Origin of the sequence: Pseudomonas lundensis (assembly GCF_015377145.2) — a bacterium.
Lineage (GTDB): Bacteria > Pseudomonadota > Gammaproteobacteria > Pseudomonadales > Pseudomonadaceae > Aquipseudomonas > Aquipseudomonas lundensis.
This window is the reverse complement of the sequence record NZ_CP062158.2, coordinates 969,090-1,026,760: the sequence shown is the minus strand read 5'-3', so window position 1 is coordinate 1,026,760 and position 57,671 is coordinate 969,090. Positions and strand designations below refer to the sequence as shown.

Annotated in this window: 45 protein-coding genes and 2 pseudogenes (2 of these 47 cut by a window edge); 17 read left to right on the top strand and 30 right to left on the bottom strand. The window is 53.8% G+C overall.

Annotated elements, in window-relative coordinates:
* From IF654_RS05135 to dsr1, 3 genes are all read right to left on the bottom strand, one after another.
* Positions 1–1,133, bottom strand: partial view of an ATP-binding protein gene (locus IF654_RS05135; protein ID WP_194862705.1) — the 5' portion only. The gene continues 631 nt to the left of window position 1, outside the view; only the first 1,133 of its 1,764 coding nucleotides appear in the window; the start codon lies at positions 1,131–1,133; its stop codon lies off the left edge, out of view.
* Entirely contained in the window at positions 1,130–2,269 is a 1,140-nt protein-coding gene (locus tag IF654_RS05130) for an SIR2 family protein (RefSeq protein WP_194862706.1), read from the bottom strand. The genes IF654_RS05135 and IF654_RS05130 overlap by 4 nt, the downstream gene beginning before the upstream one ends.
* 104 nt (positions 2,270–2,373) lie before the next feature.
* The gene (gene dsr1 / locus IF654_RS05125; RefSeq protein WP_194862707.1) at positions 2,374–6,195 is read right to left on the bottom strand and encodes an anti-phage defense-associated sirtuin Dsr1; all 3,822 of its coding nucleotides are present in this window, start codon (positions 6,193–6,195) and stop codon (positions 2,374–2,376) included.
* Positions 6,196–7,050: 855 nt separating this feature from the next.
* Between dsr1 and IF654_RS05120 the strand changes: the two genes are divergently transcribed.
* Together IF654_RS05120 and IF654_RS05115 are read left to right on the top strand one after the other, a co-directional pair.
* The gene (locus IF654_RS05120) at positions 7,051–7,755 is read left to right on the top strand and encodes a hypothetical protein (protein WP_194862708.1); all 705 of its coding nucleotides are present in this window, start codon (positions 7,051–7,053) and stop codon (positions 7,753–7,755) included.
* A gap of 305 nt (positions 7,756–8,060) precedes the next feature.
* Positions 8,061–8,390 carry a hypothetical protein gene (locus IF654_RS05115; protein ID WP_047281227.1) on the top strand — a complete coding sequence of 110 codons (330 nt, stop codon included), beginning with the start codon at positions 8,061–8,063 and terminating at the stop codon, positions 8,388–8,390.
* Here IF654_RS05115 and IF654_RS05110 read toward each other — a convergent pair.
* Positions 8,384–8,779 (bottom strand): c-type cytochrome, encoded by a 396-nt coding sequence (locus IF654_RS05110; protein WP_047281228.1) that lies wholly within the window; start codon positions 8,777–8,779, stop codon positions 8,384–8,386. The genes IF654_RS05115 and IF654_RS05110 overlap by 7 nt on opposite strands.
* 180 nt (positions 8,780–8,959) lie before the next feature.
* On the opposite strand from IF654_RS05110, the gene IF654_RS05105 reads away from it, so the two are divergent.
* The 3 genes from IF654_RS05105 to IF654_RS05095 all read left to right on the top strand — a co-directional run bounded on the left by IF654_RS05105 (position 8,960) and on the right by IF654_RS05095 (position 12,963).
* Positions 8,960–9,466 carry a sigma-70 family RNA polymerase sigma factor gene (locus IF654_RS05105; RefSeq protein ID WP_047273825.1) on the top strand — a complete coding sequence of 169 codons (507 nt, stop codon included), beginning with the start codon at positions 8,960–8,962 and terminating at the stop codon, positions 9,464–9,466.
* A complete protein-coding gene (locus IF654_RS05100) occupies positions 9,463–10,431 on the top strand; it encodes a FecR domain-containing protein (protein ID WP_194862709.1) in 969 nt (322 codons plus the stop codon). The genes IF654_RS05105 and IF654_RS05100 overlap by 4 nt, the downstream gene beginning before the upstream one ends.
* Positions 10,432–10,530: 99 nt before the next feature.
* Complete coding sequence (locus IF654_RS05095) at positions 10,531–12,963, top strand: TonB-dependent siderophore receptor (RefSeq protein WP_194862710.1); 2,433 nt, start codon at positions 10,531–10,533, stop codon at positions 12,961–12,963.
* Between the two features lie 41 nt (positions 12,964–13,004).
* On the opposite strand, the gene IF654_RS05090 is transcribed toward IF654_RS05095, so the two are convergent.
* Positions 13,005–13,619 (bottom strand): LysE family translocator, encoded by a 615-nt coding sequence (locus IF654_RS05090; RefSeq protein WP_169879360.1) that lies wholly within the window; start codon positions 13,617–13,619, stop codon positions 13,005–13,007.
* A gap of 159 nt (positions 13,620–13,778) precedes the next feature.
* Between IF654_RS05090 and IF654_RS05085 the strand changes: the two genes are divergently transcribed.
* Positions 13,779–14,231 carry an Lrp/AsnC family transcriptional regulator gene (locus IF654_RS05085; RefSeq protein WP_047273821.1) on the top strand — a complete coding sequence of 151 codons (453 nt, stop codon included), beginning with the start codon at positions 13,779–13,781 and terminating at the stop codon, positions 14,229–14,231.
* Positions 14,232–14,245: 14 nt separating this feature from the next.
* On the opposite strand, the gene IF654_RS05080 is transcribed toward IF654_RS05085, so the two are convergent.
* From IF654_RS05080 to IF654_RS05035, 10 genes are all read right to left on the bottom strand, one after another.
* The gene (locus tag IF654_RS05080) at positions 14,246–14,800 is read right to left on the bottom strand and encodes a DUF924 family protein (RefSeq protein WP_194862711.1); all 555 of its coding nucleotides are present in this window, start codon (positions 14,798–14,800) and stop codon (positions 14,246–14,248) included.
* Positions 14,801–15,066: 266 nt separating this feature from the next.
* Entirely contained in the window at positions 15,067–16,425 is a 1,359-nt protein-coding gene (locus tag IF654_RS05075; protein ID WP_094987402.1) for a formyltransferase family protein, read from the bottom strand.
* Between the two features lie 3 nt (positions 16,426–16,428).
* Positions 16,429–18,015, bottom strand: coding sequence for a membrane protein insertase YidC (yidC, locus tag IF654_RS05070; protein WP_094987403.1), 1,587 nt, complete (start codon positions 18,013–18,015; stop codon positions 16,429–16,431).
* An 84-nt stretch (positions 18,016–18,099) separates the two neighbouring features.
* The gene (locus IF654_RS05065; RefSeq protein ID WP_047273817.1) at positions 18,100–18,327 is read right to left on the bottom strand and encodes a hypothetical protein; all 228 of its coding nucleotides are present in this window, start codon (positions 18,325–18,327) and stop codon (positions 18,100–18,102) included.
* A complete protein-coding gene (locus IF654_RS05060) occupies positions 18,324–19,490 on the bottom strand; it encodes a CDP-glycerol glycerophosphotransferase family protein (protein ID WP_094987404.1) in 1,167 nt (388 codons plus the stop codon). Before IF654_RS05060 ends, IF654_RS05065 begins: the two co-directional genes overlap by 4 nt.
* 1 nt (position 19,491) lies before the next feature.
* On the bottom strand, positions 19,492–20,271 hold the full coding sequence (locus IF654_RS05055) for a phosphocholine cytidylyltransferase family protein (protein ID WP_094987405.1): 780 nt from the start codon (positions 20,269–20,271) through the stop codon (positions 19,492–19,494).
* Entirely contained in the window at positions 20,271–20,921 is a 651-nt protein-coding gene (locus IF654_RS05050; protein ID WP_094987406.1) for a gamma-glutamyl-gamma-aminobutyrate hydrolase family protein, read from the bottom strand. The genes IF654_RS05055 and IF654_RS05050 overlap by 1 nt, the downstream gene beginning before the upstream one ends.
* A complete protein-coding gene (locus IF654_RS05045) occupies positions 20,918–23,971 on the bottom strand; it encodes a PEP/pyruvate-binding domain-containing protein (RefSeq protein WP_047273815.1) in 3,054 nt (1,017 codons plus the stop codon). The genes IF654_RS05050 and IF654_RS05045 overlap by 4 nt, the downstream gene beginning before the upstream one ends.
* A gap of 63 nt (positions 23,972–24,034) precedes the next feature.
* On the bottom strand, positions 24,035–26,164 hold the full coding sequence (locus tag IF654_RS05040; protein WP_080960305.1) for a sulfatase-like hydrolase/transferase: 2,130 nt from the start codon (positions 26,162–26,164) through the stop codon (positions 24,035–24,037).
* Between the two features lie 519 nt (positions 26,165–26,683).
* Positions 26,684–27,784 (bottom strand): polyamine ABC transporter substrate-binding protein, encoded by a 1,101-nt coding sequence (locus IF654_RS05035; protein ID WP_094987407.1) that lies wholly within the window; start codon positions 27,782–27,784, stop codon positions 26,684–26,686.
* A gap of 589 nt (positions 27,785–28,373) precedes the next feature.
* Here IF654_RS05035 and IF654_RS23230 point away from each other — a divergent pair.
* Together IF654_RS23230 and IF654_RS05030 are read left to right on the top strand one after the other, a co-directional pair.
* Positions 28,374–28,796, top strand: a pseudogene (locus tag IF654_RS23230) (MCP four helix bundle domain-containing protein); the annotation flags it as partial.
* A gap of 6 nt (positions 28,797–28,802) precedes the next feature.
* Entirely contained in the window at positions 28,803–29,933 is a 1,131-nt protein-coding gene (locus IF654_RS05030) for a methyl-accepting chemotaxis protein (RefSeq protein WP_418889556.1), read from the top strand.
* Between the two features lie 91 nt (positions 29,934–30,024).
* On the opposite strand, the gene cyoE is transcribed toward IF654_RS05030, so the two are convergent.
* The 7 genes from cyoE to hmpA all read right to left on the bottom strand — a co-directional run bounded on the left by cyoE (position 30,025) and on the right by hmpA (position 37,579).
* Complete coding sequence (gene cyoE, locus IF654_RS05025; protein ID WP_047273811.1) at positions 30,025–30,912, bottom strand: heme o synthase; 888 nt, start codon at positions 30,910–30,912, stop codon at positions 30,025–30,027.
* A gap of 10 nt (positions 30,913–30,922) precedes the next feature.
* Positions 30,923–31,249 (bottom strand): cytochrome o ubiquinol oxidase subunit IV, encoded by a 327-nt coding sequence (gene cyoD / locus IF654_RS05020; RefSeq protein ID WP_047273810.1) that lies wholly within the window; start codon positions 31,247–31,249, stop codon positions 30,923–30,925.
* Positions 31,250–31,876 carry a cytochrome o ubiquinol oxidase subunit III gene (locus tag IF654_RS05015; RefSeq protein WP_047273809.1) on the bottom strand — a complete coding sequence of 209 codons (627 nt, stop codon included), beginning with the start codon at positions 31,874–31,876 and terminating at the stop codon, positions 31,250–31,252.
* Between the two features lie 3 nt (positions 31,877–31,879).
* The gene (cyoB, locus tag IF654_RS05010) at positions 31,880–33,904 is read right to left on the bottom strand and encodes a cytochrome o ubiquinol oxidase subunit I (RefSeq protein WP_047278870.1); all 2,025 of its coding nucleotides are present in this window, start codon (positions 33,902–33,904) and stop codon (positions 31,880–31,882) included.
* Positions 33,905–33,907: 3 nt separating this feature from the next.
* Positions 33,908–34,846: a ubiquinol oxidase subunit II gene (cyoA, locus tag IF654_RS05005; protein WP_047273807.1), complete on the bottom strand. Its 939-nt coding sequence runs from the start codon at positions 34,844–34,846 to the stop codon at positions 33,908–33,910.
* A gap of 799 nt (positions 34,847–35,645) precedes the next feature.
* Positions 35,646–36,155 carry a disulfide bond formation protein B gene (locus tag IF654_RS05000; protein ID WP_047273805.1) on the bottom strand — a complete coding sequence of 170 codons (510 nt, stop codon included), beginning with the start codon at positions 36,153–36,155 and terminating at the stop codon, positions 35,646–35,648.
* Positions 36,156–36,397: 242 nt separating this feature from the next.
* Positions 36,398–37,579, bottom strand: a complete 1,182-nt coding sequence (gene hmpA, locus IF654_RS04995; RefSeq protein ID WP_047273803.1) for an NO-inducible flavohemoprotein — start codon at positions 37,577–37,579, stop codon at positions 36,398–36,400.
* A gap of 162 nt (positions 37,580–37,741) precedes the next feature.
* Here hmpA and norR point away from each other — a divergent pair, with 162 nt between their 5' ends.
* The 3 genes from norR (at position 37,742) to IF654_RS04980 (ending at position 40,995) form a co-directional block, all read left to right on the top strand.
* Positions 37,742–39,295 carry a nitric oxide reductase transcriptional regulator NorR gene (gene norR, locus IF654_RS04990; RefSeq protein WP_094987409.1) on the top strand — a complete coding sequence of 518 codons (1,554 nt, stop codon included), beginning with the start codon at positions 37,742–37,744 and terminating at the stop codon, positions 39,293–39,295.
* Between the two features lie 316 nt (positions 39,296–39,611).
* Positions 39,612–40,514: a chemotaxis protein CheV gene (locus IF654_RS04985; RefSeq protein WP_047273801.1), complete on the top strand. Its 903-nt coding sequence runs from the start codon at positions 39,612–39,614 to the stop codon at positions 40,512–40,514.
* A 4-nt stretch (positions 40,515–40,518) separates the two neighbouring features.
* Positions 40,519–40,995, top strand: a complete 477-nt coding sequence (locus tag IF654_RS04980; RefSeq protein WP_070413771.1) for a GNAT family N-acetyltransferase — start codon at positions 40,519–40,521, stop codon at positions 40,993–40,995.
* Positions 40,996–40,999: 4 nt separating this feature from the next.
* Here IF654_RS04980 and IF654_RS04975 read toward each other — a convergent pair whose 3' ends face one another.
* The 3 genes from IF654_RS04975 to IF654_RS04965 form a co-directional block, all read right to left on the bottom strand.
* Entirely contained in the window at positions 41,000–42,580 is a 1,581-nt protein-coding gene (locus tag IF654_RS04975) for a methyl-accepting chemotaxis protein (RefSeq protein ID WP_472853219.1), read from the bottom strand.
* Positions 42,581–42,738: 158 nt separating this feature from the next.
* On the bottom strand, positions 42,739–42,984 hold the full coding sequence (locus tag IF654_RS04970; RefSeq protein ID WP_194862712.1) for a hypothetical protein: 246 nt from the start codon (positions 42,982–42,984) through the stop codon (positions 42,739–42,741).
* A gap of 71 nt (positions 42,985–43,055) precedes the next feature.
* Entirely contained in the window at positions 43,056–43,391 is a 336-nt protein-coding gene (locus tag IF654_RS04965; protein WP_194862713.1) for a hypothetical protein, read from the bottom strand.
* A gap of 145 nt (positions 43,392–43,536) precedes the next feature.
* Here IF654_RS04965 and IF654_RS04960 point away from each other — a divergent pair.
* The 6 genes and pseudogenes from IF654_RS04960 to IF654_RS04935 form a co-directional block, all read left to right on the top strand.
* A pseudogene (locus IF654_RS04960) lies at positions 43,537–44,039 on the top strand (transposase); the annotation flags it as partial.
* A gap of 329 nt (positions 44,040–44,368) precedes the next feature.
* Entirely contained in the window at positions 44,369–47,035 is a 2,667-nt protein-coding gene (locus tag IF654_RS04955) for a PI-PLC domain-containing protein (protein WP_194862714.1), read from the top strand.
* Positions 47,036–47,435: 400 nt separating this feature from the next.
* On the top strand, positions 47,436–47,660 hold the full coding sequence (locus IF654_RS04950; protein WP_047281288.1) for a hypothetical protein: 225 nt from the start codon (positions 47,436–47,438) through the stop codon (positions 47,658–47,660).
* A 190-nt stretch (positions 47,661–47,850) separates the two neighbouring features.
* Positions 47,851–49,170, top strand: a complete 1,320-nt coding sequence (locus IF654_RS04945; RefSeq protein ID WP_047273794.1) for an OprD family porin — start codon at positions 47,851–47,853, stop codon at positions 49,168–49,170.
* Between the two features lie 82 nt (positions 49,171–49,252).
* Positions 49,253–50,746: a sensor domain-containing diguanylate cyclase gene (locus tag IF654_RS04940; protein WP_194862715.1), complete on the top strand. Its 1,494-nt coding sequence runs from the start codon at positions 49,253–49,255 to the stop codon at positions 50,744–50,746.
* A gap of 119 nt (positions 50,747–50,865) precedes the next feature.
* Positions 50,866–52,344, top strand: coding sequence for a sensor domain-containing diguanylate cyclase (locus IF654_RS04935; protein WP_230683758.1), 1,479 nt, complete (start codon positions 50,866–50,868; stop codon positions 52,342–52,344).
* Positions 52,345–52,419: 75 nt separating this feature from the next.
* On the opposite strand, the gene lpxC is transcribed toward IF654_RS04935, so the two are convergent.
* The 5 genes from lpxC to IF654_RS04910 form a co-directional block, all read right to left on the bottom strand.
* Positions 52,420–53,331 carry a UDP-3-O-acyl-N-acetylglucosamine deacetylase gene (lpxC, locus tag IF654_RS04930; protein WP_047282234.1) on the bottom strand — a complete coding sequence of 304 codons (912 nt, stop codon included), beginning with the start codon at positions 53,329–53,331 and terminating at the stop codon, positions 52,420–52,422.
* A gap of 112 nt (positions 53,332–53,443) precedes the next feature.
* The gene (gene ftsZ / locus IF654_RS04925) at positions 53,444–54,661 is read right to left on the bottom strand and encodes a cell division protein FtsZ (RefSeq protein ID WP_047273791.1); all 1,218 of its coding nucleotides are present in this window, start codon (positions 54,659–54,661) and stop codon (positions 53,444–53,446) included.
* A gap of 65 nt (positions 54,662–54,726) precedes the next feature.
* The gene (ftsA, locus tag IF654_RS04920) at positions 54,727–55,986 is read right to left on the bottom strand and encodes a cell division protein FtsA (RefSeq protein WP_047273790.1); all 1,260 of its coding nucleotides are present in this window, start codon (positions 55,984–55,986) and stop codon (positions 54,727–54,729) included.
* Between the two features lie 15 nt (positions 55,987–56,001).
* Positions 56,002–56,868, bottom strand: coding sequence for a cell division protein FtsQ/DivIB (locus IF654_RS04915; RefSeq protein WP_047278891.1), 867 nt, complete (start codon positions 56,866–56,868; stop codon positions 56,002–56,004).
* 4 nt (positions 56,869–56,872) lie between these two features.
* Positions 56,873–57,671: the 3' portion of a D-alanine--D-alanine ligase gene (locus IF654_RS04910; protein ID WP_047273788.1), read on the bottom strand. It continues 158 nt past the right edge of the window; 799 of the gene's 957 nt are visible here — the last part of the coding sequence; the start codon falls outside the window, past its right edge; the stop codon is at positions 56,873–56,875.

Sequence of the window (57,671 nt, the reverse complement as noted above, 5' to 3'; positions counted from 1 at the left end):
TGATCAAACTGCGCAGATCCTTTCACGATATCTGCACACAACTGTATATTAGATCTTAATACCAGTTCCTCAAACGGATCAACTTCACTTAGGTCGATTTTACTCAGAAGCGGCTTGATATATTTAGTGAACCCTAATCCGTCAGAATTATAATAATCACCACAAACACCCCTAAAATATTTATCTTTAACATTATATACAATGGTTCGCAGGTGTTTCTGAAGCAGGGTCAATCCTATAATCCTTGCAATTTCCCTGCATAGCTCCAGAGCATCTGGCTTAGCCTCAGCCGAACTGAATACTTTTTGAAACGCGGATTTGGTGTAAGACTCAAGAGAGTTTGGTAAATCTTTGAATCTCTCTCGGCCATTAAGGACGCGCCTGAGAAATGGTTGCTGCGTATTAGTTGTCGCTTGAAATAGCAAACTCAGTGTCTCGGAATCCCAGAAATGCGAAGATTCAACTTTTAACCTATCACCCTTTTGCTTTTGATCCAGAATAGTAATTTTCTTTTCAAGCGCTGGAAGAATTTGATCTCCAGTATACTCCCCATTGAAATCTATGATAATGAATTGACTTTTTGCTTTTTTTAATGCGCTAGATTTATTTTCAAAAAGTGTAGTATATAACTTTGCCAGGGTGTTTGATTTGCCGCTACCAGTATTTCCAAAAATCCCCAAATGGCTATTAAATAGTCGAGTCCAAGGCAGGCTGATGGCTACATCTTCTTTGAGCATTGAACCAATTGAGAATTCAAACCCTTCGGTAGACCCATATATCTGAGCTACTGTTGGCTCGCTTAAAAGTGAGGCCTTGTCTCTTATCATAGGCATGTATTTTACGCCCTCACAAAATCTCTCATCAACAATATAGCCAATTGGTTTTACGTCAACCTTCCTGATATAACTAGTTTTGTCACTATCAACATCCAGCTTTCGCTCATCAAGATACTCGCCCTCTACAAGGCATACAATATCAATGAAGCCTCTTTGTATACTGATGTGTTCTCGCAATGATACTCCGCGATATTTCACCCCATTGTGATAAATTGACTCATGATTGGAATCCTCAAAAATTCTTAATGTAATCTTTATTCCAGATACTGAAATCACCTCACCAATAACTAAACTCACACCAAATCCTCCACTTCTGGCGGCACGTACTTTTGAGGCTTCAGCGAAAAAATATACTTATTAAAAGCTTCAAAATTCAGCTTCTCCCCTACTGGCGGCCCGATAATAGTAACGTTCCTCCAGAGGCGAAAGTCCTTCGCAAGGCTTTTGGCACTTTTATCGCTATAGCAACATATAAATGTCTGCAGCTGTGGATTTGAAAGAGATCGTTGAATTAGCTTGAGGATATGCTCGTCAGCGAAGGAGAACCCGAAAGTTATTAGTATAGAGTTCGGTTTTTCCAATTCATAACTCAGCAGTCTTAGCATTTGATAGTAATGCTCTTCAAATACAGTTTCGTGGAATTTCCACTTCGTGGGATTTACAATTGGAAGTTTTTTGTATTTCACCCAAAACCGGTCAATCTGTGTACTTGTATAGTCGACGTTTGGAATGCCGGCTGTCGTACCGCCTTTGGTCGTAAGATAATTTGAAAAACCCTCTATCTTTTTTATCATAGAGGGCATAAGAATGCTGTCGCGTTCAGCTTGATAGTCAACCTTGATTTTTTCATCATCTTTATACCAATACACTGAACCGTGTAGGTTTATGATGTTTATTTGTGGAATACTATAAATCGTACGTTCAAAAACTCCGGTCTGACACTGGTATGTATTAAAGTTTTTTGCATGCAAAAACCTGCTAAAAAAACCAGCTGCTCCATCATTCACTACAAAGTCGTAAGAACCCTCCCCCAGGATTTTATTTGCCGCATGAGCTAGACACCCATCGTAGTTCGTGGTGAAGATATTAACTTTCCTATTGGCATCCTGTCTTCTATCTAGCAGCCCTAATACCGTCTTCAAAAAGGCTTCATAACTTTCCAGGTTGACCAAACCATCTTCATCATCAATAAGATCCGGATCAAATCTCTGGGCTGGACATATGCATGTATTGTAATAATGCATAAATAGCGCTGTCTTTTTTTCTGGATCATTTTCAAAATGCGTTGCTAGGGTCTCAATAGACTCCAATTCATTTTTTGAATTTTTTATCTGAAGTCCAAGCGTGGGAAACAGATCAGCCGAAGCCCCGGACCCTATGAGGATATTTATGTTTTTATTGTAAATATCTAGCGGCTGAATTGAATTAAACATTTGCGCCCCACCAAGTCTTAAATTATTAAATTTCTTAATTGGGTATGAACACCAGAGTGTCAAAAACCCCACAGAATCGATTAGACCGTTTCCTCATAGCGGAATCAGCCTCCGCGACGGCGCAAGCCCTCCATGAGTTTTTGGTACCTGGCATCGTCGCTGAGTTTAGGTTCCGCTTGGACAATTTTGCTAAGGCAGGATTTTAAGTCCGATGGAATCCATGATTGATCCTCTATTGTGAGGCTAAGTAGTAGTAATGCGTCAGACGGATAATCGCTGCAAACGGAGCTTTCATTCATGTCGTGAAGCACAGAATGTGGATGCCGTATGGGCAACAACCAATCCTGGACTAAAACCAAAGCTGCTGGAAACTCTTTGCCAGATGCAATGGCTAAGCTTGCTAGTGAGTCAGCTATCGCTGGGGTTACGAGTTGTTTTGATTTCGGCCAGACATCTCGCCAAAACGGAAGAACACGATTTTCCCAATAGACTTCCTTTTGCTCGGCGGCACCTTCCAACGCTTGTGTTAGAGCCTGCGCAGAGTCCTCGAGACCTCGGATAGGTAACTCTTTAAAAGCAGACCTGAACTCTTTAGCGGTGTAGCCCTCAAGCGGGCCTAGCGCTGCATAGGTGAGAAAAGCTGCATATTGCTGGGCGTGCTCACCCAGATCGTCATAGTGCTTGGCTGTATCCAAGAATTGATTTTTGAATGCCAGCAATAGGGGGCGATATAAGCGCGGAGACCACAGGAAGCCCTCCCATACGCCCTTTGCTTCAAATGGGTAATTAGTCCAGTCAAACAAAGGAAGTAAAAATGATTCTGTCCAAGCACGATCAACACGAAATAGGAGGATTAACCTCGAACCAAGGAGCACTCTGCCATGTCGATATTTTTCTATCGTGGTATCACACAGATTGGTGAAAAAATCTTTGATCTGAGTAGGCAGACCATCGTTATCGTTGGGTTGTTTGCCAAGCCAGAGATTCAACAATGCCTGAGTAATGTGCCCAATCGGATGGTTTATGGCATCGGTCACTGGATCGTTCAATGGAGCGCCGTTGCTTGTTATTCCTGACTTTGGATCGAGCTCCAGAGCCATAATGCGCCCGCATAATTTCAGCAGGATCGATTCGTCATGACTGATGACCTTGGACACAGCATCGATCCAATACGTTACGCTGTGGACTATCTCTGCAAGAAGGTCGTCCGGCATGGTCAATATCCAAGGAACGGCATACTGCCACGACCTTCTTGTGCGACCTTTTTCGGCCCAAGTCTGAATGGCTTGCCGCCACCTGTAGGATGGCCATATTCCCTCTTCAGCCAGATCCAGTAATGCGTACATAGCGTTCAGTGGATGTCTTCGACAAGTGTCACGCCACGTGTCTTCGTAATCCCATGACTCTGAGGGTGGGGATTTAAGCCATTGAAACAACTTCTCTCTTTTACTTGGAGCGACATCAACGTTTGGGGTTTCGTCATCATCGGGCTCACCACTGATGCTCATCCATTGGACAAACTCATCTTTCTGATTGGAAGGAAGGCGCCATTTGGGGTGGGCACGTGACAAAGCTTTCAGGCGTGCAGTCGCTGCGTCGCCTAGCGAGACTCCTGAGTTTTGCAGCTTAGCGAGCCTGCGCCATACGTTACTGTCAACAAGTTCTTTCCATGCTTGGGGCTCCAGATTTTCTTTATACATTTGTCGTGGTGGACCGATTAAGATCGCCGCCTCAAGCCTAGTCTTATCAGTAGGAGCCATGAAGCGTCCTTGCAACACGATCAGTCGGAACATTTCACGCTTTGTGCTGACCGACCAAAGCCACCATGCATCATCTGTCAAAAGCCAGTCGATCCATTGATCAGGCGCGACGCAGCCCTCGTGGCTGGCAGCAAACAGCGCCAGACGCTTATAGGTCGCGAACCGAAGCGTGTACCACTCCTGCGCTATCTGGCGGGCACGAGCGATATCTGTTCCATAAACCGACGACCATGAATCCCGCAAGAGTTCGACCAGCGCTACCCAATCACGATTTTTGCGATTTTGGGCGTGGGGCGCTATCGATGGCAGATCCCAATGAGATCGGTCAACCTTCTCATCGGCTTCGCCCAATTCCTGAAGCAACTCCAGCGCATCTGTTAACAGTTGTTGGAGGTCTGTTAGCAGCAGTGGCAACGCCGTAATCCATCGATTGCTTTCGAAGGTACGAAATACCGAATAAATATCATCAGCTGCCAGGGTTAATTTCCAATCCACAAGATCACGAATCCTCCTTGGTACGGACGTCTGATCGGACTCTCCATCCCAACGAACGGGTTCCGATAGAGCAATCATCGGTGCCAGTAGTTCACGCAACTGAAAACGTGCAGTCAAAGTCAGCCCATCCCGCTTGAAACGCTCCTTCCACTCATAGAGGGCCGAGCCAGACCATGGCTGTTTGATCCTGCCTGTTAGCAAAAGCCGCCATAAGATTTGCATCAACCGACCGGGTTTTGCTCTCGGAGCATTTCGTAGAATTTCGCCCAACTCAGAATCCTGCTCACCGCTCTTCAGTCGAGAAAAAAAGCTCAAACGCTCTTCAATCCACCACCGGAATTGATGATGAATTCGACCGCCGCACTGCACTATCCATAAAAGCAGTTCAGGGTCATCCAAATGCCTGACCAGCCAACGGGCGACATGACCCATAACATCGTCCCATTGAGAACCTGAGTCACTGGCAGATACCAGCGACATGGGAGACGCAAGCGGGTACGGCGTCGGCCTTTGGACGAGGCTGAATTCAAGTTTTGCATCGGGCTCATTTCGTGGCGCCACGCCGAACCGGTTCAAGTCCGTATGGCGATACCGGGAATCGGCAAAAGCGTCTAGCCAATCCAACGAAGGCGCGGGGTTAAAGTCGGCAAAAAGACGAGCTGGTAATCCAGATTTATCAGAAAGAGCCCAAAGCACTCGACCTACATAGTCATCTTGTCTAGTGCTGGCCGATGGGCGACTTTGAGCATGGGTAACGATGAAGCGTTCCTTACCCATTACTCCGTCTCTATACACTTCTCCCCAAGCCTGGAGCGTCAAGTGCAGCGCCGAATGGTCGTAGGTGCCAGCCGGTACGTTGTAGAGTATTGGAGTTACACCTTTCGCTTCCCACTCATCTTTTCTTGCTTTCTCTTCCCCTGTAGAGGTCGAGCCGAAGGCCCATGCGTTTGGTGTGATCTCACCTTGCATTCTATCGGCAGCTATCGCATCCCTCATGTACCTGAGAACGGGATCATTGATGCTATATCCGACGAAGCAAACGACATAATTGCGAAAGAGTTCACTGACGAATCTTGCCGCCCAACGCTCAACAAGATAGGCCAAACCAAAATCGCCACTTGTGACTACTAGACGGTTCAAGCTCGCCTCGTCAGGAACTTTGGGCAATACACCATGCAAGTAGACCAATCCGTCCCAGCGACTATTTTTAGGAATAGGCAGCATCGGAGCCGAGTAGGACTGAAATTTCTGGCTGTTTTTTCTTGCAGCGCTATCGAAAATGCGATCGAAGTTTGTCGTCACTAGACGAAGTGTGCCACTCCGGCTACGGGCGAGTCTCAGCAATGCAGCATGTGTATCGACGGCACCTTTCTTACGCAAGTTAGGTTTTAGTGCTCTACAAAGAGCTTGTCGGACGGCGAACCGACCTCCGTTTATTCGACGCTCGAGCAGGTCAAGAGTGGCGTCGAATTGGTAATTATTGAAGGCTTTTTCTTCTGCACCGCCAAGCTCATCGTGAGCTTCTTTGTAGATCAACTCTACCAAACCTTTGAAGTCGGTTAAGCCTGCGGGATAGGAAATACCGGCTCCACAAAAGAACACTACGCGACCTTCCTCATGAGCCTGAAGCAGCTCATCTGGGATGTCTGGTCCGTCAGTAACAAATTGCATTCCCTTCCCCATCAAACGTGCCAAGTGTGCGCTGCCGCCTATTTAGCATGCACTGATGCCGTTTAGCCATCCTGCTTTAGCCGTTGCGCAATTTATGACAGAGCATACGCATGGTCGATAGCAACCAATCCAAGAGTTAATTACATGTAACACCAACTGCCTTTGTAACATGCATCTATGAGTACAACCCTGAACGGTGTAACTCACATTAAGTCCTTAAAAAACAATGAGTTATTAGATAATGAAACACCTGTAACACTCGTAACGTAGTTTTTGAGAGTACCCCCGCTGCCCCCAAAATAATGATTCCTCCAGCGATAAAGCGAGGTAGTTCTAGATGCCAAATAGAGGGGGCCCCTGAGGACCTCAAGCAGTTACGGGGCAGGAAACCCGCGCGATTGTGTTAGAGGAAAAGTGCACAGCTTAGTGAACAGGTGAACCGGGTGAACTGCTGGTTCACCAGTGCATTTGCACTATGGCTCAGAAGCAGCTGGGGCCCCTGGGCATTTCGAGGAGACACGGGGCAGGAAACCCGCGCGAAATCGTTAGTGGCTGGGTTTCAAAGTTTGTTGACCACACTTGACCGGTTGACCCAGTTGACTCACCTAGGTGTTCACTATCAGCAACACATCCGGGACCGTGCGGTGTGCCAAATCCCCCCCTCCTCTTTTCCTCAATACCTTTCAATTTCAACGATTGAAATTTCAATAAGCTGGGTGCCTTGCTGCTAAAAAAATCCCGCGGGTTTCCTGCCCCGTGTGCGACGCTTTCCTCCAGGGGCCCCGGCAGATATTTGGGATCTGCCATCGTCAACGGGCAATATGGATCACACATCACACTGCAAGGATTTGCCACATGCCTCAATGGGATCTGAATCAGCTGAGGGCAGCAGTTGAAAGCCGTCATGGACGAAGCCAACGCAAAGCGATATCGCCGTCAGTTGACTCAATTGAGCAGCGAAGAAACTTTGCCAGTTATCACTATCACGAATCCCTCCGCGTAATGAAGGAAGCAACAAGCGCACATGATGGTGACCTAGCAATCATGCTCCTTATTATGGGGGCCGATGAAGATGCAAGCAGCGAGTTCAGGTGGGCGAGTTTTCAAGCTGCCGCTCACGTCACCGCCTGCGTTCAGAGCATGCACAGCGTTGCCGATATCCTTGCCCACACCCTGTATTACGCATACGGCATGAATCTAGATCAGGGAAAGACTCTGGACGCACATCGTATTGGGATCCGTACCGTCTCCCAACGGCTGCCAGAAGGAACGGTCAAGGAGCAACTAAAAAAGCTTGTTGAACACGAGTCTTTCGTCTACCTCTCGGCACTAACAAATCACTCGAAGCATCGCAGCATCGTCACTACCCCCTACTCACTGGATCTCACGGGCGAAGCCGCGTCATCACATGGTTTGAAGTTTTCTGCTTTTGAGTATGACGGTGAAAATTTTACCGAGCGGTGGGTTCGGCCTACGTTAGAGGCCGAATACACCCGACAAGCGCGTTTGATAATAAGTCTTGGACAGGCACTGAATGCAGCCTTGATTGCGGATACTTAACACGCGTCGTCGCCCGCATATCCCCTGCCCTGGCATAGCAATCCAGTCAGACGATGCAGGGTAGAGTTTGAAGACAGGTTTGAATGGTGCTGTCGAGACGACTCATACTAGGGCAGCAAACGTGATCATGTATCCCTGCGTGTATCCCGGAACAGCAAACCTCTCTGGAGGCCTTGAGTTTACTGGAATACTACAGTCTCCCTCGGGCACCATCTTAAAAAAAGACCTTGAAATTCAAGGTCTTTTTTTTCGCCTGCAGAAAAGTGAACGCTGCCATACGGCACCTTCTAACAGGAAATCCCAACATGGAATCGTCGCTGGAGACTGTCGCCCTTTTCTCTCTGAAATTGGTCTATGAGACCGACGGTCATAGCCCGATTCTGCGTGACGACCCGGTGATGGATGACTATCAGCGCGAAGTGTTTGCATTGCTGGTGCGTAAAGACGACGCCCCTGCCATTCAGGCAAAAGTGGCGGATTGTCTGAGCCAGGCGCTGAACGCGTTAGGCGGCACACAAAAGCCCTTGGGACGCGAACTGCACAAGCTCGCCACCGCCTTCGCACAGGCTCAAACCCTGGGGCAAATGGGCGCGCCGCTGACTCACCTCACGAGTTACTTGAAAGACATTCAGTGATCGGCGTCCTGAAAGGTCTCCAGATAGGCCAGCAGGTTGTCGATTTTTTCCTGATCGCTGATCCCCCAGAAAATCATGCGCGTACCACTGACGACCTTCTTCGGCGCTTCGATGTAGGCCGCCAGCTTGTCCTTGGTCCACACCACGCCTGAATGCTTCATGGCGTCGGAGTATTGATAGTCGGGGGTTGCCCCGGCAGGCCGTCCGATCACGCCATTGAGTTGCGGGCCAAAACCGCCCCGGGCGCCTTTGCCGATGCTGTGGCAACCCGCGCACATTTTCGTGAATAACCTGCCGCCCGCTTCAGCATCCCCCGCTGCGACGGCCGCTGAGCTCATCATTCCGGCAGCGATAATCAGGGCCAGGCCTGGCAAGACGGGGGATTTCATGGGCGACTCCAGTCAGATGTTGCAAACAATGTCAGTGACCAATTATGCCCGCACCCGCGGCGTCTCTCCAATCACGACCCGACACCGTTGTGTATGCATCCGCGCACGCAGTGATTGCAGTGGCCATCATCTCGCCGCTACTATTGAGAACTATTCGCACTCACATCTGGACGCCAACCGGTGCATTCTCCTTCGACCAGCAAGCTGGGTTTCTTTTTCAGCGATCATCATCGCTGGTTGCTGCAACACATTCAGCGCCGCTTACGTAATCACGCCGACGCACAGGACACGGCGGCGGACACGTTTTGCCAGTTGCTGGCGGCCCAAGTGGACCCGGACAGCATTGAGCAACCCCGTGCTTACCTGTCGACCATTGCCCGGCGGCTGATCTTCGATCGACACCGGCGACGCCAGCTGGAACTGGCCTATCTGGAGCGATTGGCGCTGTTGCCGGAAGCCGTCGCCCCCTCGCCAGAAGAACAACTGCAACTGACCGAAGCACTGATTGCCATTGACCGCGCGCTCGACGGCTTGCCGATGGCGGTCAAAGCCACATTCCTTTACAGCCAGCTCGACGGTTTGAGCTACGTGGCCATCGCTCAAAAGCTGGGGCTTTCAGAACGCACCGTCAGCCGCTACATGAAGCAAGCCTTGCGCATGTGCTACCTGTGCGAGGCCAGCCAATGAGCAAGCCGCAACTGGACCCGATCAGCGAACAGGCGATTGACTGGATGGTCAAACTGCGCGCCGAGACGCCCACGCCGGATCTGCTCAAACGCTTCACGTGTTGGCTCAATCACGACCCGGCTCACCAGCAGGCGTGGACCACGCTGCAAAACCGCATCGGCGCCTCGTTCAACCCATTGCGCGCACTGGATAACCGCGTACCCGGCCAGGCCAGCGAAGCCCGCAAGGTCCTGCTTCACCCCCACACCACGCGGCGTGACGCCTTGCGCATGATCGCAGGGCTGGGAGTACTGGGCGGCGGTTTATGGCTCGGCGCAAAAAGCCCGTCTGGTGTTTCCTTGCTGGCCGACCTGTCAACGGGCCGCGCTCAACGTCAAGACTTCAATCTGGCAGATGGCAGCCACCTGAGCCTCAATGCCAACAGCGCCGTGGACCTGCACTTCGATGCCGCTCAACGCCTGCTCATCTTGCGCCGCGGCGAACTGGTGATTCAGGTAGCGCCCGATCCACAACGGCCCTTGCGGGTGCGTACGGCGCAGGGTGAAGTCCGCGCCTTGGGCACGCGCTTTCTGGTGTCTCAAGAGCACGGAGTCAGCCGTGTGGTGGTGCTGCAGCATGCCGTTGAAACCCGCCTGCCCAACGGCGCAACGCTTAACCTGCAAGAAGGCCAGTCAGCGCTGCTGCATGCCGACCGCATCACCCCGGTGCCTGGTGAACAACGCCAGCGCGCCGACTGGCAAAGCGGCAGGCTGAACGTGCTGGATGATCCGCTGGAGCAGGTCGTGGATGCGTTGAGGCCTTATACCCGTGGCTTCGTACGCGTGGCGCACGAGGTACGGCAATTACGCGTACAAGGCGTGTATCCGCTCAACGATCCCCAGCGGGCATTCGCCGCACTGGCAGAAACCCATGCCATTCGCGTGGATCACTACAGCCCATGGCTGACCGTGATCAGCGCCCGATGAGAGTGATGTTTTCTTTTTGAACATTCATCGTATTTGTGTCCGGTTTTCATTTCTCATCCCACCTATCTCCTGACACCTTCACACGATCAGGAGAATGCTGTGATCAACCCGTGGCCCAACGCCCTCTGCGTTGCCGTTGCTCTGGCAACGGTGGCGAGCCCTGCACTGGTTCAGGCGCAAGACGTGAATTTCAACCTTCCGGCTGGCCCCTTGGCCACTACCCTCAATGCGATTGCTAGCCAGAGCGGGAACATCATCTCCCTTGAACCCGCCCTCGTGCAGGGCAAACAGGCACCGGCTGTGGTAGGGCGCATGTCGCCCGAGCAGGCGATGGACGCGGCACTGGCAGGCAGCCGTCTGCAATTGCGCATCACGGGCCAGGGCAACTTCAGCGTCGAACCGGCTCCGCAAAACGGCGATGCCCTACAATTGGGGGTCACCCGCGTCGTCGAGCAAAGCCGCGACGCCACCACTGAAGGTTCCGGGTCTTACACGGCCCAGGCGGTCACCATCGGCAAGGGTTCACACAGCCTCAAAGAAACACCACAGTCCGTCACCGTGATCACCCGCAAAATGCTCGATGACCAAAACCTCAACACCATCGATCAAGTCATGGAGAAAGTCCCCGGGATCACCGTGTACGACTCTCCCATGGGCGGTAAGTACTTTTACTCGCGCGGATTTCGCATGAGCGGCCAGTATCAGTACGACGGCGTGCCGCTGGACATCGGCAGCAGCTACGTACAGGCCGACAGCTTCAACAGCGACATGGCAATTTATGACCGGGTTGAGGTGTTGCGCGGTGCCGCTGGCATGATGAAGGGTGCGGGCGGCACGGCGGGCGGGGTCAATTTTGTGCGCAAACGCGGCGGCTACACGCCGCACACGCAACTCTCGCTCTCGGCGGGCAATTGGGACAACTATCGCGGCCTGGTGGACACCGGCGGGCCCTTGAATGAGTCCGGCACGTTGCGAGGCCGCGCCGTAATGGCCCAACAAACCCGCCAGTATTTTTATGACGTCGCTGAACGCCGCGACCAGATTTACTACGGCGCCCTTGATCTGGACCTCACCCCGGACACCACGCTCGGCCTGGGCCTGGCGTATGAAGACGTAGATGCCACCCCGTGCTGGGGTGGGTTGCCGCGCTATGCCGACGGCAGCGACTTGAAGCTCAAACGCTCCACCTGCCTGAATACCGCGTGGAATAACCAGCGCAGCAAACGCACGACCGTCTTCGGTGACCTGACCCACACCCTCAGTGACGACTGGGCACTCAAGGTGGCCGGGGTGTATTCCAAAAATACCCAGGACATGGAATACGCCTTCCCCAGCGGGCCTGTTCCCGTAGGTGCTACTCACACCAACACGCTCATGCTGGGGAGCATTTACGACTACGATCAGGTCGACTACGGCTTCGATGCCTATGTCGATGGCACGTTTGATGCCTTCGGCCAAGCGCACGAACTGATCGTGGGCGCCAACGCCAGTCGCTCGCATAAAGATGACTTCTACGCCGTGGCGGCCCTGCCCCAGCGCCAGGATATCTTCAATCCGGATCACCATCTGCCACGGCCGGACGAGGGCTACTACCTTGCCAATGCCTCGCGGGGCGGCCCGGTGGACATGCGCATCCAGCAATATGGCGCCTACAGCCTCGCCCGACTGAAACTGGCCGATCCTCTGACCGTTGTGGTTGGCAGCCGGGTCAGTTGGTACTCATCAGACAGCGACTCCACCACCTACTGGCGCGGTGAAGGCACCCCGGTCAGCTCCAAAGCCAGGGAAAGCGGGCAAGTCACCCCCTTTGCCGCCGTGTTGTTCGACATCAACGATAACCTCACCACTTACGCCAGCTATACCGACATTTTCACCCCACAAGGCGGCTACAAAACCATCGACGGCAGCAGCCTCAAACCGTTAATCGGCAAAAGTTACGAGCTGGGGATCAAGGGCGAATGGTTCGAAGGACGCCTCAACAGCGCTTTTAACCTGTTCCGCACCGTGCAAAACGATGCCGCGCAAGATGATCCGTTGTGCCCGGACAGCAGTTGCTCACTGAACTCCGGTAAAGTCCGCGCCCAGGGCTTCGAGGCAGAAATCAGCGGCGAAGTTATCGAGCGCCTGCAACTGCTGGCGGGCTACACCTACACCCAGAGCAAAGTACTGGAAGACGCCCAGCCCGATCAGAAAGGCCTGGCCTACACCTCTTACGTGCCGCGCCACCTGTTGCGGGTGTGGGCCGATTACGCACTGACAGGCGCCCTGGAGCGCGTCACGTTAGGGGCGGGCGTCAACGCGCAGAGCAGCAATTACCGCGTGTCGCCCATCAGCGGCAACGACGTCAGCCAAGCGGGTTACGCGGTATGGAACGGGCGCATTGGCTATCGCATTGATGACACCTGGTCGGTGGCGCTCAATGGCAACAACCTGTTCGACAAACGCTACTACGCCAGTATCGGCACTGAAGGGTTCGGCAACTTCTATGGCGAACCGCGTAACGTCGTTATGTCGCTCAAGGCAGACTTCTAAGCCCTGCACCCTCGCTGCCCTGACACACGGGCAGCGATGGATTACAGCATCTGCTCGGTCAGTAATATCAGGGCAATCAGGATCATGATGGCGCCCGAGGTCTGACTGACCCGTTGCGCTGCGCCGGGCCGAGTTTGCAGCACCGCTCGGGCGCCGAATCCAACCAATAAATACACAACGCCGCAACTGACCGCATGCAGCCCGCCCAAGGCCACGATCTGCGCAGGCACTGGCCATGTCGACAGGGGGTCGGTGAACTGCGGCAACAGCGCCAGAAACAACAAAAACACCTTCGGATTCAAGCCGCTGACGCACAACCCCTTCCACGCCCAACGTGACCAGGAGTCCGCCACCTGAACGCTTCCGGACACCGGGGTTGCGGGGTTTCTGAGCATCCCCACGCCAAGCCAGAACAAATACAGCGACCCAGCCACGGTCAGCACCTTGAGAATCATCGGATTGCTGGCCATCAACCCGCCGACGCCCGCCGCGACAATGATCGTCGCCAGTAAATGCCCCGACAACAAACCTGCCACCGCAGGCGTTACCCAACGGCCGCGCATGCCCGCCGAGATGGCATACGCCCAATCGGCGCCAGGGGTGATGATGAACAGGAACGACACCGCCCAGAACGCGGCCAGAACACTGAGAGTCACGAGATAAGCACCTTCTAGGGGCCAAACAGGGTTAAAGGGCAAGCCAGACGACTGAGGCCGCTCGTGGCAAAACCGACCGATAGAAGATTAAGTAAATGCTGCTAGGATTACTTTGCGTTTATCCCCGACCAGCGCCACACAATTAGAAGGTTCTTCTCAGTGGATCGAATTGACCGAAAGATTCTTGCTGAACTGCACACCGATGGCCGGCTTTCTCTCACTGAATTGGCTGATCGCGTGGGCCTCAGCCTGTCGCCGTGCCATCGTCGGGTGCGGGCACTGGAAGAAGCCGGGGTGATATTGGGGTATCGGGCTGTGCTGGCGCCCAGCGAGCTGGGGCTGAACTTTTCGGCCATGGTGTTCGTGACCTTGCGCGAAGTCACGCGTCAAGCCGTAGCCGATTTCGAGGCTGCACTGCCAGACATCCCGCAAATCGTCGAAGCCCAACGGCTGTTCGGCGACCCGGACTACCTGCTGCACGTCATCGCCAAAGACTTGCCGGCCTACCAGCAGCTCTACGACGAACACCTCAGCGCATTGCCCAACGTACAGCGCCTGGTGTCGACACTGGTGATGAAACGGGTCATCCATGACCGTGTGTTGCCGCTGTAACACAACAGGACGACCTACCCCGCAAAGCCTCCACTCTCCAGATAAGCGCGCTCAGCCTGCGTCGTCACCCGCCCCAACACCTCATTGCGATGAGGAAAACGGCCGAATGTTTCGATGATGTCTGCGTGCTCTTTGGCCCATTTGAAATCCTTGGGCTCCAGGCCTTGATGCAGTTGCAACGACAGCTGCTGATCGACAGGGTCTTCAGAGTGATCGAACGGCAAGTAACAGAAAATACGCAGATCAGCGGCCACCTGCCTGTCCATCCCGCCATCGATCATCTGCCGCGCGTAAAACCGCGCCAAGGGGTCAGTGGCAAACATATGCGCCGTCCCTCTGAACGCGTTGCGCGGGTATTGATCGAGCAAAATCAACAACGCCAGCGCGCTGTCAGGCGCCGCAGACCAATGCTCCAACTCCCGCCGCGCGGCGTAAAAGTGCGCAGTGTAAAACGCATCACGAAACCGCTTATCAAACCCTGCATCCTTGGCAAACCACTGTTTTGGGCCTGCGTTTTTCCAAAACTCAAGAACTGTGCCTGCAGAAGGCTGAGCATCACGCTTCACCATGTTCATCACTTTCCCCGCCGGTCATTAAATAAACAGGTTTTACTTTGCCGCTACAGCATAGAACCAGAACCTCGAACAAGGTGCATGATCCGGCTGTCGCAAAAGAAAAAGCGCGATAACAATTCAGCTTTATGAATTGCGGAATGGATCGCACAGGCGCGGAGTCGTACAACCCGCTGGATTAAACAGACACTCTTTTGAAAGACCGCCTTGCCGGACGGTGGCAAAGCGGCGAAACAGCACAATACGACTACAGCATGACAACGTTAAGCTTTGAACATTCGATCAAATACTGCGTCCTGTATCCGCTCATGCATAAAATGATAGGTCATGCTTGAACTTTCGTTTTGCGAAACAGCCTTCACATCCGTAAAACCCAATGTTTTGATGATGGCTTCGCGCAATACACGAGCACGCAACCACGGATCTACAAACGCATACGTTGCTCGATACAACGTCTTCAAATCTTTACCAGAACGACTGACATCGATATTAATCACGGGTAAGTATGAAGCCTGAATAATATCGCCATCATCTATACCGGGCGCCATATAAAAACACGTCGCGGAGGTTCGTCCCTTAACCAATTCTGACCACAATGCACAATCGGCTCCCCGCACATCAGGCAAATAGCCGGGATGAACATGCACAAACTTCAGATGTGGCATGTCCAACAGTGCTTTGGGCACAATGCCGCCCCCCGTAAACAACAAGGTGGTCTCAGGCAGTGCGGCCAAATAACTGTGCAGGGCATTGTCCTTCAAGCCATTTATCATGAGTTTTTCAATCGAGGACGAATACGTCCTCAAATCCTTCACTGCCAAGGCTTCATCAACAATTGCATCGGAAAACCCCAGTGAAGATTCGATACTCCGTTTTAGGCTGTTGAAAAGTTCAGACTCCTTTATTTGCAAGGCTCGCGACCAGTAATGGATGCTGCTTTTCTGGCGATAGTGAGCGTACGCAAGTCTCGCTGTACCCGGTAAGAAACGGCCGATGGGCTTTGCGCTGGCGAGATCATTTGCGGAGATAAGGTGAATGATTTTTTTGGGTTTTAAACCCATCCCTTTAAGCGTTGCCAAATAAGCTCGGGCTATCGGACCTTCCCAAAACAAAACCGTAACATCCAGCTCTTTTAACAGTGGTTTAACAGGCGACAACTGGGAAGGTGTTTCTGACGTGCTAGACGCTGAAAACCCATTTAGAAATTGATCCGCCCGAGCATTAATAAACGAAACTAAATCTTCACTTACTTTACTTGATTGCGTATTGATGAACGCCAACAACTTAAGGACTGCATTTAAACGTTTAAGCGCTACAACAGATTGCCCCGCCTGCTCCAGACGTAAGAAGTCCCTGACGAGAAGAAGAAGCGCCAACTCTAGATACGGAACATCTAACCAGCGGTGCGTCGCCCTCCCCCCCGTTGACAAGTAACTCTCGTAAAGTCCGCGCGAAATCTCAACACGCTTGGATAGAAACTCTAGTGTGTCCAGCGCGTGTTCAGCACATACTGATGCTTCTGCAACCGTTTTTAACGCGCAGGCCGTGTCAAAGTATGCCTCTGCAATCGGCTCTGGCTTAAGCGTCTCTAGACGGCTGCTAATAGCCTGTTCAATTAACATAATTTATTCAGCCTTTATTATTTTTTGATGCAGCACTTGCAAAATATTGGCCGATGTCCAATACAGCACCATGCCTGCTGGAAAGGAATAAAACAGAACGAAAAAACCCAACCCCATCAACAATGACGTCATTGTTTGTTTCAAAGAAGTCTTTGCTCCGGAGGCCGAGGCCACTTTGATACTCAACAGCGTCGTAAGGGCCATCAGCACTGGTAGCAAATTAAAGTAGGCGCCCAACACAGGCAAATCGATACCCCACGAGAACAACTGATCCGGCTCTGCCAGTGTTTTAATCCACAAGAAAGAAGCATCGCGCAGTTCAAATGTTTGCCCTAACAAGTGATACAAAGAAACAAACACAGGCACTTGAATCAAAATGATCAGCAGCGGCTTCATTCCGGCTAGCGGGCTTACATTGTTACTTTCGTACAGTTCTAAAATACGCTCACTTTGTTCACCGCCTTTATAGCGACGACGAATATCTTCGAGCTGCGGTTGAAGACGTGCTTGAACCATTGCGAATTTTTTTTGTGCCGTCATGGCGTTTTTAGCTATCGGGTACATTGCCAGCCGCACTAAAACCGCAAGCAGTATTATTGACAAACCCCAACTGCCTATCACTGCATGAATGAACTGCAGGACTTTCATAATGAACAGACTCAGCCCGCGTAACCAGTCCCACAAACCAGAAAACAACACCCCACCCAGATCCGGATTCGCCTCCGTTAAAGCGCCGTAGGCTTTACCCCCACCGAATACATTCCAACTGTAGGTTTGCGTGGAAAGTTCTTGCGATTGCTCGATGGGTAATTCAATAAAAATTGACGTTAAAAAACTGGCTGGCATCTGTTTCGATTCAGACTGCTCAGGCGCTTTGGCTGTCCACTGCAATGGCTTCTGCGATGCCTTCGTTGGGACTAAAATCATAGCCAGGTAGCGACTCTCCAACCCTACCCAGTCCCAGTCGGTAAGCGAACTGGATGAGAACTGGCTGGGTTCGTCTTCACCTCCTAGCCGGACTGTCGACACACCTTGCGCGGTGTTGTAGACCAGCTGGGTGAAGGAATAAATGCTTTGCCCCATTCCCAGTCCGGAGACGGGTTTTTCTCCAACACCCGGCCCAACTTGTAATTCCAAGTGATCTCCGTCTGCACGATGGGCCGCAGGCAACTCCAGACTTACATCAAAATCTGCACGCCATGCGTGCTCGCTCAACCGCCAGGTCTTCTTCAGAACAAAAGGCAACTGGGGGCTTTTAAGGCTGAGTACAACCTCTTGCGAAGTCTGCTGTTCTAAAGTCCATCCTTGCGCAAGTTGCTCCCACTCCTGCAATGGCTTGCCAGCCAATTGGCCTTGTAACGCAAAAAGTTGCCCCGTGGGCGCTGCCATATCCTGTAATTGGTCGTCAGCATTCTTAACGCCTGGAAGACGCCAGTGATCAACGTTTCCTGTAGACAGATCGAAGGTTATGTCAAGACTGTTATTTTTTAACGAAATACCTTGCGATTCATTGGCTGTCACACTGAAAGCACACAGCAAAAGCAACCATGCACTCAAGAGGCTAAGGTATTTATTTTGATAATTTGGCATGAGAGAAGGTGTTCTTAAATACTTAAAAAGACATTAACCCGCTATTGCTGATTTACAGCATTAGCGGGCTAAGCATAGAGGACGTTAAACTTCTTCTTCAGACTTGTTTTTTTTGAGCGTGTCTTTACGCAGCCCCAACACACGCAACAAACGGTGCCAGTACAACTTCAACACCATCGCAATGGCGGCAACGGCTCCCAAAATCCCTTGCAACAACGCACTGCCAGTACCCGGATCCAGGTAGGCAAATGCATTGATTGGCAATAACGCCAGACACACTAACGCAACCAAAGAAGCATCAATTTTTTTCACAACCCTTCACCCCTGCCATTCACCAAAGAAATCAGATAGTTTGCAGCAACCTCACCGCTTGTACCTGAATTAAAAATCCAACGTTCACGCGCAGCGCAAATTGAGGCCCGTAATTTCTTCGAATTTTGGACCATCTCATGGGCCAACTGACCGGCTTGCTCCAAGCGGTCAGTCGACAACACAACACCCAACTGCTCTCTCACCTGCACTTCGAGCGGCTCAAGACCCAGCGCAGGATAGTCGTTATTTAATACCTTGCGCGGTACATCAACAAAGATGACCGGTCGTTCAAGCCCAAAGGCAAATTCCAAAGCAGCACCTGACCAGTCACTGAGCATGAGATCAGAGCTCAACAACGACGCCCGTCCATCACCGTCTTCATCCAGACTAAACAAAGGCTCTTCGCGGTAGTGCTCAGCAATCTGTTCCAGCTTTTGCGCAGCCAGCTTACGAGTCCGTGGATGAGGCCGCAGTATAACTCTGCAACCGGCCTCAATCAGCGGATGTATGACATCAATGCCATGACGTTCGAGGACACCGTTTTCACCCCACGTAGGTGCAACCAGTACTTGCACAGGATGCCCAGGGTCTTTGCCTTCCAGTGCATGGCTGCGTTCTTTCAAGAGCGTATCAAGTCGTCCGTACCCATGCTGGATCAACGCCTTGGGTTTCAGCCCATAGGCCGCTTCACGTGCTCTGGTCTCGTCGATGTGATGCGGTCCCACACACAAGATTGAATCAAAGTGGTCGAAAGCCGCCGCTCTGTAAATCATGTGTGTGCTCACAATTGAGTGATGCACATACACGTAATGCACAGAAAACGGGGACCGCTTTATATGGAAGCTCTGAAGATCCGGCATAGTCATCAACAACACGTCGGCTTCGAGGGTCGCAAAAAAAAGGGTCCGCACACTGCCTTCGCCAATATAAAAAGCGCGCATGCCGGGTAAAGGATTGAGCAACAGCGGATCATTCTCAGCAGAAGTGACATACACCACATCCTGTGAATGCCGGGCCTGCAGACTGACGTAGATCGGCTCAAAGTAAGACCAATAACCGCGCCCTTCCGAATAAATGACAATGCTCCGGTCTTTAGCAGATAACCGCTTGAAGGCCTTGAGGCTTTTCCATTCCCGGAACAGCTTTTTTAAAGCGGCAAGCATTTCAGTGCTTTAGCTGGATAAATGAATCCAGCTCACCTGTGCTAATCATGTGGTGATACTGATCAAGGTCTTCGACTGTGTCGACTTCCAACCAGCCGTTCTCAGTGTAAGCCGCCTTGGCCAGCCATCCAGCGTTGATGAGTTCTTGCAGAAAAGTCGTCATGTACATGTTGTCGAAATTTTTTCCATCACGAAGCACATCACGATCCAGCGCGTTCCAGAACTCACGAAACGCACGAACACAATCCCCTCGGACCTTGATCAACCCCATGTATTGACCTTGAATTTCATCGTAGCTTTTGGGTTTTTTACCTAGCTCAACAATATGATCTTCAGAGTCAAGTTTCAGCGTTTCAGCATCGGACAGTGGATCGTCCATACGGATGGACCAAAAACGACGCCACTCCGTGTCAATCGACACCGCGAGCGGAGTTTCCACAGCCAACAACGCTTGCAATACGCGCTCTTCGTAAATGATATCGCCATAAGCGATCAATAAATCCTGACCGTCCTGCATCCACTCTTCTGCACAGAACAGAGTCGATACCATGTTGGTCTCTGCAAATCTGGGGTTGCGGTACAGATGAACCCCCTCTGCTTTTAATCCTTCGGCGCAGTAACCACCGACAAGCGCAATGTCGTTAAGACCACAGGCACGTAATACATCAAGTTGACGGTGCAGCATCGGGCGTCCATGCAATTCAACCATGCATTTTGGACGATCATCCGTATAGGGCCGCAAACGAGTCCCCTGACCGGCGGCTAAAATGATCACACGCATCAAATCTGTCCTTGGTTTAAGTAAAGCTGACGAATAAGTTGTGCATCCAGGCGTGCATTTTCAGACGCCCTCTCGGGGTGCCACATGATACCAATCCACGGCAAAACCTTATGGGAAAAAGCTTCTACCGTTCCATCGTGAGCAACGACCTCTGCCGTGCAATCTGCGGCAAGTGATTGCGGCTCAATCCCCCAGTTATGAAAACTATTGACGCTTTGGTACTCGTCAAAAACAGAACACCTTGCGGAGTCAAATTTTCGTACCGAGTGCGTACAGCCTGCATGACCAGAAACGGGTAGCAAATCGCCGCCCAAGTAATGATTGAGCATTTGCATGCCTCGGCACACACCCAGCACAGGCAGAGTGTTGATCCGCGCCCAGTTGAGCACTTCAAATTCAGTTTTGTCTCGTTCAGGTGCCGAGCGCTGTGCGCCTGCCAAATGCGCAAGATCATTGCCTCCGCTCAACAAAACACCCTCAATACCCTGTCGCGACAACCAATCAGCCGGGCGTTGCAATGTATTGGGCACAGGAATCAGATCCATCCCCAAGCATTCAAATAACGTCGTCCAGGCTTGGTCCAAACAGTCGCGGCGTTCACAATAACCTGCGACCTGCTCAACGCGCTGAGTAATGGCTATGCGTTTCAATGGATAACCCTGATAGTGCGATTACCCGCGTTGAGGTCGAGTTCTTTCGCGGACGCAAGTTTACGAAACAAGGCCTCCCCAACCCCCAGTGCAGCCGGTAAACCAAATTCAGCGGCACGAATCGCCATATGAGAGTTAGCCCCTCCATACATAGTGATCAAACCTGCGATTTTCCGGCTAAATAGCCAGTCGTATCCCGGATCTGCCTGAGGAATCAGCGCAATTTTCCCTTCCAGATTCAACTCATCGCGCTCGAGGCTCAAATCAACACAGCTGCCTTGCACCCGACCACTGCCCACAAAGTTTGGCTGTGTCGAAGGGTACAAGAACACCTTGAAATCCTCTACTTTGCACAACAAAGGCGGCAGTTCGATCGACTTTATCTGCATGTAGCGGCTCAATCCCTCCCGAGCAAGTTGCGATAACCACTTCTCCGTTTCCACGTCATCGAGAACACCACTGCGCAATGACAAAATCGCATCCAGCTCGACGTGAGCCAATGCTTCACGTGGCACACCTAACGTATTACCCCACTCTGCAAGCTCATCGAGCGCCAACGACAAATTCCGACTAAAGGCGAACTTCGCTGACTCTCGCCCTTCAATGGCTTGCCTTAAAAAGCGCTCTAATTCTTCGACCGTACAGTTGAGTCCCTCGCTGACCAAAGCATCACAGAATCGTTGCCGGGCACCATTCCATAGTTGACCCGATGCGTGATCCAAACTGGTATGAGGCGTGCTGTTATTCACAATCGGGCGCAGATAACGCTCTGCGTCAGCACGATAACTCAATGAATTTATATCGTAAGTACCGGGTCGCAAATGACCGTATTGCTGAACAAACATATCCCACGACAGCGTGCCGGACGCACAGGCTTGTGCATCATCAGACAGCTGATGACTAACCGTGCGGATCGAATTCAGGAAATCGTTAAGCTCGGCTTCGCTCAAAATCCTGGCATTCACGGCTGAGCGCAAAAGCGTAATTGCTACAAACGCACTGCGCGCCAAATGTGCAAAAGGCAGGGTTCCATGCAACCGGCAGTCGTGCAATAACATCCAGACTTTATCCAGAGGCGGCAAGGCCTGCTGCCTGATCTGCTCAAAACGCAGCTCAAGCTTGGCGATATGTGCATAGTCCTGATCGTTACGTTTCAATGCCTGGGCGCTGATTTCTCGAAGCGAGTCACGCAACTGGTCAACTTCGCTCTCAGAAAATCCACCCTGTTCAATCAATCGAATGCGCCAATGATCGAAGTCGAGTGCAAAGCAAGTCGGGACAACATCGAACTCAACTTTGTCATGCAGGTGGGGGTTGGACTCTAACCAGCTCAGATAAAAATCAACGAGACGCTCAGCCAGAGATTCATTCAGCGCTGCGGGCACGAATGAGTTAAAACTGGCGCGGATATCCACATAAGGATGGCCCGCAAAACTCACCAACAAAGGTTGAGGGCGCACATCCCGGTAACCATATTCAGCACGTTGGGCCGCCCATGTATCGTCCATGATCAAATGTTTATAAAGACTTGTCGCCAAAGCGCCGGGCTTGGTCCCAATAATTTCAGCGGGGTTCCAGTCGGGCATCACCCCAAACAGAGCCTTGCGGCCCACTACAAAAGGCGAAGGCTGCTGCAGCTTGATGAAACGCTCCTCAGCCTCATTGAGCAGGGCGAAGATCTGTTCGTCGCCACCATCATGAACCGAGTGCTCAACCGCGATGGGCCTGACTTGCAGAATATGCAGTCCACCCTGGGGTGTAATTGCAAACTCAACATCCAGTGAGTCGTAATTAAGCAACGACTCTATCTCGCGCAAGGCAGGCAGCAAGTCGCGTACCCGCACCGGGATGTTGGCACTTGATGAACAAGCATCGCGCCGAACCACGAGAGTTTTATGCTCTTGGCTACTACCGCTGGTTATCGATTCAGTGCTGCCGCTAACATCGTCATAATTGATAACGTAATACGGCGCCCCGTCGCTCAGGCTTCGAGTAAAAACCACACCGCTCGCGGTGACATTTTCAAGCATGGGTTGAACCAACACCTGATTTTCAGGATTGGTATCGGTGTAGGACGCAATGACATGTTCAATGGCATTAGACAGCGCTTGCAGATTTGCCCCTTCAATATTCAGCAGGCTTGAGTAAGCGCCTGCGTTCGAATTGGCAAAACCATCTTCAGACAACGCGCTGCTTCGGATGACCAAACGTTGCGAGGTGAATTGCGACTCGATAGCCGATAACACGACAGACTTGTTTTGAAGCCACTGATCGACCGTAAAACTGACTTGATCTTCAATGCGACTGCATTTGACCATCCGTCGCAATCTTCTCAACGTTTGCGCTTTAGTCCCCAGTACAAAGTGCGCAAGATCCTGTGGCTCGTTCAGCTCTGCCCACTGTCCGTGAACGTCAACCGATTGAACAGAAAAACCTGAAAGACGCATGGCTTCTATGAGGTCGGAGAGGTTGCCGGATCGCAGATGTTGGCGTAGATCCACCTTAGACTCGTGCAGATACTGAAGCGCCTGCCGGCCAAACTGAACACATCCCACAAACTCTGCTGACGCCAGGTCCGGAGGGATATCTGTGCCCAGACGCATCACCGTCTGCCCATGAAGGCATGTTTTTTCACAGCGTTCTATGTCCATCCGAGTACGCCCGGCATATCGCGTGCGCCAATGGCTATCGACCGCAACGGTGATATCTGCCTCACACCGACGTAGTTCTTGAACCAGGCTTTTTCGGATCAAAATATCGGAATAAAAGACGAGGCATTTTTCCTCGGCCTCAACATCAACTTCCAGCAAAGAGTACGCTGCGCCGGACGTCTCCCAATCAGCATTGATCCAGTATTTCAAGCCCGGGTAGCCTTGCTGGATCGATTCGACTTTGTATCCGCCCACAAAATGAACAGCTGCCTTTAAAGGCTCAACCGCCCGCAACAGCCAGTCGAGCACCCGCGCATGCCCTGACGCATTGCGTAGAGCTGCGTGTTCGTCACCCTGATAAGGCTTTCCTGCGCCGAGGATAATTACTGCTGACTGCATGGGACCGACCTGACCTTTTTCAATAAACGTATTTAATGGGCAAAACTGAACCACGGATTTTGCTTACCAGTTCACAGCACCTGCGCTCCAGTAACCGAATGCCCAGCAGTTTCTGGCCGGATCCACTCGTTGCGGAGCGCTCGCTGCGGCTAATTGACAGGATTTGATATCACCGTGGGCAATCAGCTTGTAGTCGACCCCATTTGAGCTATAGAGATATTGCAACGTCGGTGAATCCGTATTCGTAGGATCCTGAATCAACTTCGGGATGTACGTCGGGGCAAGTCCACGGATCCAGTCCGGCGCAGAGCGTCCCCAACTGGAATAGATGCCGTCCCACTGATCACTCTTTGGATACGCACCGTTCACTTCATAATAACGGGCCAGTGCTGCATTAAGCTGCCCCAAATCATCCAACCGTTGTTCGTACAGTGCACCTGGCCCACCAAATACCACTTCACCACTCTTTTTGAATGCACTCACAATATCGGCCTCGCGCAAGAGCTTCGCCGTTTTTTGCTCATCGAAGGTGTAGGAGGATTTAGCGTCTTTAACTACATCAATATAAAGATATGGGTCTGTTTTCACATCTCGGTCACCCAACAGATCAAGGCCAGGATAACGATCACACTCAGCGGAAGGTGTCTGCGACTTCAAGCACAATGTCTTGGCCAAGTCACTTAGGCTGACGGGGTCATTATTAACACTCATGGCTTCATTATTGACTGACTCAGCCTTCACCATCAGCAATGGGCGGTAGCGATTATAACCCCACAGAGAATGACCATTGATCGTGTAACTATCTGGTGCTTCTTCGAAGTAATGTGCGACAGCACCATGATCACTCTTTAACACCAGCAACGTTTTATCGTACACGCCTAATGCTTTTAGTTTTTCAATTACACCTGCGGCCTGCTGAAGTGAGCAACGGGTTTCGTTCAACAGGCCCTGCAAGTTTTGATTCGCAGCAAACCACTGCGCATCGTCGCTTCTGTATTGACAGGTCTCGTCAAAATCAACTGGGAAATGGGTATGTAAGAAATGCATATAACGCACAACGCGAGGTGATTCGCCAGTTTTGAGCTTATGCGTCAATTCAATTAAATCATCAACCTGCAACGTACCTTCGGCATCCCAGGACGCCCCCTTGTGCTCCGTCATTCGCTCAAGGTTATATTTGCCAAGTAATGTTTTTTTCAGGTTTGCCACACCATCCCCAACAATACCTGAAAGGTATCCCGTGCCTACACGCGCCGCAGCATAGGTGTAGATATCAAAGGCATTGGACAACTGCTGTCCTTGCAAACGTTTAGCCAGAGCGCCGGGGGCGACTCTGGCATTGACGTCAGGATTAAAATCACCATAGACGCCGTATGTCATCACGTCAGACTGTGCGTTAATTTCGCGCTGAATCGAATTTACATTGTCCTTTAATTTCTTATCGACCTCTTTCGAATTTTCCGACAAGGCTCGAAAATCTATATTCCCCAATACTTCTGACCGAAGGGAAGCAACCGTTGCAGGCGCAGTGGAAACAGCATTATTGAAGAAAACAAAATCCCCAAACACTTTTTTCAGTTCGGGATCAGCCTCCAGTACGCGCGCAGCTACATTGCCTGCAAGCCCATCAAAGCTTAAGACCAGCACGTTACTTTTATTTGAAAGCGTCAAGAAACGTTCAACGGACTGATCAGCATCCGGTCGCGTCATCATGTCGTAAAACGTTGGCATGGCAGCGCCTACAGACCCGACAGTCAGAACGACTGCAAACAACTGCACGGCCGACTTCAGACGTGTAAACGTCAATACCGTCATCACCAGCGCACTTAGGCTAACAATGACAAGATTCAAGGTATGGGTAGGTAATTTATCCAGTTCAACCATTCCCGCACGCTCAACCAGCGGAAAAATAAAACCGGCAATAATCACCCAGAACAAAACGTAGTACATCACTAAATCAGACAACCACCTCAACTTCAAAGCGCCAAGTACGACTGCCATCAACACTAAAAATAAAGCCCCAACCCCCCACACAATTAAAACAACTTCTATAAAACTAAACGCATTTAAGTTGACGTCACTTCCAGCCAAATAAACTGCATAAAGTGGTATGCAAACACCAATGACTAACGCTAGCAAAACCGGCAGCGCATAGTGCTTTACATAATTACTCATCATACTTTCAACATCCATAATTCAGTATTCTTCGCAGCTACAATGCCGGAAATATTAATTTTTAGTGACAAAATAATATCACTAAGCTACTACCTGCGCACGAACAAAATAGACACATCCCCCCTCACTCAAAGCATTTCCCCTACTGTACAAAGCGAAAATCCGACTGCCTCAATCTCCCCCCCAGGGAAATCCGTCGAAGGCTGAATCGTTTACCCCAGTCGACTAGTATCGAATAGCGATACACCGAAGAATTCAAAAAGATGCCACCCCGACTTACTTACTATTCGTTTGGCCAATATAAATTTTGTGACAATTTATTTTTCTTACGACTGGGTAGATCTTTGAAGAACGGGGGCGTATCAAACCTACGGCGTGGTGAAGAGACTTAAATCCACAGTGGCATCTACACCTTGAACTCCCTTTGAAAGTGAGCACACCCAGTCGAGCTCTCACCCGACTGGTTCGTGCAATCAACTGACCCCAGCCCAGCACTTTTTCGCCAGTTCTAATGGATGACTTGAAACATGCCCCTCGTCACTTGTCCGACTTAATACTGGTCCAGACGCGTGTGCGTACCCGCTCCAGCTTTTGCGGCAACGGTTGCACCACGTAGAGGGTTTTCAGGGCTTGCGGGGTGGGCGTGAGGTTGGGGTTGCCGGTGATGTCTTGGTTGATCAGCGCGAGGGCGTCTTTGTTGGCATTGGGGTAACCGAGGAAATCACTGATCGGGGCGATGACGTTAGGGTCCAGCAAGGTATTCAGAAACGCGTGGGCTTCGTCGACATTCTTGGCGCTTTTGGGGATGGCGAAGGTGTCAAACCAGATCGGCGCGCCCTCTTTCGGCAAGCGCCAATCGACCACCACTCCATTGCCCGCCTCCTTGGCCCGGTTACCAAATTGATAGAAGCTGCCTGAGTAGCCAATCGCCACGCAAATATCGCCGTTCGCGATGTCTGTCATGTATTTGGCGGAGTTGAAGTAAGTCACGTAAGGACGGATTTTCATCATCAAGGCTTTGGCTTTTTCATAGTCCGCCGGATTCTGACTGTTGGGGTCCAGCCCGAGATAATGCAGGGCCAATGGCAGGATTTCCGATGCGGAGTCGAGCATGACGACGCCACAGGATTTGAGCTTCTCCATGTTCTCGGGCTTGAACACTAAATCCCAGCTGTCTACAGGTGCGTCGTCGCCCAGCGCCGCCTTGACCTTGGCCGGGTTGAAACCAATCAGCACCGTCCCGTACATGTAGGGAATGGCGTACTGATTACCGGGGTCGTTTTGATCCAACAACTTGAGTAATTCTGGGTCTTGATGCTGCCAGTTCGGCAATTTGCTGCGGTCCAGTTTTTGAAACACGCCGGCCTTGATCTGGGTGTCGAGGAACTGGTTCGACGGCACCACGAGGTCGTAGCCCGAATGACCTGTCAGCAATTTGGCTTCCAGCGATTCGTTGGTGTCGAAGGTGTCCCACGTCACCTTGATGCCTGTTTGCTTGGCAAAGTCCTTGGGCACGGAAGGCAGGATGTAGTCCGCCCAGTTGTACACCCGCAGCTCACGCTCATCTGCCTGTGCGGAGCCAGCCATTAATGCCAGCCCGCAGACGGTAGCATTCAGTACGCATTTCAGTGCATTCATCACGTGTTTCCCCAAATGGCGTGAGAGCGATCATTGTTATGTGCTGTGCACGGCAGTCACTCGCGAAAGCTGTTGAGACCGTATGCTTGGCGGCGATGCTGTTTTGATTCTTGCCGCGGACCTTGCAGGTTCACAGGGGCAGGCAGGCCAAAAGGGGATGATTGTGGCCACGAGGTCGCATCACGCCGTTAAAAAACCGTCACTCCAGGTTCAGCAATTGTCATGTTCAGGCATCCGCGACCGCGTCCGGGGGTGTGAAGACAGTCTTGAGCGCCATGCAGGCGTTTGCCCCCCCTTTTCGCATGGCTGATCTAACCAAACCCAGTAAGCAGCGAGCGCCGCGGCTGGCGAGAACGACCACGGGCTGGCGCACACTTTTTCACAAATTACTTTGACCCTGAGATCAAGTTACCGGACAGGCGGGCGATAGCATTCCGCTATCACTCTTTGGTGCGAGTATTTTCGCGCCGCTGTCTTACCTGCAAGCCCGCTTGCAGGCTGCCTTTGATGTTTAGGATCACTGATGAATTTACGTAACATGAATATTGCCCCACGCGCATTGCTGGGGTTTTCCCTGATTGGCACCCTGATGCTGATTTTGGGGATTTACGCCCTCACGCAAATGAGCAAAATCCATCAAGTCGGCCAGAACATTGCCACCAGCGATATGCCCAGCCTAGTTGGTCTCAGCGACTTCAGTTACTTCAACCAGCGCCAGCGCGTACTGAGCTATCAGCTGCGCGACGAGCCTGATCCCGACGCTAAAACCCGTGTATTCACTGAGCTGCAATCGCTGGAAGACCGCACCCGCAAAGCAATGGCTGACTATCTGCCGCTGATCAGCAGCCCGCAAGAGCGCGCCAGTTATGAACAACTGAGCCGCGAGCAAGCGCAGTACCGAACCCTCGAAGCACAGCTGATCCAGTTGGCGCGCAACGATCAACAGGACGAATTGAAGCGCCTGCAGGCCGGTCCCTTGAGCGTGGTTTCGCGCAATATCAGCGCCGCGATCGAATCGATGCTGGACATCAACTCCGCGCAAAGTGCCCGTGCTTATCGCCAAAGCACTGACGACTACGACACCACATTCAACTTCACCATCGCGCTGTTGTTGCTCGCGACCGGGCTGACCGTCCTCTGCGCCTGGCGGTTGACCCACAGCATCACCCACCCGATCGGGCAGGCGTTGGAAGCGGCGCAAGAGATTGCCAAAGGTAACCTGACACGCCCGATCACCGTGGAAGGCCGCGACGAAGCGGCTCGCCTGTTACTCGCCATGCAGAGCATGCAAAGCACCCTGCGTGACACGCTGCTGCACATTTCAGGGTCTGCCACGCAACTGGCCTGTGCGGCCGAAGAGCTCAACAGCGTGACCGACGAAAGCGCCCGCGGCCTCACGCAACAAAACAATGAGATTCAGCAGGCTGCGACCGCCGTGACCGAAATGACCAGCGCAGTGGAGGAAGTGGCACACAATGCGGTCAGTACCTCTGAAGCGTCTAAAAGTGCAGCCGACTCGGCGGGCGATGGCCGTGATCTGGTGCAAGAAACGGTTACCGCCATTGAAAGCATGGGCAATGACGTGCAAAGCACAGCCAATCTGATCGGGGAGCTGGCCAAGGAGTCGCAAGACATCGGCAAGGTGCTGGACGTGATTCGCGGCCTGGCCGACCAAACCAACCTGCTGGCCCTCAACGCCGCGATTGAAGCGGCGCGCGCGGGCGAAGCGGGTCGCGGTTTTGCCGTGGTGGCCGATGAAGTTCGGGCGCTGGCTCATCGCACGCAGCAATCGACCAGCGAAATCGAGCACATGATTAACAGCATTCAGGGAGGCACTGAGCACGCGGTCAACTCGATGCGCCAATGCACCGAGCGCGCCGAGTCGACGCTCAACATCGCCCGGGGTGCGGGACTGTCCCTGGAAACCATCAACGGGGCCGTCATCGAAATCAACGAGCGCAACCTGGTGATAGCCAGCGCCGCCGAAGAGCAGGCTCAAGTTGCGCGGGAAGTGGATCGCAACCTGATCAACATCAACGACCTGTCCGTACAGTCCGCCAGCGGCGCCACTCAGACCAACCTGGCCAGTAACGACCTGTCACGCCTGGCCATTGACCTCAATACCATGGTGGCTCGATTTAGCCTCTGAGGCGGGTTGAGCAACCCGGCCTGTGAAGACAGACTGCAAAAAAAATCCCCGCGCTTCTTTCGAAGGGCGGGGATTTTTTTATCCGGGATGCTTAGTGCGCGTAAGTCAGTAACAACTCCGTCGGCACTTTGAAATCCAGGGACATCATGACGCTCAGCGCGGTGATGGTGAAGATCGAGAACACGAACAGCTTGCGTGCCCAGACCTTGTCGTCGACGGCTTTGTAGCCCGTCCACGCCATGTACAGCCAGTACATGCCCATCGCGGCTGCCACGGCCATGTAGCTCATGCCGGCGTAACCGCCGAGGGTGAGCATCAGGGTCGCGATCAGGAACGCGAGGATGTAGAGCAGGATGTGCTTCTTGGCGACCTTGATCCCGCGCTTCACAGGCAACACCGGAATCGATGCAGCCAGGTAGTCATTGAAGCGGAAGATCGCGATGGCGTAGGAATGCGGCATCTGCCACAGGCTGAACATCACCAGCAATGTCAGCGCGGCCAGGTCGAAGCTGTTGCTCACAGCCACGTAGCCGATAACAGGCGGCATCGCACCCGACAGACTGCCAATCAAGGTGCCGTGAACCGACTTGCGCTTGAAGTACAGGCTGTACAAACCGACGTAAATCACGAAACCAATCGCGGCAAACAACGCTGCCAGCGGGTTGGCCACGCGGTACAGCAGTACAAGACCGGCGACCCCGAGCAAGGTGGCGTATACCAACGCCACCTTGAGGGAGATCAGGCCTTGCACCAGTACGCGGTTCTTGGTGCGGTCCATCTTGATGTCGATGTCACGGTCGATGCAGTTGTTGAACACGCAACCGGACGCAACCACCAGGGAGGTGCCGATCACCGCGGCCAGGAACAGGGCAAGATCGAAATGCCCCTTCGAGGCCAGGAAGAACCCGCCTGCCACAGAAAGCACGTTACCGAAAATGATCCCCGGTTTGGTGATTTGGATAAAGTGCTTAAAGGACATCGGGCTTACCTCACTTCGCCATCATTACAGTGTGGATGCTGAACATGATCCACAGGGACAGGCCGACCAACAGCACAATAACCAGCGCCGAGAACACCAGCGCGGCGACGTTATTGCGTTGTGCAGGCGAACGGTCCAGGTGCAGGAAATACACCAGGTGAACGACCACTTGAATCACGGCGAACAACAGCACGATCGCCAGCGTGGTCATTTTCGGCAGGGTTGGGTACATCACCAGCCCGAACGGAATGACGGTCAGGATCACCGACAAGATGAAGCCGATTACGTAGGACTTCACGCTGCCGTGGTTCGCGCCTTCAGAATGTGCGTTAGCCATTTACAGAGTCCCCATCAGGTAAACAACGGTGAATACGCAGATCCACACCACGTCCAGGAAGTGCCAGAACAGGCTCAGGCAGCTCAGACGCGTCTTGTTGGTCGCCGTCAGGCCCTTTTTCTGGACCTGATACATCATGATCGCCATCCAGATCAGACCGCTGGTCACGTGCAGACCGTGGGTACCGACCAGGGTGAAGAACCCGGACAGGAAGCCGGAACGGCTAGGCCCAAAGCCTTCGGAGATCAACAGGTGGAACTCGTTGATTTCCATGGCGATGAAGCCTGCACCGCACAGGAAGGTCAGGGCCAACCAGAACAGCACCTGACTTTTCTTGCCCTTGAACAGCGCCAGCATGGCGAAGCCATAGGTGATCGAGCTGACCAGCAGCAGTGCGGTTTCACCCAGCACGTACGGCAGTTCGAAGATGTCGTGGCCCGATGGGCCACCCGCTACGTTGTTAACCAATACCGCGTATACCGCGAAGATCGACGCAAACAAGATGCAGTCGGTCATCAGGTAGAGCCAGAAACCAAATACGGTTGTCTCGCCCGAGTCGTGGTGGTGGTCATCGTGCCCATGGTCGTGACCATGGGCCTGTCCAGCATGAGTCGCTAAGTTCGACATGGTTTATGCCTGTTCCAACTTGGTTTCAACACGGGTAGCCGGAATCTTGCCAGCGGCTACCAGACGCTTGTGCTGCTCGGCTTCGATGCGCTCGATGGTTTCCACCGGCACCATGTAGCCTTGGTCATCACGGGCCGCGTGGATCGCGAAGTACGCCACGGTGCCAACCAGGCTGACGATCGCCAACCACCAGATGTGCCAGATCATTGCGAAACCGAATACGGTCAGCAGTGCGCCCATCACCACACCGGTCGCGGTGTTGTTTGGCATGTGGATCGGTTCGTACTTGGCCGGAGCCTGGTACGCCGTACCGTTTTCCTTGGCTTCGGTGAACGGATCGATACCGTCGGCTTTTGGCAATACAGCAAAGTTGTAGAAAGGAGGTGGCGACGAGGTCGACCATTCCAGGGTGTGGCCATTCCATGGATCGCCGAATTCGCAGGCGTTCTCTGGCTTGTTGCGGTCACGGATGCTGACGTACAGCTGGATCAGCTGGCACGCAATACCCACGGCGATCAGTGCAGCACCGACGCACGCCACGTACAGGTAAGGCACCCACTCAGGGTTGGTGGTGGCGTTCAGACGACGGGTCATGCCCATGAAGCCCAGTGCATAGAGCGGCATGAACGCAACGAAGAAGCCGGTGATCCAGAACCAGAACGCTGCCTTGCCCCACTTCTCGTTCAGTTTGAAGCCGAACGCTTTAGGGAAGTAGAAGCTGAAACCTGCGATGTAACCGAATACCGCACCGCCGATGATCACGTTATGGAAGTGAGCAATCACGAACAGGCTGTTGTGCAGTACGAAGTCAGCACCCGGGATGGCCAGCAATACGCCTGTCATACCGCCGATGGCGAAGGTCACCATGAAGCCCAGTGTCCACATCACCTGGCTGGTGAACTGCAGACGGCCGCGGTAGATGGTGAATAGCCAGTTAAATAGCTTCACACCCGTCGGGATGGAAATCAGCATCGTCGCCAGACCGAAGAAGGCGTTGACGCTGGCACCCGAACCCATGGTGAAGAAGTGGTGCAGCCAAACCATGAAGCCCAGGATCGAGATCGCGCCACTGGCGTAGACCATCGAGTGGTGACCGAACAGACGCTTGCCAGTGAAGGTCGAGATGACTTCAGAGAAGATCCCGAACGCCGGCAGAATGAGGATATAAACCTCAGGGTGACCCCACGCCCAGAACAGGTTGACGTACATCATTGGATTGCCACCAAGTTCGTTGGTGAAAATGTGGAAATCCAAGTAACGGTCAAGTGTCAGCAGCGCCAGGGTAGCGGTCAGGATCGGGAACGAAGCCACGATCAGAACGTTTGCCCAGGTGCAGGTCCAGGTGAAGATCGGCATGTCCATGATCTTCATGCCAGGGGTACGCATTTTCAGCACGGTGGCCAGGAAGTTAACCCCGGTTAACGTCGTACCTAACCCCGATAGCTGCAGTGCCCAGATGTAGTAGTCCACACCCACGCCCGGACTGTACGCCAGACCTGACAACGGCGGATACGCAACCCAGCCGGTCTTGGCGAACTCGCCGACGCCCAGCGACAGGTTGACCAATACCACGCCCGACACCAGGAGCCAGAAGCTCAGGGAGTTCAGGAACGGATAGGCAACGTCACGTGCGCCGATCTGCAGCGGCACTGCAAGGTTCATCAGGCCGGTGAAGAATGGCATCGCCATGAAGATGATCATGATCACACCGTGAGCGGTGAAGATCTGGTCATAGTGTTCAGGTGGCAAGTAGCCAGGCGAACCTTCAGTGGCCATGGCCAGTTGGGTACGCATCATGACGGCGTCGGCAAAGCCACGCAGCAGCATGATCATGGCAACGATGATGTACATCACGCCAATTTTCTTGTGGTCGACTGACGTTAGCCATTCGGTCCACAGGTAGGTCCACTTTTTGTAGTACGTGAGTGCTGCAACCAACGCCAGACCACCGAGCAGAATCATAGCGACGGTAACCATCACTATCGGCTCGTGGAACGGTATGGCGTCCAGACTTAATTTACCAAACATCGTTTACTCCTCTGCCCCGGCAGCTGAATGCGAACTGGTGTCCAAACCTTCGGTCCCGGCCACTTCTTTCTTCTCGTGCTGCACCGGCTTGCCTGGTTTCATGCCTTCATACTTGTCGATGATGGTCTGGAACAGGTTCGGTTTGACCGAGGAGTAGAGCTCAACGGGATTGTTCTGACTTGGCTTGGTCAAGGCTTCGTATTCAGCTGTATCAAGCTGTTTAGGTGACGCTTTGACTTCACTTACCCACGCATCGAACTCAGCCTGGGAAGTCGCGATTGCTTTGAATTTCATGCCAGTGAAGCCCGCACCGCTGTAGTTGGCAGAAATGCCATCGAGCTCGGCGTTCTTGTTAGCAATCAAATGCAGCTTGGTCTGCATACCGGCCATGGCGTAGATCTGACCGCCCAGGCCTGGAATGAAGAACGAGTTCATGACCGTGTCGGACGTGATACGGAAATTAACCGGTGTGTTGGCCGGGAACACGATCTTGTTGACGGTGGCGATACCCTGTTCCGGGTAGATGAACAGCCACTTCCAGTCCATGGCCACCACTTCGATGGTCACAGGCTTGACGTCAGACTCAATCGGACGATACGGGTCCAGCGCGTGGGTCGACTTATACGTGATCACACCCAGCGCGATGATGATCAGGATTGGCACAGTCCAGATCACAACTTCGATCTTGGTGGAGTGAGACCATTTTGGTGCGTAGGTGGCGTTCTTGTTCGACGCGCGGTATTTCCACGCGAAAACAAGGGTCATCAAGATGACCGGCACCACGACCAAGAGCATCAGCAATGTAGCAGTGATGATCAGATTCTTTTCATCGACGCCGATCTGCCCCACCGGATCGAGCAACGTCATATTGCAGCCTCCCAGCAACAACATGCCGAAAAGTGGCAATAAGCCAAAGAGTCTGGGGTACCTTTTTTTAGTCATCTCACGACCTCTAAAACAGCTTGCACAATGCAGTTGGTTTTTTCCGCCAACACTTCACCCTGCCAAGGGTTGGCAATTTTCCGGATTGAATAAGGGCCTGCTTCATCGCGGTGAAGCGACTGGGCAAATCCTGGGTTAGCAGTGATTTCTTATTCGATACTGGGTCAAAGGCCTTGTCAGACCAATTCCATTTGGTGCGGAACTTAGAAGGGTTGCCAGTACCTTGGGAGTCGCATGGGAAGCCTGTAACAACCACCCAGGCGACCTTCAACTTCCCGCTTGGGCTCAGGGATGAGCAGGCTGGACGTTCAGTGCGGGCGATTGTAGTTAGGTAGCTCTCTATAAACCATGTCTCATCCCGAAATAATTATTCTCGGCTGTGGTAACAATCCCCCACTATTATTACGCGCCGCGTTTGAAGCCCCTCCCTGACGCGCCTGTAGCACGCCCTTCCCCCTTAGCTGAATCCGCCCCTTTTTAGCGCACGAAAACTCATTCCCCATCGGGCCAAAACGCCCAAACAAAAAGGCTTGCAGCGTTTTTGATGGCGCCTTGCATGGACCTTTTCAAGCCCTGCTACAGCGTCAAAACGCCTCATGGGTGGTGAAACCAGTGAGACGTTTCAGCCGCGTATTGTGAAATGAAAACATCCCCTGTGACAATTTCTCCGTGACAATATGTCGCAGTGCTGCGCACCCCTTCACTGCGGCGGATCACACCCTCTTCACCTTTTTCATGGACGAAAAAAAGCCTCGCCCTTGCGCACAAGAACGAGGCGGCTGCAACCTGATTTAGGGTTTCAGGCAGGTTTGCTGCGATTGCGGTAAATGCCCAGCGGCACCAGCACGGCCGTCAGAACGAAAGCCACCAGCGCCCACTGCGCCAGCGACAGGCCCAGCACAGGCGGATACGGCGTCGAACAGAAACCATCAACCTGAAAACCCAGCGGGAAGACGGCAGCCAAAGGCAAGCCGTCCACAATCGGTTGCAGGGTATCCAGACCGCAACTGACCGCAGGGTTAGCCAGGATGTACACGTGGCGCCCCGCCGCGACGATCCCGCCAATGGCGCTTAATACCACCAACCCCTCAAACACCGTCATGCTGCGCCGGGTGCGCATGGCCGCGCCAATGAAGGCAAAAATTGCGATCAGCAGTAACGCATAACGTTGCAGGATGCACAGCGGGCAAGGCGCCTCACCGAGCACGACCTGCATATACAGCGCACCACCAATGAGGGCGAGGCAAATCAGCCCCAGCAAGACCAGAAAGCGCTTTTCGCGCCCCAGTCGCATCATGTCGTCCGTCATCGTGTTTCCTTTTGCCTGATTGTCCAAGGGCCGTCCGGCCGTCACAAAGCGCGCAGTTTACACCCAGACCTACAGCATGGATGCAGGGCAACTGCAGGAAGAGGATTAACAACGGGCGGGATTAAAGCGCGATTAACAAAAAAACCCGCAGCCATCGCCTGCCCCTCATCACGCTAGGCGCGAGGTCAACAGACGATCACTACGGGGCGCGTTGGCCGTTTATGGGCTCGGCCAGTAACGGTTTATTCCAGCGCAGCAGCCGGGCCGAAAAACTCGTAGCGGCTTTGCTTTTCAGGCACACCCAACGCCTTGAGCTGACGCTTGATAGCGCTCATGAAGCCCTTGGGCCCGAGGAAGTAAGCATCGACATCACGATCGGCCGGCAACCATTTTTCCAGCAGTTCGGCGTTCAACAGGCCCACGTGATCGGCGCCCGGTCCCTGCCCGTCATGTTCGGCATAGCAGTAAAAACGCTGCAATTGCGGGTATTGCTCGGCCAGCTCATCCACCCAGCCGCGGAATGCGTGCACCTGAGCGTTACGCGCGCAGTGGATGAAATGGATGGGCCGCTGCGTGGTCAACGCCCTTTCCAGCATCGGCAAGGTCGGCGTAATGCCTACGCCGCCGCTGATCAGCACCAGCGGTTTTTCACTGTCGGTCAATGTGAACTCACCCGCTGGCGGGAACAACTCCACGACGTCGCCCACTTGCAAACGGTCATGCAGGTAATTGGACACCACCCCGCCCACCTCGCGCTTGACGCTGATGCGATAACGACCCACCTGCGCCAGCGCCGATAACGAGTAGTTGCGACGGGCTTCGACACCGTCGATGTCCAGTTTGATACCAATGTACTGACCCGGCTCAAATTCGAGGATCGGCTGCTGGTCAACCGGCCGGAAGTAAAAGGAGGTGATCTCGGCGCTTTCATCGATCCTGGCAGCCAGCTTGAACGCGCGACCGCCCCGCCAGCCGCCCGGCGCAGCGGCCTTGGCATCGTAAATGGCCGCTTCGGCGCCGATCAGGATATCGGCCAGTTGCCCGTAAGCAGCGCCCCACGCCGCCAATACTTCAGGGGTCGCGATGTCACTGCCCAGCACTTCTTCGATCGCACGCAACAGGCACTTACCGACAATCGGGTAATGCTCGGGCAGGATTTGCAGTGCCACGTGTTTGTTGATGATCCTGGCGACCAGATCACCCAATTGGTCGAGCTGATCGATGTGGCGGGCGTACATCAGCACCCCGGTGGCCAAGGCGCGGGGCTGATCACCGCTGGCCTGATTGGCCTGATTGAACAACGGGCGTACCTCGGGGTACTCCGACAGCATCATCCGGTAGAAATGGGTGATTAAGGCCTCACCGCCGCTTTCCAGCAGCGGTACGGTGGATTTGACGATGGCACGATCCTGAGCAGTAAGCATAAAGGTGACTCCATAGCACGTAGGCAGTAACTAAAACTTGATGACCATTGAGGTATCAGAATCCGTGCCAACTTTTAAACCCTTTAAAAACAGCGAGTTAAAACAATATTAGTCATTATGACTCAGGCTGATTTATAGTCGGTTCGACTACATGAGGTCAAAATGACTGCAAAACTTCTGCTCACCACGTTATTGCCCCTAGTCGCTGACCTGTCCCGCGAACTGCCAGAGAGCGAGCGTTACCGCCGCTTGCTTGAGGCCATGCGCGCTCTGCTGCCGTGCGATGCCGCCGCCTTGCTGCGCCTTGATGGCGAGTGGCTGGTGCCGCTGGCGGTTGACGGCCTGAGCCTCGACACCCTCGGACGACGCTTCAAGGTCAACGAACACCCGCGCTTTGACGTGTTGCTCAGCAGCCCCGGCCCGACACGATTCCCCAGTAATTGCGACCTCCCCGACCCGTACGACGGCCTGGTGGACGGGCTGGCCGAGCATCTGGAAATTCACGATTGCATGGGTTGCCCGCTGTTCATTGACGAGAAACCCTGGGGGCTGCTGACCCTGGATGCCTTGGACCCTAAACGCTTCGAACCCATCGAGCTGGATGCCCTGCAAGCCTTCGCCAGCCTCGCGGCCGCTACGGTAAACGTGGCCCAGCGTATTGAACGGCTGGCGTTGCGGGTGGAAGACGAACAACTCAAGGCAGAGCTGTACCGGCAGGCCAACGGCTCCCCCCACAAAGAATTGATAGGCCAGAGCAAAGCCCACAAACGCCTGATCGACGAAATCGCGCTGGTGGGCAGCAGTGACCTGACGGTCCTGATCACCGGCGAAACGGGTGTGGGCAAAGAGCTGGTGGCGCAAGCGATTCATGCCGCCTCACCACGCGCTGACAAACCGATGATCAGCCTCAATTGCGCGGCGCTGCCCGACACGTTGGTCGAAAGCGAACTGTTCGGCCATGTGCGCGGTGCCTTCACCGGTGCCACCAACGATCGGCGGGGCAAATTCGAACTGGCCAACGGCGGCACGCTGTTCCTCGACGAAGTGGGCGAACTGTCCCTCACCGTACAAGCCAAACTGCTGCGCGTGCTCCAAAGCGGCCAGTTGCAACGTTTGGGATCGGATCAGGAGCACCGCGTCGACGTTCGCCTGATCGCCGCCACCAACCGCGACCTTGCTGAAGAAGTGCGCAGCGGCCGCTACCGCGCCGACTTCTACCATCGCCTCAGCGTCTACCCACTTAAAGTACCCGCCCTGCGCGAACGCGGGCGCGACGTGTTACTGCTCAGCGGCTTCTTCCTTGAGCAAAACCGCTCACGCATGGGCCTGGGCAGCTTACGCCTGAGCCCCGACGCGCAAGCCGCGCTGGTGCATTACGACTGGCCGGGCAACGTGCGCGAGCTGGAACACCTCATCGGCCGCAGCGCCCTCAAAGCACTGGGCAACTGCCCGACACGCCCGCGCATACTGACCCTCACCGCCCACGACCTGGACCTGCCCTCCACCCGCGTCACCGAGGCGGCCCAACCCACACCCACACCCACCACAATGGCCGAGACAACCGGCGACCTGCGCCAAGCGACTGAGCACTACCAAAGAAACCTCATCAGCGCCTGCCTGGAACGCCATCAACACAACTGGGCCAGCGCTGCGCGTGAACTGGGACTGGACCGGGCCAATCTGGGGCGATTGGCCAAGCGGTTGGGGTTGAAATAGGTTTGGGCACCTCAGTGCGTTGTCATTCAGCGAACAGGCCGACAGATGGGTTGAACGCCTGAGACGGCGGCCCAACACCTGCGCGTTTTTTTTGCGCTGCGCGTGAGAGCGTGGGCTAATCGCAAGATCGCAGATGCCTTAAGGAAACACGGGCCGTTTACAAACTTTTCGCGCAGGCGACCGGCAGACAATCCACCCTAAACCGGGATTGATCCGGGGGTTTTGCTAAAGACCCTTCCACTTAGGTCGATAACCCTGTATCGCTCGCCGCTGTTGGCTTATGGCCCGCGCGCATTTCTTTACACAGAAGGTTTTTATGTCATCCCACAACGCCCGCGCAGATTCTCTTTCGCTTCTGCTGTTCACTTTGCGCAGCGGCAAGCTGATGGCGATTAACTTGCTCAAGGTCAGCGAAATCATCCCCTGTCCGCCACTGACGAAAATGCCGGAGTCGCACCCGCATGTAAAAGGCATTGCCGTGCTGCGCGGGGCGTCGCTGGCGGTGATTGACTTGAGTCGTGCCATCGGTGAGCAGCCGCTGGAAGACCCTAACGGTGGCTGCCTGATCGTCACGGATGTCAGCCGCTCCAAGCAGGGGCTGCATGTGCAGGCGGTGAGCAAGATCATTCATTGCCTGAGTACCGACATCCGCCCGCCGCCCTATGGTTCGGGCGGTTCGCGCTCGTTCATTACCGGCGTGACGCGGGTCGATGACGTGCTGGTGCAGGTGCTGGACATCGAAAAAGTGATTCACGGCATTGCGCCTTCGCAGATCGTTGAGGACCCGGACGCCGTGACCATGGAAGAAGCGGAATTGCTGGCCAATGCACGGATTCTGGTGGTCGATGACAGTCAGGTCGCCCTGCAACAATCTGTGATTACCCTGCGCAATCTGGGCTTGCAGTGCCATACCGCTCGCAGCGCCAAAGAAGCTATCGACCGCTTGCTGGAACTGCAGGGCACGAAAGATCAGATCAACCTGGTGGTGTCGGACATCGAAATGTCCGAGATGGATGGCTACGCCTTCACCCGAACGCTGCGCGAAACCCCGGACTTCAGTCACTTGTATGTGTTGTTGCACACCTCGCTCAACAGCGCCATGAACAGCGAGAAAGCGCGCCTCTCCGGGGCAAATGCGGTGCTGACCAAGTTCTCGTCGCCAGACCTGACCAAGTGCCTGATTGAAGCCGCCCGTACCGTCGCCGCTCAAGGGTATTGAACCCGTGAGCGGGGCGTGCCTGCTGCTGCGCAAGGACTTGCGCGCACCTTTGCCGCCCGCTCAGCCCTGGCCTGAAGGCTTCACGCTGAGCCCCCTCAACCCGAGCCTGATTGAGCCGGTTCATGCCTTGCTTGTTGCGGGCTACGCCGACGGACAGGGCAGCGTGCTCCCCTTGCAGGCATGGCAGCAGGCGCTGGGTCGCGATGCCGACTACGATCCCACGCTGTGTTTTGTGCTGCGACACGCCGCACGCGTGGTGGGGGTTGCGCAGGCCTGGACCAGCGCGTACCTGAAGGATTTGGTGGTTCACCCTGCGTATCGCGGACGCGGACTGGGCAGCACGCTGCTGGAACATGTGTTTCTTACGTTCCGCCAGCGTGGCGAAGCCTGTGTCGACCTCAAGGTCATGGAGCACAACCTCAAGGCCCGCGACCTGTACGCCCGCCACGGCATGGTTCTGGTTCAGCGTGAAACGCTTTGACGGCCTAGCGCCGGGACTGCCAGAAGTCCTGAGCCAGGCTGCGTAAGGCTGCCGCCAGAGCGGACACATCCCCGGAGTTGCGCTGGCTCTGTTGCCCGGCGTTGACCGTGACCTCGCAGGCGCTGCGAATCCCTGCGATGTTGCGGTTGATGTCTTCACTGACCACGCTTTGCTCTTCAACGGCCGAGGCTATCTGCACGCTCATTTCGGTGATTCTTTTGATTTGCAGGCTGATGCCGTCCAGCGCACTGCTGGCCAATTGCGCTTGGCTGGCGCTGCTTTGCGCGTACTCGCTGCTTTGCTGCATCACCTGCACCGCGGCCCGCGCACCGTTTTGCAGGGTGCTGATCATCTGCTGAATTTCGCTGGTGGACTGCTGAGTGCGCTGCGCAAGACCGCGCACTTCGTCCGCCACAACCGCAAACCCGCGCCCCTGATCGCCCGCACGGGCTGCTTCAATGGCAGCGTTGAGCGCCAGCAGGTTGGTTTGCTCCGCGATGCTGCGTATCACCTCCAACACCGATGAAATATCACTGCTGTGGTTTTCGAGGTGATGAACCACTTCAGTGGCTCGCACCAGCTCAGTGGCCAAATGCTGCGCCGAGGTGCGACTTCTGATCACCAGGTCGTAGCCTTCGCGGGTTTCATGCTCGACACGATCAGCCGCCTGCGAAGCCTGCTGCGCATTGCTTGCCACTTGGGCCACACTGGCCGCCATTTCGTTAATGGCGATAGCGACCTGATCGGTTTCCAGTTGCTGATGCAGGGTGCTGTTGTGGCTGCTTTGCAGGTGCTCCACCAGTTCACCGGCGTGCCCGGCCAAGCGCTGGGAAGCGTCACCGATACGCCCGACCACAGCCCCGACCTGGGCTTGCAACATGTGCAGTGCGAACTCGATCTGCCCGAGTTCGTCTTGGCGGCCGGTATAGATCTGCTGGCTCAATGGGTTATCCCCCACGTCCTTGGCGCGACGGGCCAAAGCGCTCAAGGGTTTGAGCCCCCACGCGATGGCGGCCGAACTGAGCACGCTGCCCGCCAGCCAGAGCCCTAAACCCGCTGGCGGATTAATCTGCGGCAACATCACCGTGCCGATCGCCATGACAGCACCCAACACGGCACTGACCAATAACGCTATTTTGCTGGTCAACCCCAACGTGGGCAGACGCCTCCACAGCGGCATCGGCCCTGCGCGCAGAGCGGCATAACACGCTTCAGCCACCGCAACCCGCTCCGGGGTTGGGTGAGTACGCACCGATTGATACTCGACGGTTTCGCCGTTTTGCATGACCGGCGTGACGTAGGCGCTGACCCAATAATGGTCGCCATTCTTGCAGCGGTTTTTCACCATCCCCATCCATGAGCGTCCAGCCTTGAGCGTCTGCCACATATGGCTGAAGGCAGCGGCGGGCATATCGGGGTGACGCAGCACGTTGTGGGTGCTGCCCAGCAACTCACTCAACTCATACCCGCTGACGTTTATAAAGTCGGGGTTGGCGTAGGTGATACGGCTGTCGAGGTCGGTGGTGGAGAGGATGTTAGCGTCGGGTGCAAAATCAACGGATCGGCCGGTAATCGGTAGATTGATTTTCATAACAGGCGCGCTCGAAATATTGGGAGGAGTCGGCAGGGCTGTCGACTCTAAGCGCACCCATTAACGAAATACTGATCTGGCGCAGGTTCGCCGACGTTAATCGGTAAACCACTGAAAATCGGCGATATGCGCCGGTTTTCCGACGTCAAAAATTAACGTTTGCCCATGGCTTTACGGGTGCCATGGGGTGGCGCGCCCGGGGTTTTGTCATGACCGCCCTTGCCCGACTTTTGATACCAGGGCTGGTTGTCTTTTTTGGCCTGGGCGAAGGCCGACGGGTTGAACGGAAAGCTGAATGCAGGAACGGCCGGTTTGTCGGCGGCGTTCGCAGTGGCTTCCAGCTCGGCCGGTTCAGCCGCGAGGGTTTCAGGAGCCGTCGGTTGTTTGGAGGAAGTCATGAAAGCTCCGGAGGATGCGGGGTAGGAAGAAAGCCGCGCAGTATACCTGCCATCCTCTCCCCGCGTTGCACTCAGAGGTAGGAAATAGTCAGCACGCCGTTGCGCACGCCTTGCTCTTCACTGTAGGCGGGAGTGTTTAGCTTCTGATAGGACGCGACAAACGGTAAATGTCCCGTGCGGCAGGCATTGCTTGCCATGTTCACCGCCAACACCACATTGGGCGCAACTTCGATCAACTGCGTTTGGTTACCATAATCCACGGTTCCCGAACGACCATGCTCACACCCTGCTTCCACAATCCTGCCTTGAAAATGGACGGTGCCACTCATGGCAGCCGTTTCAGACACCGCCTCATTGGACACCCCGAACAAGACACAAGCCGCCAGCCCCAGCGCACATACTTTCATTCACATCCCCCCGGTCCAGAGACGCATCGACGCCCCTCTCTAATACCAGCGCATCGACCAAAACCTTGTTTTCTTGAGTGAAACGCTGAGAAAGACTTCCCGATTTGGCAAAATCACCGACCACCGATCGCCGAGCTTTTCGATGATGAAACAGATGACGTTTGCCGACGCCGAGTACGCTGGACAGCGCAAACAAACTCGTAAGGAGTGGCCCCTGATCGAGATGGATCAGTTGCTGCCTGGAAGGGTTTGATTCCCTGATTAAGCCCTGAGGCGGCCGCCCTGCCTATCCTCTGATGACGATGCTGCGGGTTCATTTGATGCAGAACTGGTTCGGCTACAGCGATCCGGCGATGGAAGAAGCGCTGTATGAGACGACCATCCTGCATCAGTGTTCAGGCATCAGTCTGGAGCGTATTCCAGACGAAACCACCCTTCTCACACTTCCGTCTTCTGCTGGAGCAGCACGAGCTGGCGTCCGGAACTGTCGGCTTCATGAATGGTTATTTGGGTGACCATGGCTTGTCGTTGCGTCAAGGTACCCACGTCGATGCCACGCTGATTAATGCGCCCAGTTCGACCCATAATAAGGACGGCAAACTCGACCCTGAGATGCACCCAACCAAGAAGGGCAACCCGTCCTATTGGTGACGTTGTTCGCTCTGTTAAACCTGTGGATGGCACGCCGATATGTGTTGGCGAACGCAGGAAAGGTGCGTGTGTAGAGCTGGAAATGACCGCTGCAAAGGACTTTGCAGCGGTTGGAACGGCTGAAAAACGAAGGTGATTGAGCAATTTTCTACAAACGTCGTTTTTTGGAAAGTGCTGACGGCTCGATAGTCGAAAAACATACGGCCACTTCAGAGCATCCCTAACTCTGAAATCAATTGGTACGTCAACCTATTAAAACTGATAGCAGGCGATCATCCATAATCGGAATATCTTAGGGCGTCAACAAACTATCAGAGTTAACCGCCATGAAAAAAACAGGCCATGAGAAAACTGAATACACGCTATCAACATGGATGACAGACCTCAGCCATATTATTGCTCCACTCAAGTTAAATATTATGTCGCTGCCTTCTACCCATAACGCAGGCATGGATAAAAAAGCCACCAGCGGGATAGAAGAGGGCTGGATAGCTTGTCAAAATGACACATTTTTATTCCAACTTTCAAACGGCATTCGAGTTTTCGATATACGTCTAAAGCACGCCATAGAAGGTATATTTTTCAGCCATAACGGATGGACCTCAACACGCACCATCAGCAAACTGATTGCTGACTGTAACCACTTCTTCAACGTGGACTACGCATCAAAAAAAAATGAAATCATTATTCTAAACTTCCACGACTTCGAGAAATTCACAGAGCAAGACTATTCGGAAGTATTCTTGCAGCTAATCAATGGGTTTTCAGGTAAAAACAGTGCAGCAAAGATTTTGCCACGTGCAGCGAGTGATTTAACGCATGCTCAAATACTGACGGATTACCCAGGCTGCAATATTATTATCGCAGGGCACCAGTTCGGCATTCACACCGAATGCTGGAACAATATCCCTCACTACTGGATAGGGCAAGATACACCTTCACTGGCTGAACTCGACATATTCATTGAACGGCACACCAAACCAACCCACAAAAATGATCTTTGGTCCCTACAAGTTGTAAAATACTCAAATACTTACGGACCCGAAAATCTGGCCGGTTATATCAATATTAAATTCCAGCCAAATCAAAACACAATAATAAACAGCAATATCATCAACGTGGATTTTTTTGAAAAAAGTCTTTTAGTTGACTATTGCATACAGGCTAACATCTACAAAGGTGAAAGAGCGCTTGACAAAATCCCGCCTACCACTCCCGTGTTTCGTCATGCCAATTGGATAAGACCATGGCATACGTGCTTTGTATCATTCGAAGAATCCACTGACAACTTCACAGTCACCCATCATATTTACACAATCGATGACGGAGAGGAACAGAGACTTGAAAATCAACACTCTGCAGTTCAAAACTTAGAGTTAAACCTCGCTCCGGACACCTTGTACACACTAAAAGTTTACGGTGTTGACTTTGCAGGTAATTATTCCCCACCGCTGACCCAAACCCTTACTACCTTTGACGAACCGACCGATGATAAAAAACCCTTGACCCCTCTTATTACGGCAACCCAACGGATTGGTAAGTTCGGGTGTGCAATGTATTGGGGTGAAGGCCAAACGGTAGACTGTTATGAAGCTTACATTTATGGAGAGGGTGACATCGATGAGGGCAAACCAATTAGAGAACCACTTCTATCAAAATTTGTGTCCCGATGGGCAGGTGGGACCATGTTTGAAAACCTTCCAGACTACAACGCCTATCAAATGGCGGTACGTGCAGTTAACAGTTACGGCACCTATGGCGACTACTCTATTAGGCGGGTAGAACCCTACAAACCATCAACACGCCCACCTACGGCGCCGTCCGAACTAAAATATGTTTATGACTCGGTGGGGCAGACTTTACATATCACTTACATCAAAGGTGACGCCAAGGTCGGCACAGTATTTCACACATTGATCATTGAAACCAACAGTGAACAATGGCAGGAAATCATCTACAAAGAATCTTTTACTTTTCCACTGGGTCTGTCAATTGACTTTAAACTCACACTCTACTGCACCGATCAAGATTACAACCATTCAACATCCATTTCCTTAACAGGCAACACGAGGGAAAGTGGAAATGACTCACCTGAATTTATTACAGACCAATTTGTGACCCGCGACACATTAACTTCAGGTTCCACCACGTGGTCGGGCGCCCGGAATATAGCACAGTATAAAATCCACCTTTACGACATCTCGGCGATTGAAGACGAAAAAAACACCAAGGAAGGCACAATTATTGCCCCCCCCATTAGGGAAGTTTTGTATTCAGGCAGCGAACTCTGCTACACGTTTAATGATTTAACATCACTAAAGCCATACCATGTTTTCGTCTGGGGTATTAACGCCTATGGAACCGAAGGACACAGATCTTTTACTAACAATACATTCATGCACGCCAGCCCTTATGCCGACCAAGAGAAACCGACGCCCCCCTTACATCTCACAGCCTCCTATAGCACGATGAATGGAAATCTTCTCGTTTTTTTTAACCTGTCGTCTGACAACAATAAAGTTGATCACTACATCGTTACTATCAACGATAGTGTGATAAAAAAAAATGCGTCTCCCATTCTGGGCTTTCACTCCATAACCCATCCACTGCAAAGAAACATTCCATATACCGTATCTGTTTATGCCGTCGATCCAGACAACAATCGCTCAAGCGTTGTATCAATCCACGGAACAACATCCGATGAGGACACTCAAGACTCGCCCCCTACAGACAGCTATGTGCTCCAGGCTAAACGCACTGAAAACAATACAGCCCAACTTACGTGGGGCTACATACATAATGCCCGCTATCTATGCATCACGTACTACCTGATCACAGAAAACGGTGAAATAGCGCAACCCTTAGTACACACGGCAGGCAAGAGTATTGGAGTGAACCTTCATAACATCCAACCTGACAAAAAATATAAAGTCGCTGTTATCGGCGTGAACAGTTACGGGAATACTGGAACGCTTAAATTCATCGAATTTTAAGCTATAGATATAGAAAACTGCTCTCCATTTTCTTTATCTCCGCCGAGCCGCTTCGAAATAAAAAAGCATACAAGGCCGGGTTTTCCCGGCCTTCCCCCAAGAATGGCCTTGCATCAGGAATAGGATTCCATTCTTTTTGGTCACGCCCTCAATAAGCAATCGAAGTTAAGCCCTCCCAGGCAAGAAGCCTTTTTTATAAAGCCGTGTTCATATCGATAACACGTCAAGGACGGCGAGCGGCGCCCTTGCAAAGTACCGAACCCTTACTCTACCTCTGCGTTTTCAAGGTTTGTTACTCAAAACGCAAAAGTCCTTATCCAGAGCAGGGCTTTTTCGGGGTGGGGGTTGCCTATATTTTGATCGCACCACACAGAACTTGCTCAGCAAGAAGGTCTTTGAAATGTCCAGCAGTATGGGTATGGCCAGCGTTTTCGCTTTGTCGTCTTTGTTGTTGTCGCCTTTGGCCATGGCGGAAGAATCGCCAGCGTTCGTTGCACAAAATGCAGCCCGCGCAGCCGCCTTTGAACAGCACCAAAAAGAACTCGCCGCCAGCCACCAACACGAGGCACAGCCTCAGCACACGAAGATTAAAGCCAGCACCAGCGATGACAGCAAGGACAGCTGATTCCCTCCATAAAGTCTTCCCGACCCAGTCAGTCACGGCCTTTATATGTGACTGATTGTTTCAAAAGCCGCTACTATAGCGGCTTTTTTTTGTTCTCAAAAAGCCGTCACGGCGTTTGGCGTCTTTCAAAAAGAGCCCGAATTTCTAACGAAAATAAAAACTGCCATCACCCAAAAGGAGCTACTGACCGGTGAAGAACGCACTCAAATTCAGCCCGCTATTCCTAGCGCTGGCTGCAACGATCCCGACCCTTGCTTACGCCGATGATGAAACGGCAAAAGACGGCTTTTTTGAAGGTTCGAGCCTCAAGCTGCATTTTCGCAATTACTACATGAACCACGATATTCGCAGCCCCAAAGCGGATGACAGTAAAGAGTGGGGCCAAGGGGTCATTGGGCGGTTCGAGTCGGGCTTTACCCAAGGTGTGGTGGGCTTCGGGCTAGACGCTTACGGCATGCTCGGCCTGAAACTCGACGGCGGTGGCGGTACGGACGGCAGCAGCATCCTGCCGGTCAGCGACGGTAGTGGCAAAGCGCCTACCGCGTTTTCGTCCGCTGGCGCAGCGCTAAAAATGCGCGCCTTTGACACTGAGTTGAAAGCGGGCGACATGTTCCTCACCAACCCGGTGATCGCCGGTGGCGAGACGCGCATGCTGCCGCAGACCTTCCGCGGTGTGACACTTACTAATCACAGCCTGGATGGCTGGATGTTCGAAGGCGGCCAGGTCAGCTTCGAAAAACCTTACAACCAGAGCGGCATGCGCCGCCTGACGACCATGTATGGCAACCTCGATGGCCAGAACAGCAAGCACATGAACTGGGCTGGCGCCTCGTGGAGCGGCGTGCCTGAGCTCACCAGCAACCTGTATGCGGCCGAGCTGCAGGACATCTGGAACCAGTACTACTACGATCTGGATTACACCTACGCCCTGACCGATAGCGTCAGCCTGAACCCGGGGCTGCATTTCTATCACACTCAGGACACAGGCAAGGCCCTGCTGGGTGACATCGACAACAACACCTTCAGCCTGCATTTTGCCGTGGCTGTCGCGGGGCATACGGTGACCGCGGTGTACCAGCGGGTCAATGGCAACACGCCGTTTGACTACATCTATCAGGGCGACAGCGTTTATCTGGATAACTCGCAGCAGTATTCGGACTTCAACGGGCCGAACGAACGCTCGTGGAAGCTTCAATACGAATATGACTTTGCCGGCGTGGGCCTGGCCGGGCTGACGTCCATGATTTCGTACTCGCGCGGCGAACTTGACCTGACCAAGGTTGACCCCAACAGCGTGGGTTACGGCAATTGGTACAACGCTGACGGCAAGCACGCCAAACACTGGGAACGCGACCTAACCGTCAAATATGTGCTGCAGGAAGGCCCGGCGAAAGACCTGGGCGTCGCGTTGCGCTGGTCGGCCAACCGGGGCAATGAGGCGTATCAGGCGGTCGACAGCAATGTCGATGAATACCGCGTCATCATCGACTATCCTCTTGATGTGTTTTAAACCCTGATACAAAGCCAGCGTTTACGCTGGCTTTTTTGTGGGGGGGTGCTCATTTAGGGGCTGTCTAGAGGCCGACCGCAGCATGGCAATAACCCACCACTCATCTAAACCACCGATCACGCAGGGCTGGTTGTTGATCGCCATGACGGCGTGCGTCATAGCCATTCTCAGCATCAATGCGTTTTTGCTGATGCGCGAGCATCGCAGCGTTGAACTGGCGGCCATCCGTACCTCGCTCAACATTGTTCGCCTGATCGACCGCGACGTCCAAAACACCGTTGAGCAATACGACTCCGCACTCAGCGCGCTGATCCGTGTGTCGAAGCGTGGCGACCTTGGCAACCTTTCCCAGCCGCTGAAGCAAATGTTGATGTTCGATAAAGCTGAAGAAACACCCGACAACGGTGGCTTTTTCATGCTCAACGCCCAAGGCGATCTGGTGGTCAGCTCCCTTGCCGATTACACGCCCGGTAAAAACTACAGTCATTGGCAAAGCTTTATCGAGCAGCGTGACTCATCCGGCAATGACCTGTTTATCTCCCACCCCTTCCCGACCGAGGCCACTCAGGGAGCGTGCTGCATCAGCTTCAGCCGTCGAATTTCCGGTGCCGACGGTTCGTTCCAGGGTGTGGCGATCGCCCAAATGAAGGTCGAGTACTTTCGCTCGTTGTTTCAAAAGCTGGATCTCGGGGCCAACAGCACCATCAGCCTGATCAATACCGACGGCACCCTGCTCATCCAGCAACCCGGCCGTGACAATGCCCGGGACGATCTGAGCCACGACCCGATCTTCAATCGCCTGTTGAAGGAGCACAAAGGCAGTTTTATTGCGGTCTCCAGCAAACACGGCCAAGAGGAGCTGTACAGTTTTTCTGAGGTCGGCAAGCTGCCGTTGGTGGTGGTGGTTTCACTGGCCACTGAAGACGTGTTCGCCAGTTGGCGGCGCAATGCGTTGTTGGTCGGTTGTGTGACGCTGATGCTGTGCATCACCTTGCTCGGCCTGACATGGCTGCTGGGGCGCGAACTGCAATTACGACGCAAGGCAGAGCAGACGCTGGAAGCGATGATACGCACCGACCCGCTTACCGAACTGGCCAACCGCCGAAAACTGGATGAAACCCTCACGACTGAGTGGCTTCGCGCTCAACGCACTCGCAAACCGCTGTCGCTGATCATGATCGACGTCGATCATTTCAAGTCGTTCAATGACACTTACGGTCACCCGTACGGTGACGAAGCCTTGCGCCTGGTTGGCAAAACCCTGAAGACTTTCGTACGACGCTCAACTGATCTGGTTGCCCGTTATGGCGGCGAAGAGTTCGCCATGGTCCTGCCCGACACCCACGCCGAGGGTGCAGCGCAGCTCGCAGAGCGTATTCGTCACACCATTGAGCAACTGCCCCCCATTAAACCGGGCGGTATCCCGATCACCGTGAGCCTTGGCACCTGCACCCAACTGGTAACAGCGGACGACTCGCAAACCCGTTTTTTGCATTGTGCCGATCAGGCGCTCTATCAGGCCAAGAAAAATGGACGTAATTGCGTGGTCAGTCGCAACGCCGCAGGCGACGCTTGAGCCAATCAGCCCGCACGCTGGTTATGGGGTCATTTTTTTCAACTCAAAGACCTTGAAATTTGGCGAGCCGTACTTATTGTGCGCTCATGAACACCCGGCCCGCCTCTGAGCAACATATCGTGAGCCAACGCCTGCTCATGACCTTCGCCAGCCTGTCGATCATGGCGATTTTGAGCATTGTCGGTTTTTTTATTCACCATGATTACATCGACGACAAAAAACAGGCGACGCGCTCAGCCTCCAACATCGTGCAACTGGTTGATCGCAACATCAGCGAAGTCATGCGCCTTTATGACGACGTGCTGAACGGGATGATTAAAACCTGGCAAAGCGCCCCGTTAAACTCACTGCCTGAGGATATTCAGCATCAGCTTCTGTTTAGCAGAGCGCAGGACGCTCCCTCGGACGATGGTTTTTTTATCCTCAATGCCCACGGCGTGGTGGTCGCGGACTCGCGAACCGCTATTGCGTCACCGGCTGACCTTAGCGATCAAGCGTACTTTACCGCTCACCGTCATGGCTCACGCGATGCGCTCTTCATCAGCCCCCCCTTCAAGACCGGCCCCGATGTGGATGACTGGAACATCGCGTTCAGTCGCCGTATCAGTGCGCCTGATGGCACCTTTTTGGGGGTCGGGGTTGCACAAATGAGGCTGGAATACTTCTATGAGCTGTTTCAGAGCCTTGAGCTGAGCCCGGATGACACTATCAATCTGATGAGCAGTGACGGGACGCTGATAACCCAGTACCCCGTGACTATCCGCCCCCTTTTTGGCACCTACGTCGGTTGCCTGCCCGGCATCCAGCGACTTTTCGACGAGACCGAGGGCAGTTTCATCGCAACCTCGCACATCTATGGCGTAGAGCGCTTGTACAGTTTTTCACGGGTTCGCAATTTACCCCTGGTTGTCGTCGTGGCTTTGTCTACAGACAGCATCTTTGAAGGCTGGCGCATGACCACCTGGGTGGTGGGTAGCTTTGCTGCGCTGCTATGCCTGTCTCTGATCTGGATGACCTGGATGCTGAACCGCGAAATGCGCTTGCGTCAGCATGTTGAAACCGAACTCGAAGGGCTGGCCACTACTGACCCTCTCACCACATTGGCCAATCGTCGGACGCTGGATGCGCGGCTGGCCCAGGAATGGCGGCGAGCGCAACGCGCAGGTCGCTGTATTTCACTAATCATGATGGACATTGATCACTTCAAGGCCTTCAACGACACCTACGGGCATCAGGCCGGTGACGACGTCATCCGCAAAGTCGCCCAGCAGATCAAATCACAGGTACGGCGCCCCTCCGATCTGGCAGCGCGGTATGGCGGAGAGGAGTTTGCGGTGTTGCTGGTGGACACGGACACGCGCGGTGCCCGGCAAATTGCCGAAGGGATACGCAAAGCGGTGGAACGGATGGCGCCGATTACTGATGGAGGCGCCTCAGTGACCATCAGTTTGGGCACTTATACCCGTCAGGTGAGAGCCGGTGACACGCTGCAAGAGCTGGTGCGCAAAGCGGATGCAGCGCTGTATGAAGCCAAGCACAGCGGTAGAAACAGGGTTGTCAGCGTCAGTGAGCAGCAACACGAGCAAAACGTCGCTTAGTCCCTCGCACCCTTTGGGGGCATAAAAAAAGGCCACCCGAGGGCAGCCTTCAAAAACTAGAGAAAGAAGTTTTACTTAAACTGCCGCAACCGGACGCATGTACGAAATCGGTGCAGTGCTGGCATCTTCAAAGGTCACGACTTCCCACGCATCTTTCTGATCAATCAGCTTGCGAAGCAGCTGGTTGTTCAATGCATGGCCAGACTTGAAGCCCTTGAACTCGCCGATCAGGCTATTGCCCAACAGGTAGAGGTCGCCAATGGCGTCGAGGATCTTGTGCTTCACGAATTCGTCCTCATAGCGAAGACCGTCTTCGTTCAGTACACCGTCCGCGTCGACAACGATCGCGTTTTCCACACTGCCACCGAGTGCGAGGTTGTGCTTGCGCAGGTACTCGATGTCACTCATGAAGCCAAAGGTACGGGCGCGGCTGACTTCTTTTACAAACGAAGTGCTTGAGAAATCCACGCTTGCACTTTGTGTGCGATTACGGAAAACCGGGTGATCGAAATCGATCTCGAAAGTCACCTTGAAGCCTTCGAAAGGGACAAAAGTGGCGCGTTTGTCGCCATCTTCAACGGTCACTTCACGCAGGATACGGATGAATTTCTTCGGCGCGTCCTGTTCTTCCAGGCCGGCAGATTGAATCAAAAATACGAAAGGTCCAGCGCTACCGTCCATGATAGGGACTTCAGACGCGGAGAGTTCGACGTAGGCGTTATCGATCCCCAGGCCAGCCATGGCCGAGAGCAAGTGCTCTACCGTGTCTACTTTGGTATCGCCGTTGACCAATGTGGTCGACATGGTTGTCTCGCCGACGTTTTCCGCGCGAGCAGGAATCTGCACCACAGGGTCAAGGTCTGCACGACAAAACACGATGCCGGTGTCCACAGGCGCAGGCTTGAGGGTCAGGTAGACCTTCTCACCGGAGTGCAGGCCGACACCTGTGGCACGGATAATATTTTTCAGGGTGCGTTGTTTAATCATGGCATTGGCCGCTTCAGCGCAAATTGCGAACTGGTATCAACAAAGGCTGGCGATAATAGCAGACCGAGCCTTTGCTGAACACCAATCACCTTAATCCCCCTGATTGATTTCATTAATCAGCCTGTCGACGCAGGAAAGCCGGGATGTCCAGGTAATCCAGATCGTCTTGAGGATTGAGCTTGGCAGCGGTTGTCGCGCCTTGCTGGGCCTGATTACGCATCACGGTCGGACGGTCGAGGTCACGGTAGTTAACCGATGGCAGCTCCTGACGGGTTTCCTGACGAACGTCCTGACGCGCGGCTGCGGCCTGAGCCGAAGAAGCGGCGTACGACGCCTGTACCGTGTTGTCGATCACCTTGACCGGCTTCTCGATTTTCGCGCCCAGACCGGTTGCAACCACGGTCACGTGCAGTTCGTCGCGCATGTCCGGATCGATTACGGTACCGACCTTGACCATCGCGTGCTCGGAAGCGAAAGCTTCGATGATGCTGCCCACGTCGGAGTATTCACCCAACGACAGGTCAGGACCGGCAGTGATGTTCACCAGGATGCCGCGCGCGCCTTCGAGGTTCACGTCTTCGAGCAACGGGTTGCGGATCGCCGCTTCAGTGGCTTCACGTGCACGGTTAGGACCGCTGGCGCAGCCAGTGCCCATCATCGCCATGCCCATTTCGCTCATCACGGTGCGCACGTCGGCAAAGTCGACGTTGATCATGCCCGGACGCTTGATGATGTCGGAGATACCGCGAACGGCACCGGCCAGTACGTCATCGGCCTTGGCGAAAGCCGACAGCAGGCTGGCGTCTTTACCGAGAATGGTGAGCAGTTTTTCGTTCGGAATCGTGATCAACGAGTCGACGCTTTCAGACAGCAGACGAATACCTTCGTCAGCGATCTGCATGCGCTTGCGACCTTCGAACGGGAACGGACGGGTCACTACCGCAACGGTGAGGATCCCCATTTCCTTGGCCACTTCGGCAATGATCGGTGCAGCACCGGTACCGGTACCGCCGCCCATGCCCGTGGTGATGAAGACCATGTTGGTGCCCTGCAGCACTTCAGCGATGCGCTCGCGGTCCTCAAGAGCAGCCTGACGGCCAACCTCGGGGTTCGCGCCGGCACCCAGGCCCTTGGTCACGCCAGTGCCCAATTGCAGGATGGTACGGGCACCAATACTTTTCAGCGCTTGGGCGTCCGTGTTGGCGCAGATGAATTCCACGCCTTCGATGTTGCTCTTAACCATGTGGTTAACAGCATTGCCACCGCCACCACCAACACCGATAACCTTGATTACCGGGCTTTGCGGGATGTTGTCTACGAGTTCGAACATTTTCCCTCTCCTTACCTTCTCTAGTTTTTTTCGCCTACTTCTACTGCTGGTAAATCGTTTGTTGCTTAGAAATTGCCCTGTACCCAGCGCTTAAGGCGCTCAAGGACAGGGGCTTTCTGTTCTTCACTGCTGTAACTGTCGCGGTTGCCTAATCCCGACAGAGAAATGCCATCGGACTGTTTTTGCAGCCCGTATTGCAGCAAGCCCACAGCCGTGGAGTAAATCGGGTTACGCACAACATCGGCCAACCCTTTGAAACTGTGTGGCACGCCAAGACGCACAGGCATGTGGAAGATTTCTTCGGCCAGTTCGACCGCGCCTTCCATCTTCGAGGTGCCTCCTGTCAGGACGATGCCCGCAGGGATCAAATCTTCGTAACCGCTGCGGCGCAGCTCAGCCTGGATCAGGCTGAACAGCTCTTCGTAACGGGGCTCGACCACTTCGGCCAGCGCTTGGCGCGACAGCTCGCGCGGTGGACGATCACCCACGCTTGGCACTTTGATGGTTTCACCGGCGCCTGCCAGCTTGGCCAGCGCGCAGGCGTAGCGAATCTTGATTTCTTCGGCGTACTGGGTCGGGGTGCGCAACGCCATTGCGATGTCGTTGGTCACTTGATCGCCGGCAATGGGGATCACCGCGGTATGGCGGATCGCACCTTCGGTGAAAATCGCGATGTCAGTGGTGCCGCCGCCGATGTCGACCAGGCAAACGCCCAGCTCTTTTTCATCATCGGTGAGTACCGAGTAGGCCGACGCCAGTTGCTCAAGGATGATGTCATCCACCTCAAGGCCACAGCGGCGCACGCACTTCTCAATGTTTTGCGCAGCATTCACGGCGCATGTCACCACGTGCACCTTGGCTTCCAGACGTACGCCCGACATGCCCAGTGGCTCACGCACGCCTTCCTGGTTATCGATCACGTAGTCCTGCGGCAAGGTGTGCAGCACGCGCTGGTCTGCCGGAATGGCCACTGCCTGGGCAGCATCGAGCACGCGCTCAAGGTCGGCCGAACTGACTTCACGGTCGCGGATCGCCACGATGCCGTGGGAGTTCAGGCTGCGAATGTGATTGCCTGCCACGCCGACAAACGCCGAGTGAATACGGCAACCGGCCATCAACTGCGCTTCTTCCACTGCGCGCTGGATCGACTGCACAGTGGATTCGATATTCACCACCACGCCCTTCTTCAGGCCACGGGATGGATGGGTGCCGATACCAACGATTTCGAGTTGGCCGTCGGCCGCGACTTCGCCTACCAGCGCAACCACCTTGGAGGTGCCGATATCCAGGCCGACGATCATTTTGCCGCTTTGCACATTTGCCATGGGTCCTGCCTCTTCTTAATTCTTCGCGACAGCGGGTTGGGCTATCGTGGGTGCCACAGGTTCCCGCCAGCCGACGGCCAATCCGTTGGCATAACGCAAATCAATGCGCGCTATGTTCGTAATCTGTTCTTTCAGCGTTTTTTCATAGATGGCTATGAAGCGACGCATTTTCTCTACCAGGTGATCGCGCCCCAACAGCAGCTCGATGCCCGGCCCTGCACTGCCCGCTCCTGTAGTCAGGAACCAGCTACCGCGCTCACGCAGTTCCAGCCGGGCTATGGAGAAGCCCATCGGACGCAGCATCTGGCTCAAAACCTGATACTGCTGCATCACTTGCTGCTGAGCCCGTTGAGGGCCGAACAGCTGCGGCAAATGTTCGTAATTGGCCAGTTCACGCGGGGTGAAGGCCTGCCCCTGGTTGTTCAGCAGTGCTTCATCGCCCCACCGTGCAACCGGCAATTGTTCTTCAAGACGGATCACCACTTGATCCGGCCAGACCCGCCGCACTTCTGCGTGGGCAATCCACGGCATCTGTTCCAGCTCGGTGCGCATGGCTTCCAGGTCGACCGTGAAAAAGCTCGCGGCAATGTAAGGTGCGATGCGCTGCTGCACGGCCTGCTGGCTGATGTAGGTCAGGTCGCCCTGCACGTTGACGTTAGTAATCGGCCGGTCTGCGTAAGGCATGAGCCGTTGCGCGCCTTCATAAGTGCCGAAACCCAACGCCACCAGCAACACCGGCCAGAACAGCGCTTTCAAAAAGCCGAAATTGGCTTTTGGCAGGCGCGCCGACATCGGCTCTTTCGCCACCATTCGGCTCGCGCCACGCGGCACCGGCTTGCGGCCGGGAGCGAGGGGTGGCTGGCGATGCTGGGCGCCTTGCATGGACTTAACCTCGCCGCTCTACACTGGCTGCCAGAATCGACAGCACCAACTGTTGAAAATCGAGACCGGCAGCCTTGGCCGCCATCGGCACCAGGCTGTGATCGGTCATGCCCGGCGCGGTGTTGACTTCCAGCAGCCAGAACTGGCCATCGGCGTCCTGCATGACATCCAGACGGCCCCAACCGGCGATACCGATCGCCTCACAGGCTTTTGCCGTGAGGTCCATGAGCTCTTGCTCCTTGGCGCTATCGAGACCGCATGGCACGCGATACTGGGTATCGTTGGCCACGTATTTGGCGTCGTAGTCGTAGAACGTATGCGGGGTGCCCAGGGCAATCGGAGGCAACACCTGGTCACGCAGGGTGGCGATGGTGAACTCAGGACCCGAGATCCATTGTTCGACCAACACTTGCGAATCGTACTTGCTGGCGTCGGCCCATGCGCTGATCAACTCGTCAACGCTGTTCACTTTGGCCATACCGATACTTGAACCTTCATGGGCCGGTTTGACGATCAAAGGGAAGCACAGTTCCTTCGCCGCAGAAATACAATCGGCTTCAGTGCTCAATACGGCATGGCGCGGGGTCGGAATACCCAGGCTGTGCCACACCTGTTTGGTGCGCAACTTGTCCATTGCCAAGGCTGACGCCAGGATGCCGCTGCCGGTGTAAGGAATGCCAAGGCATTCCAGCAGGCCCTGCATGCTGCCGTCTTCACCGCCACGACCATGCAGAATGATGAACGCACGGTCAATTTTTTCGTGGGTGATACGGGTGATGAAGTCATCGCCCACGTCAATGCCG

Bases quoted from the DNA above. Each gene is read 5' to 3' on its own strand.
- dsr1 (WP_194862707.1), bottom strand. From the start codon at position 6,195: ATGCAATTTGTTACTGACGGACCAGACATCCCAGATGAGCTGCTTCAG.
- IF654_RS05115 (WP_047281227.1), top strand. From the start codon at position 8,061: ATGGAATCGTCGCTGGAGACTGTCGCCCTTTTCTCTCTGAAATTGGTC.
- ftsA (WP_047273790.1), bottom strand. From the start codon at position 55,986: ATGGCAAATGTGCAAAGCGGCAAAATGATCGTCGGCCTGGATATCGGC.
- lpxC (WP_047282234.1), bottom strand. From the start codon at position 53,331: ATGATTAAACAACGCACCCTGAAAAATATTATCCGTGCCACAGGTGTC.
- IF654_RS05075 (WP_094987402.1), bottom strand. From the start codon at position 16,425: ATGTTAATTGAACAGGCTATTAGCAGCCGTCTAGAGACGCTTAAGCCA.
- ftsZ (WP_047273791.1), bottom strand. From the start codon at position 54,661: ATGTTCGAACTCGTAGACAACATCCCGCAAAGCCCGGTAATCAAGGTT.
- IF654_RS05120 (WP_194862708.1), top strand. From the start codon at position 7,051: ATGCCTCAATGGGATCTGAATCAGCTGAGGGCAGCAGTTGAAAGCCGT.
- IF654_RS04985 (WP_047273801.1), top strand. From the start codon at position 39,612: ATGTCATCCCACAACGCCCGCGCAGATTCTCTTTCGCTTCTGCTGTTC.
- IF654_RS04965 (WP_194862713.1), bottom strand. From the start codon at position 43,391: ATGAAAGTATGTGCGCTGGGGCTGGCGGCTTGTGTCTTGTTCGGGGTG.
- norR (WP_094987409.1), top strand. From the start codon at position 37,742: ATGACTGCAAAACTTCTGCTCACCACGTTATTGCCCCTAGTCGCTGAC.
- IF654_RS05045 (WP_047273815.1), bottom strand. From the start codon at position 23,971: ATGCAGTCAGCAGTAATTATCCTCGGCGCAGGAAAGCCTTATCAGGGT.
- cyoA (WP_047273807.1), bottom strand. From the start codon at position 34,846: ATGACTAAAAAAAGGTACCCCAGACTCTTTGGCTTATTGCCACTTTTC.
- IF654_RS05080 (WP_194862711.1), bottom strand. From the start codon at position 14,800: ATGGTGAAGCGTGATGCTCAGCCTTCTGCAGGCACAGTTCTTGAGTTT.
- IF654_RS05110 (WP_047281228.1), bottom strand. From the start codon at position 8,779: ATGAAATCCCCCGTCTTGCCAGGCCTGGCCCTGATTATCGCTGCCGGA.
- hmpA (WP_047273803.1), bottom strand. From the start codon at position 37,579: ATGCTTACTGCTCAGGATCGTGCCATCGTCAAATCCACCGTACCGCTG.
- IF654_RS05130 (WP_194862706.1), bottom strand. From the start codon at position 2,269: ATGTTTAATTCAATTCAGCCGCTAGATATTTACAATAAAAACATAAAT.
- IF654_RS04915 (WP_047278891.1), bottom strand. From the start codon at position 56,868: ATGCAAGGCGCCCAGCATCGCCAGCCACCCCTCGCTCCCGGCCGCAAG.
- IF654_RS05015 (WP_047273809.1), bottom strand. From the start codon at position 31,876: ATGTCGAACTTAGCGACTCATGCTGGACAGGCCCATGGTCACGACCAT.
- cyoB (WP_047278870.1), bottom strand. From the start codon at position 33,904: ATGTTTGGTAAATTAAGTCTGGACGCCATACCGTTCCACGAGCCGATA.
- cyoD (WP_047273810.1), bottom strand. From the start codon at position 31,249: ATGGCTAACGCACATTCTGAAGGCGCGAACCACGGCAGCGTGAAGTCC.
- cyoE (WP_047273811.1), bottom strand. From the start codon at position 30,912: ATGTCCTTTAAGCACTTTATCCAAATCACCAAACCGGGGATCATTTTC.
- IF654_RS05060 (WP_094987404.1), bottom strand. From the start codon at position 19,490: ATGCTTGCCGCTTTAAAAAAGCTGTTCCGGGAATGGAAAAGCCTCAAG.
- IF654_RS05000 (WP_047273805.1), bottom strand. From the start codon at position 36,155: ATGACGGACGACATGATGCGACTGGGGCGCGAAAAGCGCTTTCTGGTC.
- IF654_RS04955 (WP_194862714.1), top strand. From the start codon at position 44,369: ATGAAAAAAACAGGCCATGAGAAAACTGAATACACGCTATCAACATGG.
- IF654_RS05055 (WP_094987405.1), bottom strand. From the start codon at position 20,271: ATGCGTGTGATCATTTTAGCCGCCGGTCAGGGGACTCGTTTGCGGCCC.
- IF654_RS05040 (WP_080960305.1), bottom strand. From the start codon at position 26,164: ATGGATGTTGAAAGTATGATGAGTAATTATGTAAAGCACTATGCGCTG.
- yidC (WP_094987403.1), bottom strand. From the start codon at position 18,015: ATGCCAAATTATCAAAATAAATACCTTAGCCTCTTGAGTGCATGGTTG.
- IF654_RS05100 (WP_194862709.1), top strand. From the start codon at position 9,463: ATGAGCAAGCCGCAACTGGACCCGATCAGCGAACAGGCGATTGACTGG.
- IF654_RS05030 (WP_418889556.1), top strand. From the start codon at position 28,803: ATGCTGGACATCAACTCCGCGCAAAGTGCCCGTGCTTATCGCCAAAGC.
- IF654_RS05035 (WP_094987407.1), bottom strand. From the start codon at position 27,784: ATGAATGCACTGAAATGCGTACTGAATGCTACCGTCTGCGGGCTGGCA.
- IF654_RS04940 (WP_194862715.1), top strand. From the start codon at position 49,253: ATGGCAATAACCCACCACTCATCTAAACCACCGATCACGCAGGGCTGG.
- IF654_RS04950 (WP_047281288.1), top strand. From the start codon at position 47,436: ATGTCCAGCAGTATGGGTATGGCCAGCGTTTTCGCTTTGTCGTCTTTG.
- IF654_RS04970 (WP_194862712.1), bottom strand. From the start codon at position 42,984: ATGACTTCCTCCAAACAACCGACGGCTCCTGAAACCCTCGCGGCTGAA.